Source organism: Streptomyces sp. NPDC002125 (assembly GCF_053593715.1).
The window spans coordinates 1-51,801 of record NZ_JBSFDD010000017.1 but is presented as its reverse complement, the minus strand read 5'-3'; the positions used below and the strand labels follow the sequence as shown (position 1 = coordinate 51,801).

The 51,801-nt window shown below is 70.3% G+C and carries 64 protein-coding genes and 1 pseudogene; 43 read left to right on the top strand and 22 right to left on the bottom strand.

What is annotated here, in order from left to right:
• The 5 genes and pseudogenes from ACWCQM_RS26195 to ACWCQM_RS26175 form a co-directional block, all read left to right on the top strand.
• Nucleotides 1–455, top strand: a pseudogene (locus tag ACWCQM_RS26195) (hypothetical protein); the annotation flags it as partial.
• The gene (locus ACWCQM_RS26190) at nucleotides 452–643 is read left to right on the top strand and encodes a hypothetical protein (protein WP_319713834.1); all 192 of its coding nucleotides are present in this window, start codon (nucleotides 452–454) and stop codon (nucleotides 641–643) included. The pseudogene ACWCQM_RS26195 and the gene ACWCQM_RS26190, both read left to right, overlap by 4 nt.
• Nucleotides 644–729: 86 nt before the next feature.
• Complete coding sequence (locus ACWCQM_RS26185) at nucleotides 730–942, top strand: hypothetical protein (RefSeq protein ID WP_450917570.1); 213 nt, start codon at nucleotides 730–732, stop codon at nucleotides 940–942.
• A 263-nt stretch (nucleotides 943–1,205) separates the two neighbouring features.
• Nucleotides 1,206–1,601 carry a plasmid mobilization protein gene (locus tag ACWCQM_RS26180; protein WP_450917569.1) on the top strand — a complete coding sequence of 132 codons (396 nt, stop codon included), beginning with the start codon at nucleotides 1,206–1,208 and terminating at the stop codon, nucleotides 1,599–1,601.
• Entirely contained in the window at nucleotides 1,598–3,334 is a 1,737-nt protein-coding gene (locus ACWCQM_RS26175; protein ID WP_450917568.1) for a relaxase/mobilization nuclease domain-containing protein, read from the top strand. Before ACWCQM_RS26180 ends, ACWCQM_RS26175 begins: the two co-directional genes overlap by 4 nt.
• Before the next feature lie 26 nt (nucleotides 3,335–3,360).
• Here ACWCQM_RS26175 and ACWCQM_RS26170 read toward each other — a convergent pair whose 3' ends face one another.
• Nucleotides 3,361–4,176: an SDR family oxidoreductase gene (locus tag ACWCQM_RS26170; protein WP_450917567.1), complete on the bottom strand. Its 816-nt coding sequence runs from the start codon at nucleotides 4,174–4,176 to the stop codon at nucleotides 3,361–3,363.
• Nucleotides 4,177–4,362: 186 nt separating this feature from the next.
• Between ACWCQM_RS26170 and ACWCQM_RS26165 the strand changes: the two genes are divergently transcribed.
• Nucleotides 4,363–4,806 carry a hypothetical protein gene (locus tag ACWCQM_RS26165; RefSeq protein ID WP_450917566.1) on the top strand — a complete coding sequence of 148 codons (444 nt, stop codon included), beginning with the start codon at nucleotides 4,363–4,365 and terminating at the stop codon, nucleotides 4,804–4,806.
• A gap of 79 nt (nucleotides 4,807–4,885) precedes the next feature.
• Nucleotides 4,886–5,581 (top strand): hypothetical protein, encoded by a 696-nt coding sequence (locus ACWCQM_RS26160; protein WP_450917565.1) that lies wholly within the window; start codon nucleotides 4,886–4,888, stop codon nucleotides 5,579–5,581.
• A 588-nt stretch (nucleotides 5,582–6,169) separates the two neighbouring features.
• Here the strand turns inward: ACWCQM_RS26160 and ACWCQM_RS26155 are convergent.
• From ACWCQM_RS26155 to ACWCQM_RS26145, 3 genes are all read right to left on the bottom strand, one after another.
• Complete coding sequence (locus tag ACWCQM_RS26155) at nucleotides 6,170–6,976, bottom strand: DUF317 domain-containing protein (RefSeq protein ID WP_450917660.1); 807 nt, start codon at nucleotides 6,974–6,976, stop codon at nucleotides 6,170–6,172.
• 26 nt (nucleotides 6,977–7,002) lie between these two features.
• Nucleotides 7,003–7,293, bottom strand: coding sequence for a hypothetical protein (locus ACWCQM_RS26150; RefSeq protein WP_450917564.1), 291 nt, complete (start codon nucleotides 7,291–7,293; stop codon nucleotides 7,003–7,005).
• 82 nt (nucleotides 7,294–7,375) lie between these two features.
• A complete protein-coding gene (locus ACWCQM_RS26145; protein WP_450917563.1) occupies nucleotides 7,376–7,750 on the bottom strand; it encodes a DUF317 domain-containing protein in 375 nt (124 codons plus the stop codon).
• Nucleotides 7,751–7,974: 224 nt separating this feature from the next.
• On the opposite strand from ACWCQM_RS26145, the gene ACWCQM_RS26140 reads away from it, so the two are divergent.
• Both ACWCQM_RS26140 and ACWCQM_RS26135 read left to right on the top strand, forming a co-directional pair.
• Nucleotides 7,975–9,288 (top strand): hypothetical protein, encoded by a 1,314-nt coding sequence (locus tag ACWCQM_RS26140; RefSeq protein ID WP_450917562.1) that lies wholly within the window; start codon nucleotides 7,975–7,977, stop codon nucleotides 9,286–9,288.
• Nucleotides 9,200–9,577, top strand: a complete 378-nt coding sequence (locus ACWCQM_RS26135) for a DUF6233 domain-containing protein (RefSeq protein ID WP_450917659.1) — start codon at nucleotides 9,200–9,202, stop codon at nucleotides 9,575–9,577. The genes ACWCQM_RS26140 and ACWCQM_RS26135 overlap by 89 nt, the downstream gene beginning before the upstream one ends.
• A 535-nt stretch (nucleotides 9,578–10,112) precedes the next feature.
• Here the strand turns inward: ACWCQM_RS26135 and ACWCQM_RS26130 are convergent.
• The 17 genes from ACWCQM_RS26130 to ACWCQM_RS26050 all read right to left on the bottom strand — a co-directional run bounded on the left by ACWCQM_RS26130 (nucleotide 10,113) and on the right by ACWCQM_RS26050 (nucleotide 22,269).
• Complete coding sequence (locus ACWCQM_RS26130) at nucleotides 10,113–11,135, bottom strand: SpaA isopeptide-forming pilin-related protein (protein ID WP_450917561.1); 1,023 nt, start codon at nucleotides 11,133–11,135, stop codon at nucleotides 10,113–10,115.
• A gap of 34 nt (nucleotides 11,136–11,169) precedes the next feature.
• A complete protein-coding gene (locus ACWCQM_RS26125) occupies nucleotides 11,170–11,658 on the bottom strand; it encodes a hypothetical protein (protein ID WP_450917560.1) in 489 nt (162 codons plus the stop codon).
• Between the two features lie 33 nt (nucleotides 11,659–11,691).
• On the bottom strand, nucleotides 11,692–12,564 hold the full coding sequence (locus ACWCQM_RS26120; RefSeq protein ID WP_450917658.1) for a DUF317 domain-containing protein: 873 nt from the start codon (nucleotides 12,562–12,564) through the stop codon (nucleotides 11,692–11,694).
• A complete protein-coding gene (locus ACWCQM_RS26115; RefSeq protein WP_450917559.1) occupies nucleotides 12,561–13,790 on the bottom strand; it encodes an ATP-grasp domain-containing protein in 1,230 nt (409 codons plus the stop codon). The genes ACWCQM_RS26120 and ACWCQM_RS26115 overlap by 4 nt, the downstream gene beginning before the upstream one ends.
• Before the next feature lie 50 nt (nucleotides 13,791–13,840).
• A complete protein-coding gene (locus ACWCQM_RS26110) occupies nucleotides 13,841–14,143 on the bottom strand; it encodes a hypothetical protein (RefSeq protein WP_450917558.1) in 303 nt (100 codons plus the stop codon).
• Nucleotides 14,144–14,174: 31 nt separating this feature from the next.
• Nucleotides 14,175–15,362: an MFS transporter gene (locus ACWCQM_RS26105; protein ID WP_450917557.1), complete on the bottom strand. Its 1,188-nt coding sequence runs from the start codon at nucleotides 15,360–15,362 to the stop codon at nucleotides 14,175–14,177.
• 44 nt (nucleotides 15,363–15,406) lie between these two features.
• Nucleotides 15,407–15,925, bottom strand: a complete 519-nt coding sequence (locus tag ACWCQM_RS26100; RefSeq protein ID WP_450917556.1) for a regulator — start codon at nucleotides 15,923–15,925, stop codon at nucleotides 15,407–15,409.
• Nucleotides 15,922–16,764, bottom strand: a complete 843-nt coding sequence (locus ACWCQM_RS26095; RefSeq protein WP_450917555.1) for a winged helix-turn-helix transcriptional regulator — start codon at nucleotides 16,762–16,764, stop codon at nucleotides 15,922–15,924. Before ACWCQM_RS26095 ends, ACWCQM_RS26100 begins: the two co-directional genes overlap by 4 nt.
• Before the next feature lie 37 nt (nucleotides 16,765–16,801).
• Nucleotides 16,802–17,230: a hypothetical protein gene (locus tag ACWCQM_RS26090; RefSeq protein WP_406330006.1), complete on the bottom strand. Its 429-nt coding sequence runs from the start codon at nucleotides 17,228–17,230 to the stop codon at nucleotides 16,802–16,804.
• 10 nt (nucleotides 17,231–17,240) lie between these two features.
• Nucleotides 17,241–17,684 (bottom strand): hypothetical protein, encoded by a 444-nt coding sequence (locus tag ACWCQM_RS26085; protein ID WP_450917554.1) that lies wholly within the window; start codon nucleotides 17,682–17,684, stop codon nucleotides 17,241–17,243.
• A complete protein-coding gene (locus ACWCQM_RS26080) occupies nucleotides 17,681–18,163 on the bottom strand; it encodes a hypothetical protein (protein ID WP_450917553.1) in 483 nt (160 codons plus the stop codon). The genes ACWCQM_RS26085 and ACWCQM_RS26080 overlap by 4 nt, the downstream gene beginning before the upstream one ends.
• 100 nt (nucleotides 18,164–18,263) lie before the next feature.
• On the bottom strand, nucleotides 18,264–18,611 hold the full coding sequence (locus ACWCQM_RS26075; protein WP_450917552.1) for an SH3 domain-containing protein: 348 nt from the start codon (nucleotides 18,609–18,611) through the stop codon (nucleotides 18,264–18,266).
• Nucleotides 18,612–18,760: 149 nt separating this feature from the next.
• Nucleotides 18,761–19,504, bottom strand: coding sequence for a hypothetical protein (locus ACWCQM_RS26070; protein WP_450917657.1), 744 nt, complete (start codon nucleotides 19,502–19,504; stop codon nucleotides 18,761–18,763).
• A 17-nt stretch (nucleotides 19,505–19,521) separates the two neighbouring features.
• Complete coding sequence (locus ACWCQM_RS26065) at nucleotides 19,522–20,220, bottom strand: hypothetical protein (protein ID WP_450917551.1); 699 nt, start codon at nucleotides 20,218–20,220, stop codon at nucleotides 19,522–19,524.
• Nucleotides 20,221–20,238: 18 nt separating this feature from the next.
• The gene (locus ACWCQM_RS26060; protein WP_450917550.1) at nucleotides 20,239–20,724 is read right to left on the bottom strand and encodes a hypothetical protein; all 486 of its coding nucleotides are present in this window, start codon (nucleotides 20,722–20,724) and stop codon (nucleotides 20,239–20,241) included.
• A complete protein-coding gene (locus ACWCQM_RS26055; protein ID WP_356118244.1) occupies nucleotides 20,721–21,272 on the bottom strand; it encodes a DUF4913 domain-containing protein in 552 nt (183 codons plus the stop codon). The genes ACWCQM_RS26060 and ACWCQM_RS26055 overlap by 4 nt, the downstream gene beginning before the upstream one ends.
• Nucleotides 21,273–21,513: 241 nt before the next feature.
• The gene (locus ACWCQM_RS26050) at nucleotides 21,514–22,269 is read right to left on the bottom strand and encodes a DNA-methyltransferase (protein WP_450917549.1); all 756 of its coding nucleotides are present in this window, start codon (nucleotides 22,267–22,269) and stop codon (nucleotides 21,514–21,516) included.
• Nucleotides 22,270–22,723: 454 nt separating this feature from the next.
• Here ACWCQM_RS26050 and ACWCQM_RS26045 point away from each other — a divergent pair, with 454 nt between their 5' ends.
• From ACWCQM_RS26045 to ACWCQM_RS25885, 33 genes are all read left to right on the top strand, one after another.
• Nucleotides 22,724–23,842: a C40 family peptidase gene (locus ACWCQM_RS26045; RefSeq protein ID WP_450917548.1), complete on the top strand. Its 1,119-nt coding sequence runs from the start codon at nucleotides 22,724–22,726 to the stop codon at nucleotides 23,840–23,842.
• A 133-nt stretch (nucleotides 23,843–23,975) separates the two neighbouring features.
• Nucleotides 23,976–24,290, top strand: a complete 315-nt coding sequence (locus ACWCQM_RS26040; RefSeq protein WP_104784105.1) for a DUF6112 family protein — start codon at nucleotides 23,976–23,978, stop codon at nucleotides 24,288–24,290.
• Complete coding sequence (locus ACWCQM_RS26035; protein ID WP_450917547.1) at nucleotides 24,290–24,982, top strand: hypothetical protein; 693 nt, start codon at nucleotides 24,290–24,292, stop codon at nucleotides 24,980–24,982. The genes ACWCQM_RS26040 and ACWCQM_RS26035 overlap by 1 nt, the downstream gene beginning before the upstream one ends.
• A 35-nt stretch (nucleotides 24,983–25,017) precedes the next feature.
• Nucleotides 25,018–26,391, top strand: coding sequence for an SCO6881 family protein (locus ACWCQM_RS26030; RefSeq protein WP_450917546.1), 1,374 nt, complete (start codon nucleotides 25,018–25,020; stop codon nucleotides 26,389–26,391).
• Between the two features lie 75 nt (nucleotides 26,392–26,466).
• Nucleotides 26,467–27,939, top strand: a complete 1,473-nt coding sequence (locus ACWCQM_RS26025; protein ID WP_450917545.1) for an SCO6880 family protein — start codon at nucleotides 26,467–26,469, stop codon at nucleotides 27,937–27,939.
• 14 nt (nucleotides 27,940–27,953) lie between these two features.
• The gene (locus tag ACWCQM_RS26020; RefSeq protein ID WP_382982530.1) at nucleotides 27,954–28,106 is read left to right on the top strand and encodes a DUF4259 domain-containing protein; all 153 of its coding nucleotides are present in this window, start codon (nucleotides 27,954–27,956) and stop codon (nucleotides 28,104–28,106) included.
• Nucleotides 28,107–28,131: 25 nt separating this feature from the next.
• The gene (locus ACWCQM_RS26015; RefSeq protein ID WP_382982532.1) at nucleotides 28,132–28,569 is read left to right on the top strand and encodes a DUF6238 family protein; all 438 of its coding nucleotides are present in this window, start codon (nucleotides 28,132–28,134) and stop codon (nucleotides 28,567–28,569) included.
• 28 nt (nucleotides 28,570–28,597) lie between these two features.
• Nucleotides 28,598–30,112: a VirB4 family type IV secretion system protein gene (locus ACWCQM_RS26010; RefSeq protein WP_450917544.1), complete on the top strand. Its 1,515-nt coding sequence runs from the start codon at nucleotides 28,598–28,600 to the stop codon at nucleotides 30,110–30,112.
• 14 nt (nucleotides 30,113–30,126) lie between these two features.
• Nucleotides 30,127–30,699 (top strand): hypothetical protein, encoded by a 573-nt coding sequence (locus ACWCQM_RS26005; protein ID WP_450917543.1) that lies wholly within the window; start codon nucleotides 30,127–30,129, stop codon nucleotides 30,697–30,699.
• Between the two features lie 123 nt (nucleotides 30,700–30,822).
• Nucleotides 30,823–30,993, top strand: a complete 171-nt coding sequence (locus ACWCQM_RS26000; RefSeq protein ID WP_450917542.1) for a hypothetical protein — start codon at nucleotides 30,823–30,825, stop codon at nucleotides 30,991–30,993.
• Nucleotides 30,983–31,909 carry a hypothetical protein gene (locus tag ACWCQM_RS25995; RefSeq protein ID WP_450917541.1) on the top strand — a complete coding sequence of 309 codons (927 nt, stop codon included), beginning with the start codon at nucleotides 30,983–30,985 and terminating at the stop codon, nucleotides 31,907–31,909. Before ACWCQM_RS26000 ends, ACWCQM_RS25995 begins: the two co-directional genes overlap by 11 nt.
• A 60-nt stretch (nucleotides 31,910–31,969) precedes the next feature.
• Entirely contained in the window at nucleotides 31,970–32,989 is a 1,020-nt protein-coding gene (locus ACWCQM_RS25990) for a hypothetical protein (protein WP_450917540.1), read from the top strand.
• Between the two features lie 8 nt (nucleotides 32,990–32,997).
• Nucleotides 32,998–33,540: a hypothetical protein gene (locus ACWCQM_RS25985; RefSeq protein ID WP_450917539.1), complete on the top strand. Its 543-nt coding sequence runs from the start codon at nucleotides 32,998–33,000 to the stop codon at nucleotides 33,538–33,540.
• A 335-nt stretch (nucleotides 33,541–33,875) separates the two neighbouring features.
• On the top strand, nucleotides 33,876–34,202 hold the full coding sequence (locus ACWCQM_RS25980; RefSeq protein WP_450917538.1) for a hypothetical protein: 327 nt from the start codon (nucleotides 33,876–33,878) through the stop codon (nucleotides 34,200–34,202).
• A gap of 40 nt (nucleotides 34,203–34,242) precedes the next feature.
• On the top strand, nucleotides 34,243–34,701 hold the full coding sequence (locus ACWCQM_RS25975) for a hypothetical protein (protein ID WP_450917537.1): 459 nt from the start codon (nucleotides 34,243–34,245) through the stop codon (nucleotides 34,699–34,701).
• Nucleotides 34,698–35,882: a hypothetical protein gene (locus ACWCQM_RS25970; protein ID WP_450917536.1), complete on the top strand. Its 1,185-nt coding sequence runs from the start codon at nucleotides 34,698–34,700 to the stop codon at nucleotides 35,880–35,882. The genes ACWCQM_RS25975 and ACWCQM_RS25970 overlap by 4 nt, the downstream gene beginning before the upstream one ends.
• Before the next feature lie 54 nt (nucleotides 35,883–35,936).
• Nucleotides 35,937–36,959 carry a hypothetical protein gene (locus ACWCQM_RS25965; RefSeq protein WP_450917535.1) on the top strand — a complete coding sequence of 341 codons (1,023 nt, stop codon included), beginning with the start codon at nucleotides 35,937–35,939 and terminating at the stop codon, nucleotides 36,957–36,959.
• Nucleotides 36,960–36,996: 37 nt separating this feature from the next.
• Entirely contained in the window at nucleotides 36,997–37,218 is a 222-nt protein-coding gene (locus tag ACWCQM_RS25960; protein WP_450917656.1) for a hypothetical protein, read from the top strand.
• 131 nt (nucleotides 37,219–37,349) lie between these two features.
• Entirely contained in the window at nucleotides 37,350–38,555 is a 1,206-nt protein-coding gene (locus tag ACWCQM_RS25955; RefSeq protein WP_450917534.1) for an AAA family ATPase, read from the top strand.
• The gene (locus ACWCQM_RS25950; RefSeq protein ID WP_450917533.1) at nucleotides 38,552–40,351 is read left to right on the top strand and encodes a hypothetical protein; all 1,800 of its coding nucleotides are present in this window, start codon (nucleotides 38,552–38,554) and stop codon (nucleotides 40,349–40,351) included. Before ACWCQM_RS25955 ends, ACWCQM_RS25950 begins: the two co-directional genes overlap by 4 nt.
• A gap of 146 nt (nucleotides 40,352–40,497) precedes the next feature.
• Entirely contained in the window at nucleotides 40,498–40,947 is a 450-nt protein-coding gene (locus ACWCQM_RS25945; RefSeq protein WP_366533104.1) for a hypothetical protein, read from the top strand.
• Between the two features lie 99 nt (nucleotides 40,948–41,046).
• The gene (locus ACWCQM_RS25940) at nucleotides 41,047–41,472 is read left to right on the top strand and encodes a hypothetical protein (RefSeq protein WP_403787538.1); all 426 of its coding nucleotides are present in this window, start codon (nucleotides 41,047–41,049) and stop codon (nucleotides 41,470–41,472) included.
• Entirely contained in the window at nucleotides 41,469–42,311 is an 843-nt protein-coding gene (locus tag ACWCQM_RS25935) for a relaxase/mobilization nuclease (RefSeq protein ID WP_450917532.1), read from the top strand. The genes ACWCQM_RS25940 and ACWCQM_RS25935 overlap by 4 nt, the downstream gene beginning before the upstream one ends.
• Before the next feature lie 371 nt (nucleotides 42,312–42,682).
• Nucleotides 42,683–43,432 (top strand): hypothetical protein, encoded by a 750-nt coding sequence (locus ACWCQM_RS25930; RefSeq protein ID WP_450917531.1) that lies wholly within the window; start codon nucleotides 42,683–42,685, stop codon nucleotides 43,430–43,432.
• Nucleotides 43,433–43,817: 385 nt separating this feature from the next.
• Nucleotides 43,818–44,201, top strand: coding sequence for a hypothetical protein (locus ACWCQM_RS25925; protein WP_450917530.1), 384 nt, complete (start codon nucleotides 43,818–43,820; stop codon nucleotides 44,199–44,201).
• Nucleotides 44,198–45,004, top strand: coding sequence for a DUF317 domain-containing protein (locus ACWCQM_RS25920; protein ID WP_450917529.1), 807 nt, complete (start codon nucleotides 44,198–44,200; stop codon nucleotides 45,002–45,004). The genes ACWCQM_RS25925 and ACWCQM_RS25920 overlap by 4 nt, the downstream gene beginning before the upstream one ends.
• Before the next feature lie 26 nt (nucleotides 45,005–45,030).
• Nucleotides 45,031–45,384 carry a hypothetical protein gene (locus ACWCQM_RS25915; protein ID WP_450917528.1) on the top strand — a complete coding sequence of 118 codons (354 nt, stop codon included), beginning with the start codon at nucleotides 45,031–45,033 and terminating at the stop codon, nucleotides 45,382–45,384.
• Nucleotides 45,375–46,202, top strand: coding sequence for a DUF317 domain-containing protein (locus tag ACWCQM_RS25910; RefSeq protein ID WP_450917527.1), 828 nt, complete (start codon nucleotides 45,375–45,377; stop codon nucleotides 46,200–46,202). Before ACWCQM_RS25915 ends, ACWCQM_RS25910 begins: the two co-directional genes overlap by 10 nt.
• Complete coding sequence (locus ACWCQM_RS25905; RefSeq protein WP_450917526.1) at nucleotides 46,174–46,794, top strand: hypothetical protein; 621 nt, start codon at nucleotides 46,174–46,176, stop codon at nucleotides 46,792–46,794. Before ACWCQM_RS25910 ends, ACWCQM_RS25905 begins: the two co-directional genes overlap by 29 nt.
• Before the next feature lie 2 nt (nucleotides 46,795–46,796).
• On the top strand, nucleotides 46,797–47,576 hold the full coding sequence (locus tag ACWCQM_RS25900) for a DUF317 domain-containing protein (RefSeq protein ID WP_450917525.1): 780 nt from the start codon (nucleotides 46,797–46,799) through the stop codon (nucleotides 47,574–47,576).
• A gap of 31 nt (nucleotides 47,577–47,607) precedes the next feature.
• Nucleotides 47,608–49,398: a type IV secretory system conjugative DNA transfer family protein gene (locus ACWCQM_RS25895; RefSeq protein ID WP_450917524.1), complete on the top strand. Its 1,791-nt coding sequence runs from the start codon at nucleotides 47,608–47,610 to the stop codon at nucleotides 49,396–49,398.
• Nucleotides 49,399–49,642: 244 nt separating this feature from the next.
• A complete protein-coding gene (locus tag ACWCQM_RS25890) occupies nucleotides 49,643–50,098 on the top strand; it encodes a hypothetical protein (protein ID WP_450917523.1) in 456 nt (151 codons plus the stop codon).
• On the top strand, nucleotides 50,095–50,856 hold the full coding sequence (locus ACWCQM_RS25885) for a hypothetical protein (RefSeq protein ID WP_450917522.1): 762 nt from the start codon (nucleotides 50,095–50,097) through the stop codon (nucleotides 50,854–50,856). Before ACWCQM_RS25890 ends, ACWCQM_RS25885 begins: the two co-directional genes overlap by 4 nt.
• 47 nt (nucleotides 50,857–50,903) lie before the next feature.
• Here ACWCQM_RS25885 and ACWCQM_RS25880 read toward each other — a convergent pair whose 3' ends face one another.
• Nucleotides 50,904–51,074 carry a hypothetical protein gene (locus ACWCQM_RS25880; protein ID WP_450917521.1) on the bottom strand — a complete coding sequence of 57 codons (171 nt, stop codon included), beginning with the start codon at nucleotides 51,072–51,074 and terminating at the stop codon, nucleotides 50,904–50,906.
• Nucleotides 51,075–51,080: 6 nt separating this feature from the next.
• Here ACWCQM_RS25880 and ACWCQM_RS25875 point away from each other — a divergent pair, with 6 nt between their 5' ends.
• Nucleotides 51,081–51,752 (top strand): hypothetical protein, encoded by a 672-nt coding sequence (locus ACWCQM_RS25875; RefSeq protein ID WP_450917520.1) that lies wholly within the window; start codon nucleotides 51,081–51,083, stop codon nucleotides 51,750–51,752.
• Nucleotides 51,753–51,801 lie beyond the last annotated feature (49 nt).

Sequence of the window (51,801 nt, the reverse complement as noted above, 5' to 3'; positions counted from 1 at the left end):
GGGGACCGACCACCACCGACACGGGGACCGAACCCACCGGGGACCGGGGACCGACCACCACCGACACGGGGACCGAACCCACCGGGGACCGGGGACCGACCACCACCGACACGGGGACCGAACCCACCGGGGACCGGGGACAGACGGTCCCTCTCCGCCGGAAGCCGATCACTAAGTCTCGGACGAAGAACAAGGGGAAACGCGGCCGGTCCCGCACCCCGCAGAGCCAGCGCCCGCCACGAGAGCTGGAGCCGCCGGAGCACCAGCTCGTTCGGGACGTCCGTCCCCACGTGCCCGGCCTGCTCGCACGGGACGGCAACGGAGCGATCACTCGGGTTCAGTTGCGGGAAATCATCCGCCGCGAGGGCCTGACGGGCTGCCGGAACGACCGAATCACCCTCGTCCTCCAGGAACTGCGGAGCGAGGACGCCACGACGACAAGGGGCACCACATGAAGACCTGCCACCGGTTCAACACCGTCCGCGGGGAGTATGAGCGGGAGATCGGCTACATGCTCGCTCACTCCCAGCGATACGAGGGCAGGCCGGCGGCGAAGTCCAGTGCGAAGCAGGCGGCCTCGGCGAAACAGCGGATGGCCCGGGCGCTCAGCAGCCACGTCGGGCGCTGCCCCGAGTGCGGCTGAACTGGCAGAAGACCAGCTCATCGCCCCTATCAGTATCGGTGGCCCGGCTCCGTGCCGGGCCACCTCCCCGCTCTGGAAGACACGCCGTGATCCCTCGTTCGTCCAAGCCCACCGCCGCCGAGGCCAGCGCCTTGGCGGATGTCCTGGTCCACCGACGGCTCCTGCAGGCCGCAAGCCAGCGGCTCGTCCAGGACCGGTCCGAGGGGCCCGTCCGCGTCCTCTCGGGGCCGGCCGACGTCGTCGCGCAGGCCGCGACCATCCAGCATCGCAACCGCTCCACGAGGTCCGAATCCCGATGACGAACACGCCCCAGAACGGCACCACCCCGCAACCCGCTCCCGACTCCAACTCGGTCCCGGGGCGAGCAAGTTATCGCAAGAGCATTGCTCCCGTCGGGAGCAATGCTCTTGCGTCCCCCGCCCCTGGAGCGGCGGGAGCGGAACGGCACCGGGGGGCGCCGATCCGTGAGGATGCGACCGGGGGCGGTTCGCATCCTGGGAAGCAGGACCAACACAGCTGCCACAGGGCGCAGTGCACGCACACCGCCCCTTCGAAGCCGCATGTGCAGCAGCGTGAACGCCTGCGCGACGAGAACAAACGCATACGCCAGCCCAGCTGCCGTATGAACGAAGACGAGTACCAACTCCTCACCCGTGCAGCCGCCGTGTGCAACATGAGCGTCGCCAGTTTCCTCGCCCACGCCGCTCTCAAAGCCGCCGGTGACCTCGACCGTACGGCGGCGGAAATCGCCGCCCAACGAGAAGTCCACAACGAGCTTTTCGCTTTGCGCCGGCACCTCGGCCGCATCGGCAACAACGTCAACCAGGTGGCCAAGGCGACCAACTCTGGTGCCGACGTCCCGTACGCCGAGGCCGTACTCGGCGCCGTCCAGCGCGCTACCCAGCGCGTGGACGCCTTCATCCAGCACTACCTCGACACCGAAACCCGATCCGGATGATCCCGCGCGTCCACAAGCGAGGCTCGAACACGTTCGGCCTGCTCAGCTACCTCTACGGCAAAGGGACCCATGAGGAGCATGTCGACCCGCATCTCGTCGCGGCCTGGGACAGTTTCGCTCCCGATCCCGGTCGCGATCCGCAGGCCACGAAGCGGCATCTGCAGCAGCTCCTGGATCAGCCCGTCCAGGCGCTCGCGGAGTCGCGCCGCCCGGTGAAGCACGTCTGGCACCTTTCGGTGCGGGCCGCACCGGATGACCCGGTTCTCTCCGACGAGCGATGGGGCGAGATCGCGCGACGCATGGTCGCCGCGACCGGCATCGCTCCGGCCGTCGATGAGGCGGGATGCCGATGGGCGGCCGTGCGCCACGCCGACGACCACATCCACATCATCGCCACGCTCGTCCGCGAGGACGGCCGGCGCCCGCGCCTCAACAACGACGCCAAGCGGTCGCAGGCCGAAGCCCGCCTGGTCGAAGCCGAGTACGGGCTCAAGCAGCTCAGCACCGGGGATGGGACCGCAGCGCAGCGCCCGACCAGCGCCGAGCGCCACAAGGCCCAGCGACAGGGCCGCGAGCGCACCGCGCGCGAAGACCTGCGCGAGAGCGTACGTCGAGCAGTGACCGGCGCCCGAAGCGAAGAGGAGTTCTTCGACCGCCTCGCCGCAGCCGGCCTGCTGATCCGCAAGCGCGAGGCCCCGTCCGGCGACCTGCTCGGCTACAAGGTCGCCCTGCTCGACGACCTGAACAAGGACGGCGAGCCGGTGTTCTACCCCGGTGCGCGCCTGGCTCCCGACCTGTCCTTGCCTCGCATCCGCGAGCGGTGGTCCGGTGATGCGCAGGATGTCCCTGCGGCCCTGCGGGGGGAAGCGATTCGTACGGAGCCGGGCAGTCCGGCCTCCGCGCGCCGCGGAACGGCATCGGCCGTGTGGCAGGCAGTGCTCATCGTCGAACACGGCGAGGACGGGGTCGCCGCCGCCCACATCGCCGCGGTCGGCGAGGTCCTGGATGCCCTCGCCAAGACGTCTGCCGTTCACACCCGCCGCGAACTGCGCGAGGCAGCAACGGCTTTCGAGCGGGCCTCGCGCTCTCACGTTCGCGCTGTACGCGGGCACGATCGAGCCCTGCGGCAGGCTGCCCGCGACCTCGTCCAAGGCGGTCCGGCCCTCGGCCGGGGCGAGGACGGCGCCACCACGGCGATGGTGATCGACATGTTGTTCTTCCTCGTCACGGCCGCCGCCCACTGGCATGCGAGGAAGGGCCATGCCCAGCAAGCCGAAGCCGCTAGCCGGGCCGCCGAGCACCTGCGCAACGCCTACCGGCCTGCCGCCGCTCAGCCCCTCGGCGTGCTCTACCAGCGCGGCCGACGCCTGAGCCAGCCGGTACTCCAACGACAGACGGCGCTTCTGCGCGAAACGCTGCCGAGCCTGGCCGAGCAGATCCTCGCCGAGCCCGGTTGGTACGCCCTGGCCGCGACCATCGCGGAAGCCGACGCCGCCGGCCACGACCCAGCAGCGCTCCTGTCCGACGCCGTGGAGAGCCGAGAACTCGGCACTGCGGACTCGATCAGTGACGTCCTGGTGTGGCGACTGCGGCTCCGGGCAGATCTGCCGGTCGACGCTACCGCAATACCGAACCGCACGGCACACAATCCGGCGACCGTGCGCCCGCCGACGCCCCGAACGACCAGCTCTGGCCGCCGTTTCGGCGACGAGGCACCCGGCAACACACGATGAGCCCCCGCCACCGATGCGAGTGCGCCTCAGAGGAACTCGTGGACGCCGCGCACTCTCGTACGCAGCTTCGCCTGGGTGGCCCGGCTGTCGAGGCGGACGTCGAGCGCGCCGGAAAGCGAGGTGCCGGCGCGGAGCCCCTGCGGCAACCGGGAAGCATCGAGCCCGTCCCGCTGAGCGATCAGCACACCCAGGCCGTGACGACTCACGGCATCCTCACCCGCCAGGTGGTGTATGCCGCACGCGTCGGTGAAGGCCAGCTCCAGCAGGGCAGCGGCGAGGTCCCCGACATGCACAGGACAGCGGACGTCGTCGGTGAACAGGACACCGGTTCGGCAGCCGGTCGCGAGGTCGTGCACGAGGCGGACATGCTCGGACTGGATGCCGCCGATGATCAGAGAGGTACGGGCGATGACGGCATCCGGAGTCAGAAGCCGGATGCCAGTCTCCGCCGCGGCCTTCGCTGCCCCGTACGGGGTGACGGGATCGGGGAGACAGGACTCGTCGTAGTGGACTCGGGTGCCGGAGAACACGGCGTCGCTGCTCACGTGCACGAGGCGGCAGTCGTACTTCGCCGCCGTCATCGCGAGGCGGACGGAGCCTTCGGCCGTGACGGCCCAGTTGGCGCTGCCGCTGCTCGCGTTGATGACCACGCAGGGGGCGAGCGAGGCAACGACCTCTTCGACACGGCCGCCGTCCCTCAGATCCACTTCATGCCACGTCGCCTCCGGACCATCGCACGGCCTGGTCGCGAAGGTCGCGGCAACGCGATGGCCAGCGGCAGACGCCTGGAGGACCAACTCGGCACCCAGGAGCCCACTGCCTCCGACAATGAGGACCGTCATGGCATGCCACGGTAGACGACCTCCAGCTCGCTCGGAGTGCCTCGCCCACAGCGGCCCTGACCCAAGGATGCGAGGAAGCGCCATATGGCCTGCCGAAAGGCACTGTGAACTTTGTGAATTGAAACCGCCAGGGGCGTGAGGCACGATCATGAAGCGAGTTGGAAGAGGCAAGGGGAGGACGCCAGGGTGTTTCATCGAATACGCCGCAGGGCCAAGGGGCCGAGCGAGGAGCAGCGCCACTTCGCCGAGGTGTTTGCGCGGATGCAGAACCAGGTCCCGCCGGGCCTCGGGGCGCCACGCGCTACACCGGAGCCCACCGAGCCGGTCGCCGTCGTCGACGACTTCCTCCCGCCGGAGCTGCGCGTACCGAGCCACGACCAGGTCGGCGGCAAGATGATGCCGTGGAAGCAGCCTCTCGTCCTCGACGGTGAGATGGTGGCCTGCGCCGAGTGCGGGGCATACCGGGACTGGCTCATCCTCTCCACCCGCGGCCAGATCTGGCTGCGCTGCCGGGCAGGACACCAGCAGCAGGAGACCCGCCTCGACACCGCGTGGTACAACCGGCACTCTGGACCGGCGGACGCGACGCACGCCACGTTCGAGGACTGCCTGCGCCACCTCGGGCACTGACCACCACTCCTACGACCCCACCGGGCCTCCGGGCCCGCACTGACCACCCGTCGCCTAGCACCAAGGGGTCAGTTCCGTCATGCGCGTTCGCGTCGCCACCACCATCCTCGGCATCACCGCCGTCCTCCTCGCCGTACCGGCCTGCTCCACCGACACCGTCGGCACCACGTCCGACTCCGCGCCGTCCGCCCGTACCGGGGCGCAGGCCGACGCCGCCCAGCAGGCTGCCCTGCTGTCGTCAGCCGCGCTGGAGACGCGCCTGCTCAACGAGAGCGACCTGGGCAGGGGCTACCTGCGCAAGCCTGAACGCCCCTCCCAGCACGACGACGTCGCCGTCATCGGCTGCCCGGCCCTGAGCGAGCTGGGCGGCGACGCCGCGACCGGCGGCACCCTCAGCTTCCCGCGCAAGGCGAAGGCGGACTTCACCTACGGCGGCAGCTCCTCAGAGGTCTCCGAGGATCTGTACAGCGACAGCGCGGCCAAGCTGTCCAACGGCATCGGCCGGATCTTCGACGCCATGACCAGCTGCCCGACCTATCAGGTCCTCGCCGGCGGCACTCCCATCGACATGGCCTCGCAGGAGCTGCCCGCGCCCCGCGGGCTGGGCGACGAGCAGTGGAGCCAGCTGCTGACGTTCTCCACCGGAGACCGCAGCACCGTGGTCAAGCAGACCGCGATCCGCGTCGGCAGCCTGCTGCTGATCGTCTCCGGCTCCCCGGCCCTCGTCGACCGCCACCTCGGCAAGGCCCTCACCAAGGCCACAGCAGCCAGCTGACCGGCCCTGGCACGCACTGCTGCCCCCGAACCGGATTGCGCCGGCGGGGGCAGCCGTGCGTGTAGCGGATGCCCTGGGGCCGTCCGGCACGTTTCTAATGGGCCGCAACCCATGCTGCGAGTTGGGACGTGAACGACGCTGCGATTCCGTTCCCCGCCGTCGCGACGAAGGCCACGGCGATGGCCACCACCGCCCAGGGCGAGATGCGTTGAACGATGACGTGCACTCCGCCGCATCGGAGTTCGAGGGCAGGCCGTGGCTTCTCTTCGGTTCGAGGCATGTAGCTATTCAGCAGCACGGGAACGTGGCACCGCTACGCCATACCTTCGCCACTTCGCCCCACTTCAACGTCGCTCCGATTAACACAAGTTGGGCTGGATTGCTACGCCATAACGTGGCCACCTTGCCGTATTCAAGGCGCTGGTATTACCACGCCAGCGATCCACACCGCTACGCCGGGCAGACCCCACTTCACCCCACTTCCCCGGCCCAGGGCCCGCCATAGACCCGGATGGAACGCCAGAAGCCCGGCCCTCTCTCTGGGGAGGACCGGGCTTCTCACGTCGGGCTGCAGGGTGCCGTCGAACGCTAGGCCGGCGCGCGCAGCAGTCGCTCCCTGGTGGCCTCGGGCAGCACGCGCCGCAGGACCGGTGCGGTCGAGCTGAGGGAGGCGGCGAACACGGCGACGAGGTCGTGCGGGACGCTGGCGGAGAAGGAGGCCGCCCACAGGCAGGGAACACCGAGCGCGGGCTCGGCCCACGCCTGCCATCCGGCCGGTCCCACCTCGTCGGCCTCGGCGGTCAGGACGCGCGGATCGGCGTCCTGGATGAGGGGCGGCACCTCGCCGAGGCTGATATGCGAGGTGAACGTCGGGTCCGTCGCTCTTGCATGCAACTGATCGACATCGCGAAGCCAGCCGTGTGCCGCGACGGCGTCGAGGACCATCTCCGGCCCGGTGTACGGCACGGCGGGCTGATCGCAGGCGTCGAGGGCGACGAGGTAGTCGGCCACCGCCTCGCCGGGGACGTCGGTGGTGAAATAGGACGACCACGCCGCGAGCGGGCTGCTGGTGTCCGTGCGGGCGGAGATCTGCCAGGCGATCGGCAGGCCCCCCAGGTGGAACGGCTCGTCCGCCAGGCTCCACTGCGCCCAGCGCAGGGTGTCGGGGCTGATGTGCAGGACGGTGCTGCGTAGGACCTGGCGGTCCTCCGGTTCCTCGTCCAGTTCGTGGCGTCCGCGGACGATCGTCAGGCTCGTCCAGCCCAGGCCGGCGAGCGTGTCGGCAACACGGTCGTAGAGACGCCCGTCGTCACCGGCAAGATGCCGGGGACCGACCCAGAACGCGGGCTGACCGCCACGCGAGGTGGGCGAGTCGAGGGGGAAGTCGGGGTACAGGGCGCCTCCAAGGGCTCGGTGCGGGTCTAGTTGCCGCCGGCGCGGCGGCGAGGGCGGCGAGGGGGTGCCTGAACGGCGCCCTGCCACGTCAGTGCAACGGCGACTTCGGGCGGCAGATGGCCCAGCTGCGCCTGCGTGTCACTTCCCTCAGCGAGGTAGACAACGGTCCGGCCGGTCTCGTCCACCGACTGCACGACCTGGGCCAAGCGGTGGGCCATCGGAAAGAACGGGTTCATGGCCTGGCGGACCGGAGCATGCCGGTCGCAGCCGGACAGCAGGTCGATGAGATCAGCAACGGTCATCTCCGAGGACGTCACGGACAGCCTCCTGTGGGTGGGGGAGCGTTGAACGATGAAAGAGGGCGGGCGTTCGGCAGACGGCAGCCCGCCACGCGAGGGGTTACGTGTGTGCGTCTGACTGCCGTATGCGACGGGATGTCTCCAGCACGCGTGCCACGGCAGCGGCGACAATGTCGGCCGGCGTCTCGGTGTCGAACGACAGGCGGTAGCCGCGTACCTTGGCCGTGCCGGTGACGGCGATTGTCCATCCCTCGCCATCGGTACCGGGGCGACCGAGCGGGAACCAGCCGAGGTAGAACCGACCGTCCTTCGAGCTGACATGCACGTCCGCGCGATCATCGACGATCAGGTGGAAATCCTCTGCGGAGAACTGGTCCATGACCAGCGTGGGCTGTCCGGGACCGAGTTGCCATTCCTGCAGCCGCAGGGCTTCGACAGTCGTTGAAAAACCAGGGCTCACGGGAGCCACGGTCATGGGCATCACCTCTCTGACCTGGGGTTTCCTGCAAGGTCGTTTACCTTGACATGCCTTCGCCCATGTTGGCCAGTCTTTCCGAGGTCTTTCCTGTCTGCCCCCGGCGAACTGCTGCTGCGAAGCCATCTCGCATCGAACTCACGAAGCCATCCGAAGGGAATCGATTGGCCAGCCGGGGCCCTCTGGGTGCATGCTGGTCCGTTTCCCATCGTGAGGAGAAGTGCATGGAAATCCGGCCGCTTGAGGACTTGCGCACCGCGGACAATTTGTCGCTGGCGTTCAACCCCTATGGGCTCGGCGGCCGAATGAAACCGGAGGACGCTGCCGAGTTCCAGCAGCGTCAGATCGCCGACTGCGACCTGGCGGCGGGTGTGGCGACTGGAACACGCGACTCCTTCGAGCGGCTGCGTACCGTCTTCGCCTATGGCGTGCTGTGCCACGACATCTACACCATGGTCGGGGACCAGGCACTTCTCATCTACGAGCAGGCGTTGCGCGACCGCTTCATGGAATGGTGCGCCGGCACCATCACCTTCCGCGTCCCTCATGCCCTGGACGTCTCCCACACCGTCACGTCGTTCGAGGACGTCGAGAAGCGCGCCAAGGCGATGAAGCGCCGAGGAGCGAAGCTGGTCGTCGCCACCCACGCCATCGAGTTCAACGGAATGCTGTACGGGCTTCGCCTTTGGGCGCGTGCGGCGGGGTTGCTCCGCGGGCGGCGCAGCCGCGCAGTCGAGGACGCGCTGGCCAAACTGCGCAACTATGTTGCCCACCCTTCCGGCCACCACGTCGACACCCCCGTCGAGGCGGCTGGAACGGTGCGGGATCTGGCGGAGCTGATCAACCAGCTGTGGGGGCAGGCCACTCCCGGCGGACGTCTGTACCCGGCACCCCTGCGCCGGGAGATCGCCGTGCTGAGCTGGAACGGTTCTGGGCGGGCACGGATGGAGCCCGCCGACGCGCTCACCGCCACCGATCACGTAGACGAACACGAGGACGACGAGTACCAACACGTCGTAGTGCGAGCCGTCCCTTTCGTACCGGGCAGTCGCTGGGATGACGCTCACTGGGCGGAGTTCGACACCCTTTACGAGACCACGCGGTTCCCGACGGATTACCTGTGGGGGCCGGGCACCCGGGAGCAGGCTCGGACGTGGCTGGAGGAGGAGCGCCCCGAGGGGGACAGCGTCGACTTCATCGACCGAGTGTTCCTCGTCCAGGACCACGAACGCCTGCTCCCACCGATGCGGCCGGCTGTAGCGGCCGGACTGCCCGACAACGAACGCGCCGGGGCCTGGCATGCCGTGCGGGCCGACTTTCCCGACGACGCCTTCGCGCACGTCCGAGGCTCCGGAGATCGCAGCACCGGCCACACCCGCCGCCCGGGTGACTGTGCTGCCTGTTCTGCTGAAGTCCTTGGCTGCGGCTCCTACGACGAAGCCCTTCGCGCTGCGGCAGCCGCTCTCGGACCGATTCACGCGGTACGGCCGCCCTCCGTTCGGCTACCAGTGTCGGTCTTCTGGCCCGACCGGCCGTGAGCAGTGCAACGCGCGGAGGTGGGCGGTCCGCCCAACGTGGCGGGCCCGGCGCCTACCCGGGCCGCCACCCCAGCCGGCCCCCGGCTGGGTAGTCCGCCCCGAGCCCGGCCGCAGGGACAGGACAGTCGTTCATGACGCCCCGTGCCGCCACAACTGCGGGAGCGGAACAGAGCTGGGCGCCCAGGAAGCAGTGGACGCCCTGACGCGACAGGGCGCTCGAGCCTGCGCCGAATGTGACGCGGCGGCTGTACTGGTCTCGGCGCTCGAACTCGGCCAGGGACACGGATAGCAGAGCGACTACCGCTACCCTCTGCCTGCTATGGAGATCCCGGAGCCCAACGGGCAGCCGTACCTACATCCGGACCGAGGGGACCCGGAGCGGCCGGTCTGCGGAATCTGCCCGGCCACTCGATACCCGCGAGATCAGTTCGTCATCTACAACAGGCCGTCATGGGAGTGCCCCTTCAACCCGGCAAGCGGGAACCGCTACACCCACGACGAAGTTCCGGCCTGCGTGCACCCGGACAAGATCGGCCTGGAGCCCGACAGGATCGCCCCGCCCCCGAAGGCGCTGCCGGACGAAGTGGGGGTGCCGGTCCACCTCCTGATTTCGCGGGGTTCCTGGGTTGCTCGCCTCACACGGTGGCAACGCCGGTCATGATGCGTCGGCCCACGTAGTGCGCAGAGGGGGCACCGGGTGGCAGGGAAGGCTCGATCCCTGCCACAGCCTGACGAGGCATCTGCGAGTGTGCGGACGAGAGAGCCCCCGGCTTCCACAGTGTGGAAGCCGGGGGCTCTGTCGCGAAGGCATCGAGGGTGAGGAGTCAGCTCTCGTTGGAGTCGTCAGGGGACTCGTCCGCGCGACGGCGGCGGACCATGAAGAGGACGCCTCCGCCGAGGATGATCAGCGCCCCCGCGCCGCCGATCAGCCACGGCGTGGCATCAGCGCCGGTATGAGCGAGGGAGCCCGCTGGTGCCTTCGACGTGGAGTTGCCGACCGGGGTCGCGGTGGCAGGGGTGGAGGAGTCGGGATCCGGTGCGTCGGTGGCCGGCGCTGAGGGCGTGGTCTCGCCGGAACCGCTGCTCGGCGTACCCGGTGTGGACGGGTGCTGGGTGGGCTTGTGGGTCGGCTTGTCCGAGGGATCGGGCTTCGGGTCGGTCGCGGTCTTGGCGTTGGTGACGGTCACGGTGACCGGGGCGCCGGGGCCCGCGGTGAACGTCTTGGTCGGCTTGTAGAGGCCGTAGCCGGTGGGGGCTTTGATCTCCTTGACCCAGAACTGCGTCTTCCGGCTTGTTACCGGCAGGTCTCCGGAGGCCGTGCCCTTGGCTCCCGTGGTCAGGGTGAGCAGTGTCGAGTCGCCAGTGCCGATGTTCACGGTCGCTCCCGGCAGGAGTTTCCCGCTCTTGTCATCCTTTGCCTGCAGGAGAACCTTGGCCGCCTTGAAGGGGCCGGTGATCATCAGCCGGGTGGTCGCGCCCGGTGTGACGATGACGTCCTGGTCGGCAACGATCTCGTGGAGCGGACTGCCGGAAGCAGTCTCCTTCAACCGGTAGACACCCGGCGCGAGGTCGGTGAAGATCAGCTTCCCCTGCGCGTCGCTCTTCCCGCGTCCGGCTTCCTGACCGGCGGCGTCGAGCAGCAGAAACACAGCGCCCGGCAGCGCGTCCCCGGCTGCGTCCTTGGTGGTGATCTCGATGCTGCCCGCGTCCGGGGCCGGCGTCTCGGCGGGGGCGGCGGAGGCCATGGGGGTCGGTTCGGAGGGTTGGGCGCTCGCGGCGGGAGCCCAGGTGAGGGTGCCGGTCATCGCCACGGCGACGGCAGCGGTTCGGACAAAAGGTGCGTGCACGGGGGAAGAGGACTCCTTGAACATGGAGGGAAGGTCAGCGGATGTGGGCACCGTTGCGGGTGGGTGGCGGGGCAGCGGCCTTGAGCGTGGTACGCCCCGTCGTGCGTCTGGGTGCGGACGCGGTCCAGGCGCCTGGGAACCAAACGGCGGTGTATTTCTCGATGGCGTCACGCAGCCCGCTCGTGACCGCGCCGTCCCACGGCGGGCGGCCGGGGCGGTTGTAGGTGTCGAAAGTTCCGTATTGCTTGGTGTTCGGACGGGTGTTGGTGGCTTCGTCGCGGCGGTGGAACGTGCCGTGGTCCAGGAAGCTGAGCGTCACCGCGTCGATTTCGCCGCGGTCCGGGTGGACGACCGCCAAGCGCAGCCCGCCGTAGGTTTCCGCGTGGATGGTGCGGCTGAAGTCGATCCGCAGCCGCATCGGTGTGCCCGGGATGGGGACGGCGAAGTAGGTGTTGCCCACGACGGTGTGATCGTGAAAGGGAAGGCACAGCTCGGCGAAGAACTCGGGAGCCTGCAAGGACAAAGGGGGTTCTCCAGGTGGAGTGTTGGGCTGCCGTCAGCGACGGGGGCCGGGCAGGGCCGGTCGGCTGCTGGTGCTCCAGCGTGGGACGCTGGTCGCGGGGAGCGCGGCCGGGCGTCGGGATGAGACAGCCCGCTGCACGTCGAGCGGCGTGGGAGCCGGCGGGCCGGGCGGCAGGACCGGGGTGAGCTGCGCCATGCCCTCGACGTAGCTGCGGGTGTCCTGACGCCAGCGCAGCAGCGGAGCTGGATCGGCGATGCACTGAGTGACGGCGGAGAGCAGTGCGACGGGGGTGTCGGTGCTTGCTGTGGCGTACCAGGCGGGCCGGTCGATGGACGTGCCCGCCCACAGCTGCCAGCGGGCGTCGCGCGTGGTCAGTTCGGCTGCCGGGTCGAGGTGGCCGGTGGTGACCTCCATGCCAGCGTGTCCGTCCGGGGCTTGGACATCGAATACGCCCCGTTGTGGGCGGTCGATCTCCCAGCCCTGTTTCAGGAATGGGACGACGGCGAGGAAGGGATCGTGCTCGTCGTGGTCGGAGATCGGCCGGGCGAGGTAGGCGTCCGGTCCCTGCTCGTAAGCCGTGGCGAGGACGGTGGTGAATGCCCTGACGAACTCGGTGGGGGTGCTGTCGTTGAAGCAAACGCCCCAGGTCGGCGCCCCGAACGGGTCCTGGTAGGCGTTGATGCGCCAGAGGCCGTCGTCGTCGCCCTCGGGAATGTAGCCGAGGCGGATCTTGCGGTCGGGGGAGTTCAGGTAAGCGTTGCCGAGGTCGTCGTGATGCCGTTCCCAGCCGAGGTCGAGGAGTGGAGCGAGGGCTGGGTCGCCGAAGCCGGTGGTGCCGGCGAGGTAGCGCGGGGAGACGTAGACGTCTCCGTCGATGTCGTAGCGCGGATCGGGCTGGTGGCTCAGCGGTCCGCCCTCGTGGTGATGGTGATCTCGTCGGCGGTGGTGTCGAGGCGGTCGGTGACCTCGCCGGTGTTGCGGCCGGTGACGATGTAGAACCCGGCCCTCGCGGTGAAGAGGTCCCCGTCGGGCGGCAGGAGGAGCTGCTCGCCGATCTCGCGGATCCACTGCACCTGGTGCAGCCACGGGGTGTGGGCGGCGAACGGGGTGTTGATGTGCCGTGCGGCGAGGGTGCCGGAGGCGTCCGGGTAGAGCATGCGGATGCCTGCTGCCCCGCGTCGGGTCGGGGTGAGGTCCGGTGCCCGGCCGCAGGCGAGGTCGGCGGCGGCCCTGGGCAGATCGATGCCGGTGGCGAGGCGGACGAGGTGTCCGATCATGTCGCCGCCGATCCTCGCGTTGACCTCAATCAGCCGGGGCTGCCCGTCCACGAGGCGCAGCTCGACGTGCTGCACGCCGTCGGTGATTCCCAGGGCCCTGACTGCGGCAGCGGCGGCTGGGGCAACCTGGGTGAGGAGCGGGTCGGTGGCATCGACGGTGTGCCCGGTTTCGTCGAAGTACGGTGCTGGGCCGAGGTGTTTGCGGGTCACGGCGACTGCGGTGGTCTCGCCGCGGTGGGTGACGCACTCGACGGAGAACTCCGGTCCGTCGAGGTACTCCTCGACCAGGACGCCGGTGTCCTCGCGGCTGCGGCTCGCGCCCTCGGAGGCGAAGGCGAACGCGGCGGGGAGTTCTTCGGGGCGGTCGACGCGGATCACGCCGATGCTGCCGGCGAAGGCGGCGGGCTTGATGACGGCGGGGAACCCCAGCGTCATCGTCGCAAGGCCGGCCTCCAGCAGAGTTCGTGCCTTCATCGCGGCAGCCGACGGCACCCCGTGCTGGGCGAACAGGGAGCGGGCGGTTGCCTTGTTGCGGCAGGCCCGCATCACCTCGACGGAGTTCGAGGGCAGACCGAGCGCTCGGGCGATGCGGGCGGTGGGTACGAGGTTCCATTCATCCCAGGTGACCACGCCGGCGAGGTCGTGGCGAGCAGCCAGGGCCCGGCCGCCGGCGAGCAAGGCGGTGGGGTCGGTCAGGTCGACGACGGCGTGGTCGACGATGAACGGTGTCTCCCACGTCGGCTCGGTGCCGGTGAGCAGGACGACGTCGTACGCGGCGGCCACCTGCTCAAGGCAGTAGCCGCGATAGGTCTCATCACCCGGGGAAACCAGAAGTACGAGAGGGCGAGCGGACAAGGGTTCTCCGTATCGGTGGACGACAGGACGAGATGGGAAAGAGTTGTCTCTCAAGCGGCACGGCGTCGGCGCAGCTCGAACGCACTGGTCCAGTGCGGGTGTTCGTCGATCAGGCGGCGGGCGTAGAGGGCTGTGTAGCTGTTGTTCAGCCCAACGACGCCGTACGGAAGCTGACGGCGCAGGTCCTCGAAGAGGTCCTTCAAGCTGACGCGGGTGGCGCCTGCGGCCAGGCGGCGGGCGGCCAGGCGTTCCAGCGCGCGGTAGACGTGTGGGTTGGCCGCGTCGAAGGCGCGGAACTGCTCGGTGATGCTGCGACCGCTCGCGCGGTGTGATCCGAGGATGGGGGTGGTCATGAGGTTCTCCACAGGCTCGGGGCGTGGCGGATCAGGTGCGCAGGGTGGGGTCGGTGCGCAGCCGGGCGAAGGCGCAGAACAGGCCGAGGGCCTGCAGTGCGGCGCAGGCGGTGATGACGTGACCCAGTGCGTCCGGCGGGGTGAGCGCGGTGAGCACGCCGGCGAGGGGGAAGGGCAGCAGGAGGATGAGGATGGTCACCGAGAGAGTGCTGCCGAACTTCTCCGGAGGGATCAGGCGGGAGCGAAGGGTCCGCAGGACGACTGTCATGCCGCCTTCGGCCGCCATGAGGACCGCGATCAGGATCAGGTAGGACAGGTAGCCGGGGGCCTGGGCAGCAGCAAGACAGGCGAGCGAGGCGAGGGCGGCGCAGGTGGCGCCGACCGGCCACAGTCCCAGGCGGTCGAGGGCGAACCGGCAGAGGGTGACGCTGAGGAGGGTTGCTCCAGCGGCTGCGGACCAGACCAAACCGACGGCCGTGGTGGACTGCCCGAAGTGCTTGACGACGATCACCGGGCCGGCCGCCTGGAGGAGCCCGGTGGCCAGGTTGGACAGGGTCAGTCCGGTCACGAGCCAGCCGAGAGCGGGAAGGGAACGGATGGTGCGCCACCCGGTAAGCAGTCCGGCGCCCGGCTGCCCCTTCGGTGCGCGGGCGGGGACGACGGGCGAGGGGGGTGTGCGCAGGGCGAGCAGCGCGGCGAGAAACGAGAACGTGGTGATCACGGCAAGCATGGGCGGTGGCCCGGCGAGCAGGAGCAGTCCGGCGAGCGCCGGGCCGGCCAGGGTCGCCGTCTGGTCGATGCCGAGCAGGACGGCCTGGACGCGGTGGGCCCGCGCCTCCGCTCGGCGACCGGCGGCTGCGCCTGCGGTCTCGGCCGCGATGTAACTGAACTCGGTGAGCATGCCGGTGGTCGCCGCGAGCCCCATCACGGTCACGCTCGCGACGAGGCCGGAGGGGTGGAGGTGCAGCAGGACCGCCCCGGCGGCGAGGACCAGCGTGCGTCCCAGAGAGGCGAGGTGGAAGACGACCGCCGCCCCGCGCCTGTCGACGATCGATCCGGCCCATCCGAACGCCATCAGCCGCGGGATCCACTCCAGAGCGAAAGCGGTACCGGTCAGTGCGGCGGAGTTCGTAGTGGCCAGGACCAGCAGTGGGATGCCGTACGTGGACATCGCGGACGCCAACGCGTCCGCTGTGCGCGGCAGGTAGATGCCATGCATCAGCCCGGCGGTGTGGCGTGTGGGCTGGGGTGCAATCGCTGCGCTCACGCGACCGGCTCGGGCTCGGGTACCCGGGTGGTCTGGGGGTTGGCGGCCAGCCACTGGATCAGCAGAGCGCGGACACGGCCGAGGTCTGCCACAGCCGCGGCGCTCGACAGGCGCGCGCCCCACGGCCACGAACTGCCGTCGGCGTCCTGGGCCACGAGTGACGGGACTAGCAGGTCGAGGACGTGTCGGATGCGGCTGCTGAACTCGCAGACCAGTGTCGGGTAGTCGTGGCGGCGGGCCCAGCGAGCTGCCGCGTCGTACAGATCCGCCAATTCCGACCCGGGCTCGGTGAGTTCCAGTCCAGTACCGGGTGTGGTCCGGACGAGACCGTGGGCGCGTGCGGCTTCGGTGGCGCTGCGCTGTTGGTGCCTGGGGAGGTCGGGGAGGGTGTTGGCCAGTCGTCGCGGCGGTATCGCACCGTTGTCGTCGATCTCGGTGACCAGGCGGATCAAGGGGCGTGAGGCCAGCAGCTCGACGGCGGTGTGTACTTCGGCGGGAGTGAAGAAGATGGTCATCGGCGCGGGCCTCCCGCCGGGATAGCCGCTTTCGGGCGAGCGGGCGTGGCATGGGAGAAGAGATCGCCGTTGTGCCAGGCCGGAGAGGTATCGAGCGCGCGGGTCTGCGGGAGGGCTACTTGGGCAGGCCGTGGCTGGCTGCTGAGCCACGGCCTCGGTGCGGGTTGCGTCTGGGTGTGCCCCCAGACCGGGTGCTGGGCTGCCTGGCTGAGGGGTTGCCCGGCCGACCACGCGGACAGGGCACCGAGAACGGGTCCGAGGCCGTCGCCCGCGGCGGACAGCCGGTAGGGCCGGCCGTTGCCCTCGGTGTCGACCAAGCCGTCGGCGACGAGCTGCCGCAGCGGCGGGTACACGTTGGTCCAGTCACTGCTGGGCATCACGATTCGGGCCAGAGCCATCGCGCCGACGTCCTGGCGGGTCTTGAGCACCCACAGGATGGAGGCGGCGTGCCGCCGGGTGAGCAGGGTGAGACTGTCCTCGATCTGCTCGATCGCGGGCACCGGGCGGTCCGCCGTCTCCAGGTGCTTCTCGGCCCAGGTGACGATCACCGGCAGGACCGGCAGAAGGGCCTCGCCACGCTCGGTGCGACCGTAGGTGACATGCCGTGCGGTGTGTTCGGCGCGCTCGACGAGACCGGCGTGGCACAGCGAGGTGAGCTTGGGGTGGAGCTGGCCGCTCTGCAGCCAGGACACCTTGGCCGCCAACTCGCTGTACCGCTGCGGCGGCCCGGAGAGCGCCAACAGGATCCTCACGTTCCAACGTGGGGTGATCATGGCGAGGGCCTCGGTGACCCGGGCGATGTCGGCGTCGGTGTCGGGAGGCAGAGCAGTGATGGCCACGGGAAGAACTCCTGGTGAGTAAGGGGGAATCGTCGGATCAGCGGCTGTGTGCCGTGCTCTGGCACGGAAGGGCCGGAGCCGGAAGGGGCGAAGCCGGGACGGGTGGCGAGGGAGTCACCGGGGACGGCTCCGGGGCCGGGACGCGGGCGAGGCTCTGCAGAACGGCGTCGAGCGACTTGGCCTGGACGTCGCGGACCGCGACGGCCTCGGCGAGCCGGCGTACACCGTCAAGGAGATGGGAGACCTCGTGCCGGCCGACCTGGCGCTCGGGGTGGATGAGCCGGGCGAGGTGGTCGCGGTGGAAGTCGATGCTGCGCTCGGCGAGGGCAAGGGTTGCGTGCATGCCGAGCAGAGCGGAGAGCATGCCGGGCGCCTGGCCACAGGCGTGGGCTTCAAGGTCGGCGAGCGGCGCGCCGTACAGGTCCTCGATCCGTCCGGCTACCCCAGCGGACGTGAGGTGGGACAAGCTGCGGCTTTCACGGTCGGTGGGCCCGGGCCGCCCCGGCACGCTGGGGTGCCGGGGGGGCGGACGGGGGCAGGGTCACGGTGGTCCTGAGTTGTGCCATGCGGACGGGCCGGGGCAACCGGCGAGGAGGAGGCATGGTGCGCAGCAGCGCTCCGAGGGCTACGCGATAGCTGTCGCGTGCGTCCAGGGCAGCCTCCAGCCACTGCGCATCGGCGCGGAGTTTGTCCGCCGACAGGTCACCCATATCGCGGTCCGGATCCATGTCCGTGTGCACGCGGTCGCGGACACGGGCGACCTGCTCCTCGGTGAGCGCGAGGAAGGAGCGAAGTTCCAGGGCGCGGGTGAGGGCAGGAGAGGCATCCGGCCCGGCCGCCGCCTCGTACAGCTCGGGTACCGGGGGCCCGAAGACCTTCTGCAGCTCGGCGTCCATGGTGCTGGCCTTGTCCCGGCTCATCGGACGGCCCCACCCGCCCGCGATGCCGACGCCGGCGCCGGTGTCCCTGGCGGGCGTTGGGGAGCACTGGTCTGCACAGCCGGCCCGGTTCGCGGGCGCAGGCGGGCAAGGCGTTCGGCGGCGAGGTCCTTCTTACCCAGAGCGTCCGGGTCCAGGAGCCATCGCACGACGATGGCCCGGCCGTCGCGTGTGGCAACGGCCGCGTTTACACGGTGGGCGAGGCCCATGGTCGGGTCGTCGACCTCGCTGGGCTGTGTTTCCAGCGCGGTCAGAAGGTCGTCCTCCGCGCGGTTGAGCGCAGCCTGGGCCGCGACCAGATGGCCGTGCCACTTGACGATGCCGGTGGCGTCAGGATTGGCGGTCGGCGCGGCGGCGACTGCTGCCTGCAGATGCTCCATGTCCATGTCGAAGCGCGCTTCGATCCGTTCGGTGAGCACGCCCACGACATCCTCGATGTCAACGGAAATACCGTCGGACAAGAGAAAAGCTCCGTTCTGGAAAGGCCAGTGCCTGGCAGAAATATGAGGGGCACCTGTCCCCCCGGTGGCTCGGCCAGAGCAGGCGCAAGCCCATGGCCTGTCAGTCCAGGCACATGCGGACGTCGCGGTAGACGTACGTGCCGGACACCCAGCCCTTGACGCCGGTGGTCCTGTCCGTGATGTAGAGCCAAATGCCGCTCTTCTTGTGCACGGTGAACTTGTGGCTGCGGTAGAGCACGCCCAGCGCGGTGGACTTCGTGGTGGCCTTGGACCGGATGGTCACGGCAGCCGTGTGGACCTCGTAGGGCAGCGGCGGCAGGGAGGAGCAGCTGCTCGCGGGGGCGGCGGCCACGGCGGCGGGTGCCGCGCTGGCGGTCGTGGCGGACAGCATTGGCACAGCGAGCGCGCCGAGCATCGCTGCGGATATGGCAATTCGGGTGGAGCGCATGCGGAAGAAACCTCCGTGAAGGCAGGGGGATTGGCTTGGAAGGGCACCGCGGTTGGTGTCGCGGCGGCTGTATAAGAGTCCGGAGAATCGCCGGTTTGGCTAACCGGCGATCGTCGGTTATGTTGCGCAGCTCGCGTCGGGCGTGGCGCTTAGCGGGAGCGGCCGGCCGGGCGCGGGGCAAGGGGTTTTGCCACCCCTGCCGGAGGGATGGCTGCGGCTGATGGGCGGACCGGTGGGAGAGGGCTGGCCTCGCCGGTGAGACGGTCCTCGCACCACTGCAGGGCGGTCTCCTTCGTGTCGAAACCGCCCTCGCGCAGGGTGTGGGTCCACGCGTCGGTGTCGACCTCCTCGACCACGACGCGGTACGGGCTAGGGGCTCGCTCGTCCAGGGCGCGCAGTGCCACGACGGTGACCATGTCGTCCGGGTCGTCGCAGGTGTAGGAGTAGCCCATGGCGTAGCGGTCGCCGTAGTCCGCGAGACGCTTCTCCAGCGCACGAGTCGCTTCGTCCGCCGGCGGAGGGCCCAGCTCGGGGTCGAGGCCGATGGCTTCGTGCGGGCAGCCACGTTGGATGAGCCACGACTGGGCCATGGCCGGCAGCGGCAGGGCAGCCCGCTCGAAGGCGAACGTCTTCTTCTCGAAGTCCCGTTGAAGGCGCACGGCAAGCAGCTGCGGCTTGCCGGGGTGCCCCCATGTGGCGGTGCGGTCGAAGAGAACGTAGAAGCTGTGGGGGCCGCTGTGGTGTTCGGCGAGGGGGACGAGCATGTCCTCGTGGACGGCGACCTGACAGTAGAAGTCGAAAGATCTCTCTTCATCAGCGTCGAAGTCGTCGAGCTCGAAGTTGACTTGGGGTATGGGGTTCCGAGCCGGTGCCGGTTCGGTGGGAGACAACAGGGGCCTTTCGGTGGGATTCAGCGCCGCTGCGTTGGGGTGGACGACGGTGTGCCGGGCCGGGCGGGGAGCTTGGGCGTCTGGGTTGTGGGGGTGCGGCGGGCGGCGAACAGCGTGGCGCGTCCGGTGTCGGTGAGGGCGACCGGTTGGCCTGCGTGCAGGGGGTGGCTGGTATCCCGGATGACTAGGCCGGCGTCCTCCAGTTGCTGCAGCCTGGCGTGAGGGATGCGGGTGCCGGAGGCGGCGGTCGCGGATATCCGGCCGGTCAGCAGGTGTTCGTAGAGCTTGGCGCCGCCGGCGATGGCGAGGAGAGCCGCATGGTCGTCCGTCGAGAGCGGACTTGGGCCTTGCGCCGAGGCCGTCGCGGCGGCCTCGATGGGCTCCAGGGCGGCCCTCACCGTCCGGGCGGCGGCATCGCGGGTATCGGTGGCCTCCTCCAGGTGGTCCACGGTGCGGTCAATACGCGTCAACAGGGCGCCGTCCACGTCGAACTCGCCGCTGGAAAGGCGGTTGAGGAGCTTGAGGTAGAACACGACGCCGGTCTGGGCCTTGGCCAGCTCACGGTGTCGGTCGACCAGATGGGCATGAGGCTCGTCCAGGACACCGCGGTCGCGGTAGGCCCACAGGGTGTCGATGTCGTGGCCGGTGGCGGCTTCGACGCGGTGGTCGAGCGGGGAGACCGCACGCCGCACTGGTGTCGGCGCGGGGTCAGGAGGCATAGGCGGGGCTCCAAGCGGTCAGCGGGCGTGATAGTGCGTGGGATTGGGTGCGGGACGGGGCAGGCCCGGCAGCGCGGTGGACGGCGGACCGGGCCGGGGCACGGGGCCGCGGGTCGTCAGCTGCGGCGGGCGGGAGCGTGCCGCGTGAGTGCGGGCGCTCAGCGGCCGACGGGCCATCCCCAGGCGGCGGCCGACTTCGTCGTAGACGTCGTTGCCCGCACGCGGTCGGACCGCGACGACGTGCACTTCCTTCGGGTGTGCGGACTCCGCGGGTGCCGGGCGGATGCCGTAGACGATGCGCCATTCCTTACGTGCGTCCACGAACAGCTTCCGGAATCCCTCCAGGTCACCGTCGAGGCGCAGTCCGAAGCGCTGGGCGTTCACGACTTCCTGCAGGTAGGCAAGGGTGAGGTCGCGGATGTCGCTGGGGGCTTGGATAAGGTCGGTCAGGGCTCGGGGGTCGAAGCTCAGGCCGAAGGCGGGCTGCCCCTGTCCCGTGCTCATGACGTCGGCTCGTCCGGCTCGGCAGGCCCGGCGGCTTCCGCCGAGGCCGCCGTCTCCGTGCGCACGGACGGCGGCGGGCCCGGCAGGAGACGGTGTGCGGGACGGTCGGGAGAGGTCATGCACGCCGACAGCGGGCCGCCCGGGGCGCGGATCGCCGCGACAGCGTGGGTGAGGAAGTCGCGGTGCCACACGAACAGGCCGGAGAGACCGGCGTCGGGTTCCTTGTGCTGCTGGTAGGCGAGCCACAGGGCATGGAGCCAGGCCACGACATCGTCGTGTTCCTGCCACTGCAGGCACCAGGGCGCTGCGGTGGTGACCTCTGAGCCGTAGACCGGGAGGAAGAAGTCGTCGACCCAGTCCGACAGGGCGTCGAGTTCGTCTTCCCGTTCCTCACCGTCGAGTTCCAGGATCGGGCGGGGCTCGGGCGGGGCGGCGGGAGGCGGCCCGCCGAGTCCTGGCATGCCGAACGCGGCGAACGGCGATCCGCTCGGCTCCGGAGCGGACGCAAGGTGGTCGAGCTGCTGCGCCTGCTGCGCCGACTGCTCCATAAGCCGACGGACGCTCGCCTCGATTCCCTCCAGCTGCGGATCCGGAATACGAACCGGCTCCAACTCACCATCGTCAGCGGGCTTTTTGGATTCGGGCATGAAAAGTTTCGGCCTCCTACGGGACACAGAAATAGAGAAGGACGGAGCGGCGACGCACGAGCCAACCGGTGATATTCCGGCTCTGCTGTGCCAGGATTCCGCCGAGGGCTCCAGTCGCCTCGACCGGAAGCGCGGTCGCGGCTCAGGCGGTGAGAACCATGTCGTCCTGGGCGAGGGTTTCGCGGACTGTCTCGGTGAGCCGGTCGGCCGCGATCGACGCGTAGTGCTCGGTCTTCTCCACACCGATGAAGTCCCGGCCTTCCAGCAGGGCGGCGACGCCCGTGGAGCCGGAGCCGGCACAGAAGTCGAGGACCGTGCCGCCCTCAGGGCTGATCTTGACCAGCTCGCGCATCACCTCGACCGGCTTCTGCGTGATGTGCTGGCGCTTGGACCCCGAGGGCTGTGACGCCGAGTACATACCCGGCAGGTAGACCGGGTTACGGGAGCCGTCGATCGGCCCCTTGGACGCCCAGATGATGAACTCGCAGTTCTGGGTGAACCGGCCCTTCTGCGGCCTGGCCTGCGGCTTGTGCCAGGCCAGCACGCCCCGCCACAGCCATCCGGCCGCCTGGATCGCATCCGTTGTCGTGGGGAGTTGGCGCCAGTCGGTGAACAGCAGCGCGGTCCCGCCGGTCTTCGTCAGACGGTGCGCTTCGGTCATGATCTGCGTCAGCCAGAACCCATAGCTGCGCTGGTCCATGTTCTCGCCGGTGAAGTCGGCGAGGTCGTTCTTGGAATCGGCTGAGGTGTACTTCTGCTTGGCGGAGCGGGTGGTGCGCTCCTTCGCGGTCCGGCCCCCGCTGTTGTACGGCGGATCGGTGATGACGGAGTCGACGCAGCCGTCCGGAAGGCCGGTGAGGACGCTGAGGGCGTCGCCCTGGTGCAGGGAAAAAGGCAAAGAGGAACCCCTATTCGGGTATGGGAACGCGGAGCGAAATGGGACTCACCGCCTCACGCAGTAGTCCTCGCGGGCTGGATCGGGCATGCAGAAGCCCGGAGCCACAGACCGAGGAAGGTGAGGGGGAGTCCAAAAACTGTAGAGGCGAATCCGCCGACGACCAAGAAGTCCTCCGTGAGGTACCGGATTCCGATACCTCACGCCGATTTTTTGGTCAACGGCCGATCCGCGCCTACTGTTTTTGAACCGCCCGGCGCACACCGCCGCGGCCACGCGTGGTGAGCGGCAACTCGCCCGTGCCAGCCCGTTCCTATCGCCCACCCCGGCCGCCGCGCCCTTCCATGACGCCTCGCGCACGCGGCACGCCGGTCACCGCACCCCTCAAGGACACGTTCATGACGTCTCGCTACCCGCCCATGCCCGAAAACGCTGACCGGCGAGCGACCGGCTCCGGTTGAAAGCGCTCGCCGCCGGCATCGGCGTCGTCTTCCTCTCCCCCATCCTGATCGCCGGCACCGGCATGGTGCTGGCAACCTCCGCCGACGCCGTGCAGAGCAGCGGCTCCCTCAGCAACTGCCTGACCGACATCGACACCGACAAGGTCGCCGAGCAGGTCGGCAAGATCCTCGACGGCGCATCCGGCGAGAACGTCGACATCGAGGGCCTGGACCTGCCTTCCGAACAGGTCCCCCACGCGCAGACGATCGTGGCCGCCGGCCTCTCGCTCGACGTCCCCACGAAGGGCCAGATCATCGCGCTCGCCACGGCGATGCAGGAGAGCCGGCTGCGCAACCTGGGCTACGGCGACCGCGACTCCCTCGGCCTGTTCCAGCAGCGCCCCTCCCAGGGCTGGGGCAGCGCCCAGCAGATCCGCGATCCGGTTTACGCCTCCGAGCAGTTCTACAAGCACTTGCTCAAGGTGAACGGCTGGCAGCAGATGACCGTCACCCAGGCCGCCCAAGCCGTGCAGAAGTCTGGCCTGCCGGACGCGTACGCGCAGTGGGAGAACCTGGCCACTGCATTGCAGGCTGCCATCGCCAAGACCTTCCCCGGCGGTGCCAACGACACGGACCAGGCCACGCAGCCGCCGACCCTTTCCACCGGCTGCGCGCCGGGCCAGGACGGTTCCGGCTTCGGTCCCATCCCCGAGGGGAAGGTCCCGAAGGGCTACACGATCCCCAAGGACGCCGACCCGAAGGCGCGCAAGGCCATCGAGTGGGCGATGCACCAGCTCGGCACGCTCTACCAGTGGGGCGGGTCCTGCACCAACGCACACGGCCCCGACCCGATGGGCCGCTGCGACTGCTCCAGCCTGATGCAGCAGGCGTACGCCCACGTCGGCATCACGCTTACCCGCACCACGTATACGCAGGTCAACGAGGGCAAGGCAGTATCTCCGGCCCAGCTCAAGCCCGGTGACCTGATCTTCAGCCGCGGTAGCGCCGCACGGCCAGAACACGTCGGCATGTACATGGGCGAGGGCCTCGTCATCGAGGCGCCGCGCACCACCAAGCCGGTCCGGATCACGCCGATCAAGGACTGGACGATTCTCGCCGCCCGCCGCGTCCTCTGACGCTCGCCCGGCACCGCGCCGGGCGCGCCGCCGCCGCGGCCACTTTCCGCACCCCGAGCGCACTTCCCCTTCCGCTTCCCCTTTTCCTCTGGCCCTCGCCTGGGCCGCGTATGCAAGGAGCCCTGCCACACCTATGTCCGTCCCTCTCGCAGACCGCGTCATCCATCTCGCCTACGACCCAGGAATCTCGCCCCAGGGCGGCGGGCTGCCCGGCCTCGCCGTGCTGAAGAACGTCGTCAACTCGATCAACATGTTCGGCATCATCGCCGTGGTCGGCGCTCTCGCCGTCTCGCTCGGTGTATGGGCCTGGGGCCACCACACCGGTGGCCATCAGGCCGAGGCAAACGGCAAGAAGGGCGCCCTCGTGGCAGCCGGCGCCGCGCTCGGCCTCGGTGCCGCGAACGGGATCGTCGCGTTCTTCTCCAGTCTGGGGTCGCAGGTTCACTGATGCGGACACGATTCCCTTCCCTCTCGGCGCTCTCGTACGGCGCGCACTGGCCAACCGGCAAGCGCATCGCGATCGTCGCCTCCGCCGTCGCCGTCCTTCTCGCCATCGCCGCGGTCGTGGCCCTGCTGACCGGCGGTGGAAACGGGCACCAAGCTCCTGGGGCCGCCGCGCCCACCCCGACGGGCAGCCCGTCCTCCACCGAGGCCGCCCCGAAGCCTTCCTCCGGAACGGGGTCGGTGCCCAAGCCTCCCCAGATCGCCGAGCCGGTCGCCTATGCCAAGGCGGCGGCCCAGATGCTGTGGTCCTACGACACCCGCACCACCAGCCGCGACCAGCAGCTGGCCGGTATGCACGCCTGGATGACCGACGAGAGCGCGTACGCCGACTGGGCCTCGGTCTCCGGCCAGGTGCCCGATCCGGTGCTGTGGTCGCGGATGGCCGACCAGGAGCAGCACTCCACCGCCGGCGTCACCGAGGGCCACTTCCCCTCGGCGTTCAAGCAGGCGCTGGCCGATGACCCGTCCGCGATCACGAAGGCGTACATCTACGTCGTCACCGTCAACGGCAAGCAACAGATCGCCTGGAAGAAAGGCGGCGGCGGAGCCGAGGAGCGGGCTGTGACCCTTGCCGTCCAGTGCCGCCCGAACCACGACTGCACCCTGGCCGCCATCGCCCCGAGCGTCACGCAGTGACCCGCGCCTGCAACAAGAACGGAGGGTAGCTCCTCGTGGGCTTCTGTGATCTCCCCCTGGCAGACAAGATGTGCGCCGTCGGCGACGCGATGGACTTCGCTTCGAACCCCGGCAAAGCCATCGGTGACTGGATGGCGAAGTCCGCCGGCGAACTCGCCGCCGCGGCGGCCGACCTGGCCGCCGAGGCAGTCGACACCACCACGAAGGTGGACCTGAACGCCGGCTGGTTCCGCGACAACTACGAGATGCTGCTGCCGCTGGGCCTGGTCCTGCTGGTCGCCACGTTCTGCGCGCAGCTGGTCCGTGCAGCCATCCGGCGTGACGGGCAGGCCCTGACACAAGCGTTCACCGGCACCATGAGCGGCGTCCTGTTCGCCTTCTGCGCCATCGCGTTCACGACAGTCGCGGTCGAAGTGGTCGACACGATATCCGACGGCCTGTTCAAGGCCGCGAACCTGAACATCGAGACAGCCGTGCGCCGGATCGTGAAGGTCAACCAGCTCGCAGCCTTGACCGGACTGGGCTGGCTCGTCCCGGTCGTCGCCGGTCTCGGCGCCGCCATCGGAGCGTTCCTCTACTGGTGCGTGATGATGGTCCGCAAGGTCGGCATCCTCGTCATGGTCACCTTGGCGATCTTCGCGTCCGCCGGTGGCGGCTGGGAGGTCGCCCGGCGCTGGCGCAAGGGCTGGATCGAAGCCACCGCCACCCTCGTGGTCTCCAAGCTCCTGATGACCGTGATCTTCGTCCTCGGCATCGCCGCCATGGGCAAGACCGAGGCTAAGGGCGGCATCGCCGCTCTGGCCGACGTCATGGCTGGCATCGTCATCATGGTTCTCGTGCTGCTGTGCCCGTACGCGGTCTTCAAGTTCGTGCACTGGGCAGCCGACGGCACCGACGGCGAGTCCATCCACCGTGCCGGCGGCGCGGGAGCCCAGATAGCCAAGGCACATGCCGAGAAGGCCGCCCGCAAGGCCGCCTCGGCAGCGGCAACCGCCGGGACCGGCGGTGCGGCAGCGGGAGCGGGTGCCACCCCGCAGGGCCCCGACGCTGGCGGTGGAGGGGGATTCCCCGGCGATGTCGCCGCCAACCCGACCGGCGGAGGCACACAGGGCAAGGAAGGATCACCATCCGGCGGCTCGGGTGTCTCGCCCGGTGGCGATGCCGTCAAGTCCGGTCTGGAGAAAGCCGTCCAGCCCGCACCGACCAGCGTGTCCGACGACACCAGCGGCCAGGTGGGCGGGAGCCAAGGGCCCGGCGGATCGGGGGCGAGCGCCACGTCCGGCCAGGGCGACGGTTGGCAGTCCACCCCGCCGACCACGACCCCGCCGCCCCAGGGCGCACCGCCGTCCTCCGGCTCCCAGAGCGCTACGTCCAGCGGGTCGGCCACACCGCCGGCGGCCGGTCTCTGATCCTCTGCCCGACTCCCGGGGGCGGAGCCACGCGCCCCGTCCCCGGGTTCCACCCGCGCCTCCAGGAACCGCCCCTTGACTGATCTCTCCGCCGCCCCGATCACGGTGAAATTCCCGCACCGGAGCCGCCGCGGCATCCTCCTCGGCCTTTCACTCCCCCAGCTCTCCTTGGCCTCGTGCACGCTGGCGCTCCTGCTGATGACGGTGATCTCCACGGGCCTGCTGGGCGCCGTCGCCCTGGCCCCGCTGTGGGCCGCCTCCGGTGCCCTCATCGCCATCCGCCGGCACGGCCGCTCCCTCATCGACTGGGCGCCGATCGTCACCCGCTACGCACACCGCCGCCGGACCGGCCAGACGCTCTGGCTCGCCCGGCCCGTTACCCGCCCGCGGCAGGACGGCGTCCTTCACCTGCCCGGTGCCGCAGCCTCCCTCAAGGTGGTCACCCCCGGTGACTCCGCCAATGGCGCTGCGGCCGTGCACGACCCGCACCGGCAGACCCTGACCGCCATCGCACGCGTCACCTCCCGCGCCTTCGCTCTCCTCGACCCGGCCACCCAGAACCACAACGTCAACAGCTGGGGACGAGCGCTGGCAGGCATCGCCCGCACCGGCCACATCGCCACCGTGCAAGTGCTGGAGCGCACCGTCCCCGACAGCGGTGACACCCTGACCCGGCATTGGACCCAGAACGGGCGTCCCGAGACTCCGGTCGCCGGACAGATCTACTCCGAACTCGTCTCGTCAGCCGGCCCCGCCGCCGCTCCGCACGAGACCTACCTCGCCATATCCCTTGACCTGAAGGCCGCCAAGCGGCTGATCACGCAGGCCGGCGGCGGTTTGCCAGGCGCGTTCACCGTCATGGAGCAGACGACCGCGTCCCTCGCCCAGGCCGCCCGGAACGCCGGTCTCATGGTGACCGGATGGCTGAGCGCCCGGGAGATCGCCGCGGTCATCCGCACCGCCTACGACCCCAAGGCCCTCGCAGCCCTCCAGCAGTGGTCCGAGACCGGCCGCGCCGAAGCGGAACCCGCCGCCGCGGGACCTGTCGTCCAGTTCGAGGAGTACGACCGCCTCGCCACCGACAGCGCCCGGCACGCGACGTACTGGGTGGAGAACTGGCCGCGCACCGAGATGGGAGCGGGCTTCCTGCACGGGATCATGTTCACCGCCGGAGTGCGGCGCAGCCTGTCCCTCATCTACGCACCCCAGGGGCTCGAGTCCGCGCTGCGGGATGTCCAGCGAAGGAAGGCCGCGATCATCGCCGACGCGAACGAGCGCGCCCGCCGCGGCCAAGTCGATTCCGAAGAGGATTCCGTCGAGTACGCCGACGTCAAGACGCGAGAGCGCCAACTCATCGCCGGGCACGCGGACGTGGCCCTGACCGGGCTGGTCACCGTCACGGCCGAGACCGATGCTCTCCTCGACGCCGCCTGCGCACAGATCGAGACCGCCGCCGTCACCGCCGGCGTCGACTTGCGCCGCCTCAACTACCAGCAGCCCGACGCCTTCACCGTCGCCGCCCTCCCCCTCGCCCGCACCACCTTGTAACGGAGGAGTCCTCCATGGGCACATGGGCCGCTGGCCCCTTCGACAACGACCTGGCAGCCGACTACGCCTTGCTGCTCGACCGGTCAGGCGTGCCCGAGGTTCTCCTCCGCCACGCCCTCTCCGAGCCGGGCAGCACCAGGTCCGACTCGGGCCCCCGTCGCCGCTGACCTCACCGACCCAGCAAGGACCTTCTTGAACACCAGTCCCGCGCACGAAGCGCAGCCCTATCTGCGTGCCGCCACCGCCGGCATCCGCCACCACGCCCGGAGCCTTCCCGCCCAGGACCGCCCCGCCGATCGCGTTCATCTGGACGTGCTGCACGCCCACTTGACCACGCTGCACCAGCTTCTGGACCAGCTCGCAGGCACCACCCGGCCCCAGAACCCCGCTGCCGGGCGCCACCTCGCCACCGCGCGGACCCGGCTGTGGCAGGCCGCCACCGAAATCCACGCAGCCTTCCACCGACTGCCGACCACGACTGCCAACTCCACCGAGTGCCGGCCCGAACAGCTTCCCGAAGGACCGACAGTCCTCACGATCTGCCAGCGCCACCTCGCCGCCGGGCACATCATCCGGCGCAAGACCACCCCCACCGACCTCCGCGCGCACACCACGGCATGCGTGCGATGAGCACCACCCGCAGAATCGAGCGCCCCCGATGAGCCACCGGCCCGACCGCCGCGCCCGCCGCGCCTCCGCCAGCCCTCTGTTCACCCCGCATGGGACCGACCGGGCCAGCCGCAAGGAAGCCCGTCGCCAGCTCGCCGAAGCCACCGCCAAGGCCCGTGCCGAAGCCAGCGCCCACCGGACAGGCCCTGCGCCCGCCGAGCATGAGACACCCGCTCCGCTCTACCCGTCGAGCGGACGCCCTGGGCCCGCCTCCGCCCGCCAGAACCGGCTGAAACTGCCCGCCCATCGCATGACCACTGCTGTGGCCGCCGGCGCGTACCCCTTCCTCGCCGAAGGCGGCCTCGGAGCCGAAGGCATCTACATCGGCCGCGACGTCCACGCCGAAGCCTCTTTCGTTTTCGATCCGTTCGCGCTGTACGGCAGAGTCGAGGGATTCACCAACCCCAACCTCCTGCTCGCCGGAGTGATCGGCCAGGGCAAGAGCGCCCTGGCCAAGTCCTTCGCGCTGCGGTCGGTGGCCTTCGGATACCGCGTCTACGTGCCGTGCGACCCGAAAGGCGAGTGGACGCCGGTCGCGGAAGCCCTCGGCGGCCGGTCCGTCGCCCTTGGCCCCGGGCTACCAGGACGCCTGAATCCTCTGGACGCGGCGCCACGCCCACAGGACGTCTCCGAGGCCGACTGGGTCGGTGAGATCCGCAAGCGACGCCTGCTCCTGCTCGGCTCTCTGGCCCGCACCGTTCTGGGGCGTGACCTGATGCCCATGGAGCACACCGCCCTGGACGTCGCCCTCGACGCCGTCGTCACCCGTGCCGCAGGTGCCGGCCACACTCCGCTCCTCGGCGACGTCGCCGCCACCCTCAACAACCCTGATGCCCTGGCTGAGGCCGCCGGGATGATGTCAGGACAGCTCGGTGACGCAGCCCGGGACCTGGCCCACGCGATGCGCCGTCTGGTCCACGGTGACTTGGCCGGCATGTTCGACGCGCACTCCACCGTCGCCTTCGACCCGAACGCGCCCATGCTCACCATCGACCTGTCCCGCCTTGGCGGCTCGGGCGACGACACCGCGCTTGTCCTGGCGATGACCTGCGCGAGCGCCTGGATGGAGTCCGCCCTCTCCGATCCGTCCGGCGGCCGGCGCTGGATCGTCTACGACGAGGCGTGGCGACTGATGCGGCACGTCGGTCTGCTGCAGCGGATGCAGGCCCAGTGGAAGCTGAGCCGCGGCCTCGGTATCGCCAACCTCATGGTGATCCACCGGCTGTCCGACCTACTCACCGCCGGCGACGCCGGATCGCAGGGCCGTGCGCTGGCCGAAGGGCTTCTCGCCGACTGCAGCACCCGGATCATCTACCGCCAGGAAACCGACCAACTCCACGCCGCGGCCTCCCTGCTCGGCCTCACCACTGTCGAGATGGACGCCATCGCCCACCTCAACCGAGGGCGCGGATTGTGGAAAGTCGCAGGTCGGAGCTTCATCGTGCAACACCTCCTGCACAGCCACGAACTCGCGCTCTTCGACACCGACGCCCGTATGCACTGAGGAACAAGAGGCCCGTGACACCCGACGTCCAACGCGACCTGATACCGAGCGATGACGCACTCCACCTTATCGGCACGCTCAACGCGATGAAGGACAAACTGCTCAACGCCGCCGAGCAGTGGCAGCTGCTGGACGAGAACGGAGACGTTCCGGCCACACCCTCCTACCCCGTACTGCTCCAGCACGCCGCCGACGCACAGACCCTCTCCCACGACGTCCTCCGGCTGACCGCCGACTTCGCCCGGAGCCCTCACCCCACCACCCGTGCCGGCAGCACCGTCCTGAGACATCTCGCCACGGCGGCGACTATATCGAGCCACGCAGCCCCGCACTTCACCGAAACTGCGCAGTGTGCCCTGGCACTGCCCCGGTCTGCCAACCCGACCGACCGGCACTACCTCAAGAACCGCATGGTCATCGACCATGCCTCAGCCCGCGCCTTCCTGCGGCGCTCCTCGGAATCCCTGCGGGACGCGGCCAAGGAACTCGACGACCACCTCGCCTTCCAGCGCTTCCTCGCGCCGCTCACCCGTCAGGAAGGCCCGCCGCTGCCTCTACCCCCCACGCCGGACGGTCGCCGCCGCTGACCGCACCGAACCCGAAGCCCAACGCACCCACGTCCCCCAAGGAATGCCCTGAACCGCCCCGCTCATTTCAGCGACGCCGACTGGGCCGAGTTCCAGCAGTGCCGGGCCGAGCACGACGACCTCATGGCGCAGGTCGCTGACCGCGAAGCCCATCTGGAACACCACCTGATCGCCACCTACGACGCCTACGAACTCGACTTCACCGCGCTTCCGGAGCTGGAAGCCGGCCCTGCCCGCAGGACACCTCCGCCGCACCGCTCACCGGCCTCCCGCAGGAGGAACCGTGGCCACTGACGAGGACAACACCCCCGACACTCGCCGCGCGACTCCCCTCGCCCCGCTTCCTGACCACCGCAACGTGAACACCCCGTGGTGGCAGGAGCTGTGGCGCCGCCACGCGCACATCACCACACCCCTACGAGAGCGCGGGCTGGAGTGTGACATCGAGTTCGGTCTCAGCGCCTACATCGTGCGCGTGTCGCTCCCCGACGACAGCTACCTGATCATCGGCCCGCCGCAAGAGCCGCCGTCCGAGCGCCCGCCCGGAGACCCGGAGGGCTGGATCGTGACCCGTGAACGCAACAGCGACCGGTCAAGTTATTTCGAGCGCATCTACGACTCGACTCCCCCCGCCTACCCCGATCGCCCCGAACAACCAGAGGCCCGCCACGGTGGCAGCGTCCAGCCCTTGATCGCAGCCCTCGACCATCACCTCGCGCAGCTCGGGCTGCTGCCCCACGCCGTCGCGCCCAACGAAAACCCACCCGTGCGCGCAGCCCATCCGCCCCACTCGTCCAAGGATCGGGACGTCGCCGAGAGAGCAGACCGAACCACCTACGCCTACGGCGACGTGCTCCTCGCTCTCACCGACCAGCTCAACGGGACAAACTCGCACGCGGACGCCGCCGCTCTGCTCCACCAGATCCTGGAGCCGACCCACGGCCTGCTGGAGCGGCTCGGCGAATTCTTCGAGGCAGCCGCGGAGAAGGCGAAGGAAGCGGAACAGGACGACGGCTTCGATCTGTCGTACGACCTCGCCGACGCCGCAGCCGAGATCCGAAACGTCGGAGAAACCCTGCACGTCGCCGAGAACCGGATGCGGGCACTGGATCCGCAACCGCCGGCACCCCGGCCACCAACGGCCCCGCCCCGAACTGCGCCCTTCCCTCCGCCTGTCCTCCCCCCGGCACAGCAGCGGCACGCTCGCTGACCTCCCCGCTCGAAGACCACTGGAGCCCACATCCACATCATCCGTCGCCCCCTGCCGCTGATGGTCGGCGTGGCCTGCCTCGCCCTGGCCGTGACCGGCTGCACCGACAACCCTCGCGCCGCCGAGGCCGGGCACGCACCCCGGGCCAGCACTGCGCCGAAGCCGACATCGACCCCCGCGCCCACCCCCGCGCAGGCACGCGAGGCCCTCGCCCGCTACTCAAAGACCAACAACCTCGCTCGCCTCAGCCAGGATCGCGCCCTTCTCGACAGCGTCGAGGGCGGACCCCGGTACGCGATGTCGCTGGCTGACATCAAGGAAGACGAGGCCCTGCCCGAGGCCGACCGGGAGCCGTACCGACCGTGGTCGTACGACCTCTCGGCCACCGACCTGTACATCCCGCGGCTGAAGGACGGGCAGCAGCGATGGTTCGCCGCCGTCACCCGGGCCGGCAGTCTGCAGCAGTACGCCCGCGTCCTGATCATGGCGCAGAGCACCCAGTCCAAGCAGTGGGAGATGGTCGCCACCATCGACCTCGACGATCCCGAACAGCTTCCGCAGATCGCGCTCGACAAGGACGGGTACGCCACGGCGGTGGACGCCACCTCGTCATCCCTGGCCGCGCCAGTCGGCGTGCTGCGCTCCGCCGTGACCGACAACTACGCCACCGGAGGCGAGCAGACCGGGAAGAAGGTCCTCACCCCGTCGGAAGCCTCCCGACGCCAGATCAAGATGCACGACGAAACGCAGGGAAAGTTCGGCCCACGAGGCACCACCCGCTTCGCTGCCGTCGACCCGCAGTTCGCCGACGCCTACGCGCTGAAGACCACCGTGGGGGCACTCGTGGTCTTCTCCCACACCCACACCCAGCACGACGCGGTGAGCGCACCGGGCCTGGGGATCGTGCCGGAGAAGCAGGACCGGGCCTGGCTCGGCACCGCCCCCGGCCCCGCCTTCACCTACACCTTCACCTGCTCGGACATCGCCGCCGTCCCGAATGTGCCCGAGCCCTCCAGCCTGCTGGGCTACGGCTGCCGCCGCACCGACGCCAAGGCTGCCGGCCCCAGCACCTCCGTCTAGAAGGACCCATGCCCCAGGATCCCGACTTCGAGCTGTACGACAACGTCGGCCGCGACGCCGAGCAGATCGCCGCCGCCCGCTACGGCATCGCCACCCGCGGTGACCTGCTCCGGTGGGCGAGGCGGGACGCCAAGCCGTTCCTGGCCGAGCATCCCTTGCCGGACAAGCCCGTGCCGAGCCCTGACCTCGCCCCGTACCTGGCCGCACTCGCCGCAGCACAGAGCCACGCCGAGGTCAGCGCCGTCACCCAGCACCTTCTGGATGCCGCCGAGCCCGCCCTCCGGGCGGTGAGCGAGTACCTCTACGCCGCCGCCCAGTGGCGCGGTCAGCACCGCGGCGCGGCGAAGGGCTCGCCGCCCAAACTGCTGATGGAAGCAGCCAGCCGCAGCCTGTCCGTGGCTGCCATCGCGGACCAAGCCGATCTGACAACCCTGCGCGCCACCTACGATCCGGCGCCGGTGCCGCATCTGCCAGATCGAGCACCGATCGCGACCGGGCTTCCCCCGCGCCCACCGCACGCCCCGCCCGCCGGCCCCGCACCCGGCCGGTAACCGTCCACCCCCTTCGGAGGCCCTCTCTGTCGACCCGTTCCTTCATCGCCCGCCCTACCCCCACCGGCTACCAAGGGATCTACGTCCAGCACGACGGTGTCCCCAGCCACCACCTGCCTCTGCTCCTGGCCGCCTACCAGCACAGGTTCGGACGCGACCTGGAAGCCCTCTCCCGTCACCTCATCGACGACGTCGCCGTCGGCTGGCAGGAGCTGGGCACGGACCTCCTCGACGGCGCCCCGCCCTCGCTCATCACCGCGCTGATCGGCACAGAGCAGTGGCCCAGCCGCACGCTGGACCACCTGATCACTCCGGACGGCTCCCCACCGGTGCGCATGACGGTCACCGACCAGACCGCCGACGCGCAGGACATGGACTGGGGCTACGTCCTGCACCGGCAGGGCATCGAGGTGATCAGCCTGCTCCACGAGAGCATCGGCCCGGTCGTGGACTGGTCCACCCACCCACACACCCCCTTCAACGACCACCACGGAGCCTGGTCCTCCCTCGCACCCCCACCGGGCATGCAGCCCATACGCCGCACCCGGTCCCGGAGCGCTCCCGCCCCGGCCCCAGCAGATGCCAGAGCCTCACGCCCCGCCACGGCGACGGACCCCCACCCTCGTCCCCGGAGCCCTTCCTCTCCCGCTCCCCGGCGCTGACCTGCTCCACCAACGACCATGTGAGGAGAACTCCACCCTCTTGGAACCTGGCACCCACTTCGTCTTCGGTACCCGCAAGGAACACGGCTTCGTCGCCTCTTTCACCCCCTCCATCTCTCCGCACCTCGCCCACTGGTTCCTGCTCCGCGAGCAGTTCGAACCCGTACCCGACGAACCTGGGCTGTTCCGGCTCAGCGAACCCGAGCGCGAGGGCATCCGCCGCACCCGGCAGGCCGTGCACGACCTGCGCAGCCAGGGATACACCGTGCAGGCCGACATCCCTCTCGACCCCGCCGCCTCTACCGACCCACCACGGCCCGCCCCGTCGAACGGCCTTATGGAGCGCCGCAGCCGTCTTGCACAGGCCGCCGCCGGCCGGACGACGCAAAGGGGTACCGCGCCCGCCACCTCGCCACCGTCGGCCCGGCCGATTCCACCGAAGCCCTCCTACGCACCGACGGTCCACCTGACGGCTTCGGGCGGGGGGCGGTCCCGATGACATCCGTGAACGGCCCCACCCCTCGGCTCTCGGCGGCCGACCTCGCGCACCGGGCACGCGACTTCCGGCTGCGGATGTCCGTCATCGGCTGCGAGACCGAGACCGCACTCGACACCACACGCGACCGCTACGGGCGAACCGTCCACGCAGGCGCCGCCGCAGCCGCCCTGGCCCACCGTGACCAGGCGGCTGTGGAGACGTACGCCAAGCACCTGGCCCCGTACGCCGACGCGCTGCTCGGTTCCGCTCGCCGGGCGCTGGACGAACTGCCGCCCGCCCGGCACCTCACCGGATGGCGGACCGTGCTGGATGGCCTCGCCGCCTCCACTGCCGAGATCCGCCGGGCCCTCGACCAGCCCGCCACCCCCGGCTCGGCAGCCGAACGCGCGCAGCATGCCGCGTTGTGGCCCCACCTCGCGACCTGGGCAGATCACGGTTATATCGCCAGCAATCTCGCCGACCAGGACCAGCGGCCCCACCACAAGACTCCGCTGAGCAGTGAGGAACAGCACGCGTGGACCGAGCGGGCCCAGGCGGCGCAGCGGCGCGGGGAGCTGGAGCTGACCGAGTCGTGGCACGCCGCTGACGGGCAGCCGATCACCCTCGCGTACCTGGTCGAGGACGACGACTCGACGGTGGTCGCCCTGCGAGGTGACCCGGACGCACCGGGCTGGCAGGTGATCGGTCACCATGTTCACGACTGCGAGGCCGGGCAGGCGCTGCCCGCCGCGGTCCCGCCCGGTGTGCTGCGCGCGGACGTCTCCCGGTTCAACCGCCCGGCACCCGCCCCTGAGGTCTCGTTGCAGGAACTCGTCCGGGACGTCATCGAGGCCCAGAGCGCCGGGGACGCGTCCAACGCGCTACTCACCGCCACCCAGCGCGGGTACAACGCGGGCCCGATGATCCGTCTCCAGGAACTCGTGGAGACCACGAGCCAGTTCGCTTCCGCGCTGGAGACCGTGCAGGGCCGGCAGATCGCTGTCCGGCTCGCCGCGCTCGGCCGGCAGCTCGACTTCCTCACCCGTGAAGTGCACGAGGCTGCCGAGGACCTCGGCGCGACCGTGGCCGTCCTGCCGCCGCACCGCACCCCCGTGCTGCGGGTCCGCCCACGCCCCGCCCCAGGGACGACACTTCCGGCCGCGCCACCGCAGCGCACCACGCCGACCGCGCGCCGCCCGTAGCCACCCCCGCACCCACCCGGAGACACCCTGACTGCCGCCACCGCCCACATCACCTTGTACCTGAGCCGGGAGGACGGGCTCGTCGCCCTGCCCCACGGCCCCGGCGCCGACTGGGCCCGCACCGCGCTGGATTTCTCGGCCTTCGAGGAGCACCACGAGGGCATCCACGTCCTGGCGCTGAACACCCCGGCCACGGCGCAGCACTCGATCGACACCCTGTACCGCAATGCCCAGCACTTCGGGATCACCGTCGACATCACGCGCCGGCCCTTCATCGGAGACGCCGCCCGACGTATCGCCCAGGCACTCGACGGGACGTGGGAGGTGGAGATCGGCAACCTCCAGCTACCCGAGTCCGACGCACGCCAGCGCTTGCGCTGGGCATGGTCCGCACCTGACGGCTCGCTGTCCTACACCGTAGGGGCCTACGGCGCACAGATGTCGGCCGCGGCGTTCCTCGCCCATGAGGACGGGCGGGAACTGATAGTGGCCGAGCGGCCGTGGGACAAGCAGCTCCTCGTCGGCACCCTCGCTCCCCATATCGACTTCCCCTCCCTGGGCATCCAGCCGCCGGCCAGCATCGTCGCTCCCACCGAGCAGGCGGCGCTGAAGAAGATCACCCGCGAAGTACTGCCCTCCTACGATCGCGCCCTGACCGAGGCCCATCTGCTGATGCTGGCCACCACGCTGGCGCAGGCGCGCGAGGCGCGTAGCAGTGCGGAGCATGCCGACCTTATGCCTCTGGCATCCGCTCTCCGCCAGCACGCGCCGTACCTGATCCGGCACCTGCGCAGCACACTTCCCGGGTCCCTGTCCGCACAGTCGGCCGCCGTCCTCGACCATGCCGAGGAAACGTTCGCCCTCACGCCGCCCGCAGAGGACCGGGCCGCCAGTGAGCTGCTGGACCAGTGGCTGGAGCACGGCACGCGCCTGAACGAGATGACCCGTTCGCTCGATCACGGCGTCGTCGACCGGCCCTCCCCCGCACCCGCCGCCCAGCCCGGGCTGCCCCAGCCTCCGAGCGGGCCCGCCTCGCCTTCGCCCAACACCCCATCGCTTTCCCGCCACCACCGATAGGAGATCCGCCTTGCCCGATGCACCAGCAGAGCCGTTCATACCGATCCGGCACACCATCACCGGTGAGATCACCACCACCGGCTACAACGCCGCCGCCCGGCGGATCCTGCTCCAGGACGGCTTCGAAGAGACGCCAGGCTGCGCCTGCCGAGCGACGGAACCCGGTACGGAGCGGACGCACGGGCCTGCTCGGCAGCCAGCGAGCTGCTCGTGGCCGGCCATGCCGTGCACCTGGACCGAGCCCTCGGTCGGCCGGTGAGCGCCGGCGGTACGCCCCGGTTGGCCCGGTCGCCGATGTCGGCACCGTCCGTGATCCGCTCCGCGAGCGGCCAGCCTCTCCGACGCATCGCCAACCCCGCCCGCACCCACACCTGTTGAAGGGGCCTTGTTTTGACCACACCCGGAACGCCTACCAGTCCGGCGCGCACCAAGGGCGGAGAACTACGGGCGAAGGTCGCCCAGCTGCTAGTCGACCGGCCGTTGGACAGGCTCACCATCGGGGTCATGGCCAGGCAGCTGGGCCACTCCCACGGCGCCGTCCGCAACGCCGCGCTCACCCTGGTGCGACGCGGCGAGGCCGACCAATGTGGAACCGGACAACCTAAGTTTTGCAGGAACTCGAAAACCGCCGCAGCCGCGCAGACCGCTGTGATCAGCCCACCGGGCACCCACGCTCCCCGCTCGCAGGCGGCCACGGCCCGCACGACCATTACCGCAGCAGCCACGCCCCGGCAAACCGGCCCGATCCGCCGCGCCGGAGGCCAGCTCTACCACCCGAGGGAGCTGGCCGATCTGCCCGACGTCGAGGCGTTGAATCGGCTGCGCGACGCCGACGTGCCGGTGCTGCTCTACGGTCCTCCGGGCACCGGCAAGACGAGTCTGGTCGAGGCGGCGTTCCCGGACCTGCTCACCGTCGCCGGTGACGGCGACACCACGGTCGGCGACCTGATCGGCGAGTACACCCAGGCCGACAGCGGAGGCTACGTCTTCCAGTACGGTCCGCTGGTCACCGCGATGACCCAGGGCCGCGCCCTGCTGATCGACGATGCCACTCTGATCTCGCCGATGGTCCTGGCGGCGCTGTATCCCGCGATGGACGGGCGCCGGCAGATCCAGGTCAAGGCCCACAAGGGCGAGACGATCAAGGCCGAGCCGGGCTTCTACGTGGTGGCGGGCCACAATCCCGGCGTTCACGGGGCGGTGTTGACGGAGGCGCTGTCGTCCCGGTTCAGCGTGCAGATCCAGATCGGCACGGACTATGACCTCGCCCAGGCACTGAGGATCGATGCCCGCGTGGTCCGGGTCGCCCGACACCTTGCCCACCAGGTCGAGCTCGGCGAGCTGGGCTGGGCCCCCCAACTGCGAGAGCTGCTCAGCTACCAGAAGACCGAGGCCGTCCTCGGCACCAAAGCCGCGCTCGCGAACCTCGTCGGCATCGCCCCTGTGGAGGATCGCGACGCCGTCGCCGATGCCATCATCAAGACGGTCGGCGTCAAGAAGATCGCGCCCCTCACCCTCGGCAAGCAGCTCCCTGCCTCATCCGCCCGGCAGCCACCGGGCAGCACCGGCTCCGCGCACCGGGGCCGCTCGCGATGAGCGCCCACCACCACGTCCAGTCCCCCGCCACCACGCCGGACGACGACGCCGACCTCGCGCGCTGGGACGACGACGGCGCCCCGCCCGCGCAACCCCGTTCCTCCCCGGCCGCCTGGCTGCGCGTGGGAGCCGAACTCGGCGACCGCCTGATCGCCCTCTCCGGCCGCCAGGACCTCCTCGTCACCTGCCGCCCCGGCACGCGCAGCGGCGCGCCAGCCGCCTATTTCCCCACCCTGGGTGAGGTCGAGATCGATGCCCGTCTGTTCGCCCCGCTCCAGCCCTACGAGATCCATCCGCGGATCGTGGGCGACGAGGAGCGGTATCCCGCCGCCTGGGGAGTGTTCGTCCACGAGGCCGCGCACGCGGCCCACTCCGTCTGGACGCAGCCTGCCGGAGCGGACCCCCGCGTCGTGGAGGCCGCGCTGCTGCTGGAGGAGAGCCGTGTCGAAGGCGCACACCTGATCACGCGGCCCACGGACCGCACGTACCTGCGCACCAGTGCCCGAACCCTGGTCATGCCCGACATCGCCCATCCCACCCTCCAGGGCATCGAGCACGCCGCCGGCGTGGCGGCCCTGGTCCTCGGCCGCCGTGACGTCGGCATCCTGGACGCCGGCGAGACCCGGGCCGTCGCCGATCTGTGCGAGAAGGTGCTGGGCGCACCCCTGCTGGCCACCCTCACCCGCATCTGGACCTCAGCCCACCAGTGCGCCGACCACGACGCCACGACCATGCTCATGCACGGTCAAGAATGGTGCGACGCTCTGGACACTGCGGCGCCCGCCCTGCCCGTGCCGGAGAACCTCACCGACCTGCTGTCCGGCGCCGTGGCGGTCGTCATGGACAGCACGGCAGCCACCGACGCCGCCGACCTCGCGGCACAGGCCGCGGCGACCAACGCTGCGACCGCGCGCTCCAAGGCGCAGGCTCAGGACCGCGCCCAGCGGGCCGGCCAGCGACGCAAGGCCGCCGCCACCGCCAAGTCGGTCTTCAACACCCGTGGCACCACCGTCAACCCCGACGGCACACCGGCGCCCCGCAGTAGCCCGGTCACCGGCACCCGCAAGCCCACCGCCGCCGAGCAGAGCGCCGCCGCGCGCCTGAGCCGCGCCCTGCGTGCCGCCGCCTACCGCGAGCGGACCGAGGAGCGGACCACCAGCCCCACCCCGCCCGGCCGCCTCAACATGCGCGCGGCCCTCGCCCGCGACGCTCAGCGCGCGGCCGGGTCGGTCCCCACCGCGGAACCGTTCACCCACACCCGCCGCCGGAACTCCCCCGCCCCACCGCTGCGTGTGGGTATCGCCGTCGACGTGTCCGGCTCCATGCGTGCCGCCTGCGCGCCCGTCGCGGCCGCTGCCTGGATCGTGGCACGCGCAGCAGCCCTGACCGACCCCGACTCCCGTACCGCCACCATCGCCTACGACCAGCACCTGACCGCCTTGACCCGACCCACCCACCGAGCACCGGAGCGCGTGACGACGTTCGATGCCACCGGCGGCCACCACAACCTCGGCGACGCCATCGACGCACTCGACCACGGCCTCGACCTCAGCCGCCCCGGCACCGGCCGCCTCCTCGTGATCGTCACCGACGCCCGCTACAACAGCGACGAAACCGCTCACGCCGTCACCCGCGTCAAGCAGCTCACGACCGCCGGCTGCGCCGTACTCCAGCTCACCCTCACCGCGGAGTCCCAGCACCTGCCGGGGACCACATTGCTGCACCTGCCCCGGCCTTCCAGCGCTCCCGCCGCCATCGCCACGGCGGCCACAGACGCCATCCGCAGGACACGCTGAGACGACGCAGGCCACCACACCCCAACAGAGAGGCTCTCGATTTGAAGCCGCAGAACAACCGCGCGACCTCGAACACAACGCCCGTGAAACAGAATTACCCGGGAGTCCGCACGGAATGGACCGTCGAGCACCTGTGCGGTGACTCGATCGTCCATGATCTGTCCGACCGTCCCGCCGACCGCCGCGCCGGCTTCGCCCGATGGCTCGCGGGCAGGAACTGCACCGAATGCTGGAAGGCGTCGCGCGACAGCGACACCGAGTCCAAGGAGAAGTGGCTCGCCACCAAGCGCGCCGAGGAGCAGCAGGCCGCCGCCGAGTGGGCCGAGAAGTTCGACATGCCGCCCCTGGAGGGTTCGGAGCGGGCTCTGGCCTGGGGCGAGCGGTCCCGCCACCAGCTGATGACGCTCGCACACACCGTGCTGGTCGTGGAGGGGAGTTGGGACGAGGCCGATTGGGCGGAGCTGGAGGAAAAGGCCCGCTCGATCACCCGGGCCGGGTGGTGGATCGACCAGCGCGACGCCGAGGGCACCGACGTGCCCGAACTCCTCGACGCAGCTGCCGAGACGGACCGCGGGACGGAGAACCCCTTCCGCTGATCGCGGGGAACATAGCCGGGAAACGCCGGTTAGCCAAACCGGCGTTCCTCCGGACCATTGTTCCTCCCACCCCGCCACCGATTGTGTGGAAGGAACCGCATGTTCCAGCCCCCGCCCACCTCGGCCTTCGCGCCGACTCCCGACCCCCTCACCCCCGACCGAGATATCACTCATCAGCATTTCCAGGCCGGCGACACCGTCGTCGTCCTCAAAGGGGTCGCCGCCGGTGAACTGTGGGGAGATTCGATGCGCGTGGTCGCTCCGTCCTGGCATACCCCGACCGACGAGGACGGATGGCGACTGCATGATGCGACTGGCGGCGCCCAGTCCTACGTCACCGCCCACCCCCGCTATCTCGTGCACCTCTCACGCCGCTGCCCGGACTGCCTGATATACCTCCGGGCCATGGAGGACGCGCTCCTCGCACGGTTCGCCGGCCGTGACGATCTGATTGACTGCGGCTGGTACACCACCACCGCCCTCGGGCATCTCGTCCACATCGCCGACGTCCGGAGCGGCCGGTGATCCCCCGCCTGCACGGGCGCTCCCACACTCCGCACGACCCACTCGAAGAAGCGCTGGCGCGTCCCCTGTCACCGGACGAGAGTCTGCCGGAGTGCACGATCGTCGCTCGCTGGCCCGGTATGGACCGCTTCATCGCGGATGACGAGCAGAGGACCTGGACGTCGCTGCAGTGGGCCGATCACGTCGAAGAGGCCCTGTTGGAGCATCCTTTCGCCGCCAGCCCCGGTGACGACCGGGCGGCGATTCTCCATCTCGATGTCCGTCTGCACCCGGATGACCGGGACCTGACCGGGCTGGAGTGGGCCGAAGTCGCGCACCGGCTCGCGCGGACCGCCGGCATCGAGATCCCCGGCAAAGAAAGCGGCTGCGCGTGGATCGCCGTCCAGGCCCGGCCCGGGCGCCTCGACCTGATCGCCAACCTGATCCACCTCGACGGCACGTGGCACGCTCCGCCCACCGACGTCCTTCGGCGCCTCGTGGACGAAGCCCGCCGCATCGAACAGGACCTCCACCTGATCTCCCCGGTACGCACCGGGCCCACCACGCGGCCTGCCCTCCGGATGGCGCCGACGGCTTCGGCCCAGCTCGCGAGCGTCCTCACCCAGCTCGCCGACGAACAGGCCGGTCCGCTGGCCGCAGTCCGCGGACTCATCGAGCACACCGCACACCGGTTCGCCCGCCAGTCCGAAGCCGTCGACACCGCTCACCGCCTGGAGTTGCTCGCCCGCCGCCTGCTCGCCCTCCAGCAGGACCTGCACACCACGGCCGCTCAGGTGGCTCAGACCCGGATCGCCGCCGTGCCACCCTCACCCCCGCGCAGCGTCCACCGATCACCGTAGGACAAACGTCTCATTGCCCCTCGCCGAGCGCATTCGGGAGGCCACAACTACGGACGCGACAGCCGAGGCCACCGCCGACTTCCACGACGGGCTCGGCCAGGCAGCCGACCCCCACGTCGCGCAGCGGCTGCGCTACCTCGCCGACGGGCACCTGTGCGTCATCCGCACCGACCTCTTGGACACCCGCAACCCGCTCGCCGACCGGCACGAACCACACCCCGGGCCGCAACATCTGCAGCGGAGAGGTCCCCGCCACCGAAAGCGAGCGCTCCGCCGTGTGCGCCAGCCCGCCCCCGCCGCGCGCTACCTGCCCCACCGCCCCCGGTGGCCGCCGGACTGCGCCGCTGACTCCCACCTCGCCCAAGGACACCATGCACGACCACGACACCTCCGAGCGCCTCGCCTCCTACGCCGACGTCCTCGCCGGCGAACTCCCCGACACCTGGATCAGCTCCCCCGTCCCGGCCGACGCGAACAACAACCTCGCCGACCGGATCTGGGACCTGGACCTGGTCGCAGACCTTCTCGCCGAACACCCTCTCCAGCAGGCCGCCGTCCTCAGCCGCCCGGACGGCGCCCAGCTCGTCGTCCTCGACCGGCATGACGAGCGCAACGGATTCCTCATCGCCGCAGTCGCCCCCAGCGCCCTGCCCGACGAGGCGTACCGCGCCGTGCCCGAACCCAACGGCATCGCCTTGACGGACGACCCGTTCCTGAGCGCCGAGCAGGTTGCCGGCGACCTGCTCCCCCGCTACGACACCGCGCTCGCCCGGGTGCGGCACAACGCCCTGGGTGGCATCCAGCACTCCCAGGCTGACCGGGTCGTCCTGACCTGGCAGCCGGACGGAAGCGTCGCCACCGCGCCTGTGGACGGCCGTGCCGGAGCAGTCCTCACCGCCAACGGCTTCGTCCAAGACCCGCAAAGCGGCATTTATAGCCTCAACAGCGACGATACCCAGGCGCAGGCTCGTGCCCTGCGTGAGATCGGCCCGCAGCTGGAGGCGATCGGTATCGGGACCGCCCTTCAGCATCTCGCAGGCCGGGCCGCACCCACGTCCGCTCCGGCCGCCGTGCCGCCGGTGCCGGCAGGTACCCGCGTGCCGGCGGGCCGAGGGCGATGAAGCAGACGGCGGCCTCCACACCGCCGAGTCCCACCCGACCCCCAGCCTCCCGCCGCCGTTGAGCCCGGTACCAGCCAGCGCCAACTCCCCCTCGCACGGGCCCGTCGCGCACCCCGCAAAACCTGGTGGCCCCGGCGCGCTCCGGGGCCGCGTCGCCCCGCTCGATTCCCGGAGAAACCCGTAGCCCGCACGCCCCCGCCCATCAGCCACCGGCTCAAGCCCCGCCTCGCCACCGCTCTGTTCCGCCGCTACCTGCGCGCCTGCATCCTGGCCGGCTCCGACCGCGCCTCTCCCCTGGCCGGCGCTCGCCCGGAGGGCGTCCTCGCCGAGACGCAGCGCTTCGGACAGCGCCACCACCACTGACCGTCCACCGACCCGGAGGAGCATGTCCCACCCCGCCCCCTACCCGGTCGAACTGGCCGACGACATCACCCGCCGGCTCGGCCAGCTCGCCGACCACCTTTCCCAGCTTCCCCCGCCCCAGGCCGCGCAGGTCATCGCCCGCATCCTCGATCCGGATGCCGGAGTGCTCGGGGCCATCACCCACCTCGTCACCACCGGCAGTGTGTTCGCCAAGGACCAGGCCGAACGCGGTCTCCTGCCCCCGGAGGTGTGGCTCGCTCTGGGCCGCGCCTCGAACGAACTGCACGACATCACCCTCGACCTGGACGAACACCAAGCCACCTTGCGGCAGGTCGGCGCCCAGCCCTCCACTACTGCGGCAAAGCCTCCGGCCCCCGCACCGCTCGTGGTTCGGCGGCGCCGGTGAAGAAGAGGAAGCAGTGGTCCGGCTGGGGTCCGGGTGAGCAGGCCGAGCAGCATTACCTGGTCCAGCCCCGGGCCCTGGCCGGCGGCGGGGACGTCCGGCACGTCTCGGAGTTCCTGCGCGCCTCGGGGTGGCGGGACAAGTCCAAGACAGGCGGCCCTCTGCACATGGAGAGCCCGGACCGCACCCTTCGTGTCGCCTACGACCCTTACGTCCTGCCCGGGGGGTGGACCATCCACGGCAGGGCGGACGGGGCGAACGGGGAGTGGGCGGCTCACCTGGGCCGGCAGACGCCGGTGGAGATCGTCGCTGGTCTGACCGACGCGCTCACCCGTCCCCGCTCCGCGCACGCCCCCAACGTCTGGGCGCCTTTGAAGGAGCAGGAGTGGGACATGGGTTTTAAGGGCGAGCACTACATGGCCACCAGCCCTGACGGCACCGCGTGGATGCAGTACCACCACAGCCCCGACGGCTCGGCAATGTGGTGGACCGGAGCCAAGGACCAGCAGGGCAACGGCTGGACGGCCAGCTTCACGCCGAACACGCCGATGCACCTGGTGCAAGCCTTCTCGGCCGAACTCGCCGGGCCCGATCCCGTGATGCGCCCGCGCGGACGCGTCCCCATGAGCGCGCAGATCCGTACCTGGTCGGTCTCCGTCAAGCCCTCCCAGCTCAGCGCGTGGCAGCAGGCCCGCGTCACGGCTGCCCGCGCCGCCACCTGGGGCCGCAACAGCGCGCAAAGCACCCGGCCCCGGACCAACACCCGCCCGTACGCCCCGGCCGGCGGCGCCCGGATCCGCCGCTGACCCGCCTCCCCGTTCGAAGGAGCCCGATGCCCGCACCCACCCCGGACACCATCCGCACCCTGACCGAAACGCTCGCCGACCTTACCGACTACCTGCGCGATGATCCCGACCCCGAGGAAGCCCTCGCGCTCGTCGAGCCGCTTCTCGACGAGTACACCGGCCTCCCCGTCCAGCTCGCCGACGTCCTGCGCGCCCTGGCCCGCACAGTACAGAGCCACCCCGACGACTCGCGCACCGCCGAGACCGCCCTCCTCGTGGCAGAGCTGCGGACCGCCGCCTTGCAACAGTCCGACCAGCACACCCTCCACTACATCGTCGATGACCTGCGCTCCCTGAACAAGGCGTACGACAGCGAGCAGGGGTGCAGCTGGTGCCGGTGAGCGAGCGGCAGCTCGCCGCCTTCGCCCACAGGCACGCCACCCAGTTTCCGTTCGACACCAGCCCGCGTCACCTGGCCGGCCCCGGGGACGCCCGCCACGTCACCCACGGCCTCGCCGCCGCCGGATGGAACTGCACGACCGACCCGCTCAGCCCCGAGATCGTGCTGCGCAGCCCGGACCACCGCTACAGCATGCAGTTCGACCCGCAGTCCGCCACCTCCGCATGGTGGCGGTTGCAGGCCGAACCCACCCGCACCGAGCGGGGCTGGTACGCAGAGTTCGGCGAACTCGTCCCCGCCGAAATCCTGGGCCGTCTCACCGACACCCTCATCGCCCCCACACCCACCGAGCACGCCGACCCGTTCCAGGCTTTGGAGTCGGCGGGATGGGCTCTCGAATCAGAGACCACAGCCCACTCCCCCGACGGAATGTGCCACGTACACCGGCCAACGGACGAAGGCGTATGGAGGTCGTCCTGGCGCGTCGAGACCTGCCAGCCCGGGTTCAAAACGCCGATGGGGCCCCGGATCTGGCACGCCTTCGTCGACGAGTCAATGCCCGAACACCTCGTCTGCGCCTTCGCCGCCGCGCTCGCCGACCCCGCCCCGCTCCAGCGCGCCATGTACGACCGGACCGCCCACTACAGCGCCGAACAGAGCCTGAGCCGGCTCACGCCCGAGGACGTCGTGGCAGCCCACAGCACCCGGCTCGACGCCATCCGAGTACAGGCCCGCGCCGCCCGCCGCCGCCAGCAACGGGCCCAGCCCGCAGTCACTCCGGCCACGGCCCGTGCCGTTCGCCCGGCCGTTCGCCGCTGATCCCGACAGGACCCTCACCATCTCCGCCGACCACACCGCACACCGCAAGCTCCTCCGTCACCTCGACCGCTACCTGAACGACAGCAAGAAGATCCTCGACGCGTGGGACGTCTACTCCGACGAACACACCGACCTCGACGGCTGGCCCCACGACGACCACGCCTACGGCATGCGCGCCAGCCAGCGCGACGCCGACACCGCCGAAGCGTTCGAGGACCTCCGCGACGGCGCCCGCCACCTGCTGGCCACGGCCGAAGTGCAGCTCGGAAACCTCCCCACCACCGCGGTGCAAAACCGCTGGGTCTACCAACTGGGCGTCCTCCAGACCGCACTCGACCGGCTCGACGAGCTGCACGAGCAGTGGCTGGAAACCCGCGACAGCCTCCCCGCCAACGCCCAGCCCGGAACCCCGGTCTTCGATGACGCACTCGCCGAGCACCACGCCGAATCGTGGAGCTACCTCGACGACTGGGCCAATCACGGCCAGACCCTGCGCGAGATCAACTCCGCCGCCCGGCACACTTCCTCGCCCCTGGCTCCGCCTCCGACCACGGTCCCCGCACCTGGCCGGCGAACCCCGGTCCGGAGGTGAGCGTGTCCCCGAGTCCCGAGACCGTCGAGGTCGACTTCGTCACCCCGCGCCACCTCGCCGGCGGCGGCGACCCCGCCTGGATCACCGTCCCTCTCCACCGGGCCTGCGGCTGGAGCTACGGCCACGAGCCCCTGATGCCTCGCGTCCTTCTCTCCAGTCCCGACCAGAAGGTCCTCCTGCGCCTGGAGCCCGACCCTGCCGGACAGTGGTGGACCTTGAGCCACTTCGCGGAGCCGAACACGCCCGCCTGGTATGCGAGCTTCGGCGCACGCACCCCCGTCGAACTCATCTCCGCCATGACCGACGCCCTCACCAACCCTGCCCCGTCGGCGGACGCCCCCTCGGATCCCTTTGAGCCGCTTCGACGGATCGGCTGGTCGCCCTCCTCTACGGACAACGGCCTCGCATCGCCCGACGGCACCGCGTACCTCCAGCGGCTGGGCAGCGCGGAAGAACCGGGCGCCTGGTTCGTCACCGCCGCCCTCGGCCCGGACCGGCCGGTATGGCAGGCCCGCTTCGGTGAGCACACCCCTGCCCGACTGGTCACCGCGTTCACCGCTGCGCTCGCCGACCCGAAGCCCGTGCTTCGCATCGACAGCGGACGCAGTCTCCCGACCCGTAACCCGAACATCGTCACCCGCCAGACCACGGACGTACGCGCCGAACTCCTCGCCGGGGCGCTGGAAGAACGCGTCCGCTCCCTCGCCGCCCGGCAGGCCGCCCCGCCGATGAGTCCGGCCCCCTCGCGACGGTCGCCGGCCACGAAGCGCCGCAGCCGCTGAACCCCCGTCCCCGCCCGGAAGCACGTGCCCCTTGCCCCCTTCCTCCTCCAGCAGCAACACCGACGGCTACGACCTCGTCCTGCGCCTCCTGCTCGGCGTCCTCGCCATCGTCGTTCCCCTGGCCCACCTCGCCTGGCTCTGCGGCAACATCACCGCCTACCTCACCAGCACCGCCTGGGCCCCCTACCAGCCGACCGCCTCCCTGCTTCACCCCGAGCAGGTCTGGCCCCACGCGGGGGAAACGTCCCTGCTCATCGGGACCCGCATCCTCCCCGTACTCCTGTTCCTGGCCCTTGGAACGGCGGGAGGTGTCCTGTGGGTCCGGTACAAGAATCGAGGCGGCGGCCGGAAGAAGGTCACCGACATGGCCAAGGCCCGGGACATCGAGCCGCTGATGGCCAAGGCGATCACCGCCAAGGCCCGTTCCCTGCGCCCGAGCCTGAAGGACGCCAAGCACATCGCCGCCAAGGACACCGGCATCCTCCTCGGCAACCTCCAAGGCAGCCGCCACGAGGTACGGATGGGCTTCGAGGACGTCGCCGTCGCGATCATGGCCCCCCGGTCAGGCAAGACCACCTCGCTCGCCATCCCCTCCATGCTCAGCGCCCCCGGCCCGGTACTCCTCACCTCGAACAAGGCCGCCGGAGACGCCTTCACCACCGCTTACGAGGCCCGGGCGGCGGCCGGGACGGTGTGGACCATGGACCCGCAGCAGATCGCTCACGCCCCCCGCGTGATGTGGTGGAACCCCCTCGCCAGCGCCACCACCCTGGACGGTGCGAACCGGCTCGCCGGACACTTCCTCGCAGCCTCGGTGGACGCCTCCCAACAGGGCGACTTCTGGTCCAAGGCTGGCAGCAACATCCTGTCCCAGCTGCTCCTGGCCGCGGCCCTCGACGAGCGGCCGATCACCGACATCATGCAGTGGCTCGCCTTCCCCGCCGACCGCACCCCGCTCGACATCCTCCGCGACCACGACTTCGCCGCCGTCGCCGCCCAGCTCAAGGGCACTGTCGAAGGGCCGCCGGAAACGCGCGACGGCATCTACGAGACCGCTCGCCAGTACGCCGCCGCCCTGCTCAACTCCGAGATCGCCGCGTGGGTGACACCGCAGAAGGACGTCGCCGAGTTCCGGCCCGCCGACTTCGTCACCTCCACCGACACGCTGTTCCTGCTGAGCAAGGACGGCGGCGGCGGGGCCTCGGCACTGATCGCGGCATGTGCGGACTCTGTGATGCGCGCCGCCACCGCCCAGGCCGAACGCGCCGGCGGACGCCTCGACCCGCCGATGCTCGCGATCCTCGACGAGGCAGCCAACGTCTGCAAAATCTCGGACCTTCCGGACCTGTACTCCCACCTCGGCAGCCGCGGCATCATCCCCATCACCATCCTCCAGAGCTACCGCCAGGGCCAGAAGGTCTGGGGTGACGCCGGCATGGACGCCATGTGGAGCGCCTCGACGGTCAAGGTCATCGGTTCGGGTATCGATGACCCCGACTTCGCCGACAAACTCAGCCGTCTGATCGGCGACCACGACGTCGAGACCACCTCGACCTCGCACTCCGAGTCCGGCAAGTCGACCTCGGTGTCGATGCGGCAGGAGCGGATCCTGCCCGCCGACGCGATCCGCGCCCTGCCCAAGGGCACCGCGCTCTGCTTCGCCACCGGCATGCGCGCCGCCATGCTCGACCTGCGCCCCTGGTACCGGGAGCCCGGTGCGGAAGAACTGTCCGCAGCGTCCGCCCGCGCGTCGAAGGCGATCACCGACCGCGCCGTCGCGAAACACGCGCCGACACAGTCCGGCTTCGGGCAAGCCGCCTGAGCCGTATCCGCTTGGCTCGGCGCCGGTCCGCTCCCGTGAGGTGGAGGACTGCGCGCGCCTGGTAACTAAACGCCGGTCGCCTGCCTCGGGCCAGATGGCACCCCCTCCCGGGCACGTCGCCCGCTTCCTGTAAAGCCCCTGAGCAAACGTCTCGCCCTAACCGTCTGCGGGACGGGCTGGACGAGCGCGGATTCACACTCCTGGAGACGACCTGCACATTTACGAACCCACCGACCTCGATGACATGTCCCCGCGCCACGCAGTGGATGCCGTAGCTGCGGACATACGCGACCACCACATCACCGTGGACGGCACCGGCCTGTTCAACGCCACGCGGCACATTGGCCTGCTGTGCCACCTCACCTCGCGCATGACCGCCGACGCCGAGTACCAGCTCGCCCCGAACATCGCCGGCCTCCCGCCCGCCGAGATCCTCGGTACGACCGCCGGCCACCTCGGACGGGCCATCGCCCACTACACGCAGGCCCTCACCCCACTCATCGCCCTCACCACCACGGTGCAGCACAAGCTCGACTCGCTCGACCACCACAGCCGCCTGCTGGCCCACCTCGACGACGCCGGGCGGGCCCTGACCGCAGCCCGCACCGCGCTGGAGGCACCGCGGCCTCCCGCTGCTCCCAGCGCACCCGCTCCGGCACCCTCCGCACCGCCCGCACCCGCTGCCCGGCGCCGCACATGACGACACCGCCCGTCGAGGGCCTTCTGTTCGAGGTCCCCGCTCCGCCGACGTCGGTCGAACGGTTGCTGCTGCTCGCGGACCAGTACACCCGCCACAACGACATGCTCGACCTTCATCTCCATACCAGCACGTATTACGAGCCCGACGCCCACATCGCCTCGGCACGGCGACTCGCATCAGCAACCCGCACCGCCCTTCAGGCGCTCACCAACGAGCGGCTCTATGAGAGTCCCGAGGTGGCCGACGCGACGGTCCGCCTCCAGCAGCTCGCCTTCCTGAGCACCGCCTGCACAGAGCAACGTCTGCCGATGGCCCGGGCGTTGACCGCACTGGCCCCAGAGGCTGCCGTGGAAAGCGCCGTGCGCGTAGCCGGAGAGATCCGGCGCCGACGCGGGAGCGCCACCGACGTTCCAGACCTGCACCTGACCGCCACACAGGACCTCGCCCTGCAGGAGATCGCACGCGGACACGTCGTGGCCACCACATCCCAGGGCCGGCACTACGTCCATTTCCGGGACGCCCGCGTGCTGATCGGCACGCTGCGGTCGCTGGAGGCCAACGACCTCGTCGAACGCGCCCCGCAGTCCGCACCCCCCGCCTTTGTCGGAGGGCCGCTACAAGACCGAGTCCGTCTCACCTCGGCTGGAACCGCCGCCCTGGCCTCCACCATCGGCCTGCCTCCAGCCGCCGGGAGCCCGCAGACAACGGTTTTGCCGCCCGCCCCTGCCAGCGCGCGGACGGCGGCCCGAAGCCGCTGACCGATCCTCCAGCGCCGCCCCTTTTCAAGGTCGCGCGGATCCGCTACTCACCGGAGCCCATCATCTCCCTGCGCCACATCGACCTGCCGCTCCAGATCGACCTTCTCCGCGAGCTCGGAGCCGACTTCACCGCCCTGCACACCAAGGTCACCGAGCTCGCCCCCGAGCCGGGCAGTGACCTGCTGCGGCAGGTCGGCCCGCAGATCCTCGCCATCCACGACCTCGTGAGCCGGTCCCTGGTCCGGCTGTCCGTCCTGGACGGCAGTCAGTACACCGCCGTGCCCGGCAGCCGGGTCTCATTGGAGACGCTCAGCGGCGTCACCGCGTCCGCTTCGATCGCCGCCTCTCAGCTGGCACGAGCCGTGGGCGACAACCCGCTCGACGGCGCGGACTTCGCCGGCGGCCCGCCTGCCGACGAGGAGTTCGTGCGCCAAGCGAGGCACACCGAGGCCGCACCGGTCCTGGCGAAAAGCCTGGCCACCGCTGCCCAGCACCTCGAACTGAGTGCGACCTGCTGCCAGTACACGGCATCCGCCATCATCCGTGACCTGACAGAGCACCCCGAACACCGGCCCGACCTGCCGGAGCTGTCGCCCGCCCAGTACTCCGTGCTCGAACGAATCGCCCGAGGCGGCACCCGGCGATACGCACCGCTCAAGAGTCCCGTCCGCATCACCGACAGCGACGGCCGGCCCATCCACCCCAAGCCCTTCGGCATGCTGGAGAAGGAGCGCCTGATCCGTGTAGCGCGGACTTCCAGGTACGTGAGTCAGGACGTCGTGGTCACGGCCGCCGGGCAGCTCGCGCTGGACTTCCAGAAGCCGCACCGCTCCCAGGCACCGTCACCGGCCAAACCGCCGCCGGCACCCCGCAACACGGGCGGCAGGAAGCCGTGAACACGTTCGCCCCGAACGATCTGGTCCTCGTCTCGCCGCGGTACCTGGC

Excerpts from the sequence above, each read along its gene's own strand:
- ACWCQM_RS25990 (WP_450917540.1), top strand. The coding sequence starts at position 31,970 with ATGGTCGGCGTGGCCTGCCTCGCCCTGGCCGTGACCGGCTGCACCGAC.
- ACWCQM_RS26040 (WP_104784105.1), top strand. The coding sequence starts at position 23,976 with ATGTCCGTCCCTCTCGCAGACCGCGTCATCCATCTCGCCTACGACCCA.
- ACWCQM_RS26145 (WP_450917563.1), bottom strand. The coding sequence starts at position 7,750 with ATGACCGTGGCTCCCGTGAGCCCTGGTTTTTCAACGACTGTCGAAGCC.
- ACWCQM_RS26000 (WP_450917542.1), top strand. The coding sequence starts at position 30,823 with ATGGCGCAGGTCGCTGACCGCGAAGCCCATCTGGAACACCACCTGATC.
- ACWCQM_RS26020 (WP_382982530.1), top strand. The coding sequence starts at position 27,954 with ATGGGCACATGGGCCGCTGGCCCCTTCGACAACGACCTGGCAGCCGAC.
- ACWCQM_RS26100 (WP_450917556.1), bottom strand. The coding sequence starts at position 15,925 with ATGACCATCTTCTTCACTCCCGCCGAAGTACACACCGCCGTCGAGCTG.
- ACWCQM_RS26175 (WP_450917568.1), top strand. The coding sequence starts at position 1,598 with ATGATCCCGCGCGTCCACAAGCGAGGCTCGAACACGTTCGGCCTGCTC.
- ACWCQM_RS26190 (WP_319713834.1), top strand. The coding sequence starts at position 452 with ATGAAGACCTGCCACCGGTTCAACACCGTCCGCGGGGAGTATGAGCGG.
- ACWCQM_RS26085 (WP_450917554.1), bottom strand. The coding sequence starts at position 17,684 with ATGAGCCGGGACAAGGCCAGCACCATGGACGCCGAGCTGCAGAAGGTC.
- ACWCQM_RS25980 (WP_450917538.1), top strand. The coding sequence starts at position 33,876 with ATGACGGTCACCGACCAGACCGCCGACGCGCAGGACATGGACTGGGGC.
- ACWCQM_RS26060 (WP_450917550.1), bottom strand. The coding sequence starts at position 20,724 with ATGAGCACGGGACAGGGGCAGCCCGCCTTCGGCCTGAGCTTCGACCCC.
- ACWCQM_RS26055 (WP_356118244.1), bottom strand. The coding sequence starts at position 21,272 with ATGGAGCAGTCGGCGCAGCAGGCGCAGCAGCTCGACCACCTTGCGTCC.
- ACWCQM_RS25970 (WP_450917536.1), top strand. The coding sequence starts at position 34,698 with ATGACATCCGTGAACGGCCCCACCCCTCGGCTCTCGGCGGCCGACCTC.
- ACWCQM_RS26110 (WP_450917558.1), bottom strand. The coding sequence starts at position 14,143 with ATGACCACCCCCATCCTCGGATCACACCGCGCGAGCGGTCGCAGCATC.
- ACWCQM_RS25930 (WP_450917531.1), top strand. The coding sequence starts at position 42,683 with ATGCACGACCACGACACCTCCGAGCGCCTCGCCTCCTACGCCGACGTC.
- ACWCQM_RS25925 (WP_450917530.1), top strand. The coding sequence starts at position 43,818 with ATGTCCCACCCCGCCCCCTACCCGGTCGAACTGGCCGACGACATCACC.
- ACWCQM_RS25890 (WP_450917523.1), top strand. The coding sequence starts at position 49,643 with ATGTCCCCGCGCCACGCAGTGGATGCCGTAGCTGCGGACATACGCGAC.
- ACWCQM_RS26170 (WP_450917567.1), bottom strand. The coding sequence starts at position 4,176 with ATGACGGTCCTCATTGTCGGAGGCAGTGGGCTCCTGGGTGCCGAGTTG.
- ACWCQM_RS25915 (WP_450917528.1), top strand. The coding sequence starts at position 45,031 with ATGCCCGCACCCACCCCGGACACCATCCGCACCCTGACCGAAACGCTC.
- ACWCQM_RS26065 (WP_450917551.1), bottom strand. The coding sequence starts at position 20,220 with ATGCCTCCTGACCCCGCGCCGACACCAGTGCGGCGTGCGGTCTCCCCG.
- ACWCQM_RS26105 (WP_450917557.1), bottom strand. The coding sequence starts at position 15,362 with ATGCATGGCATCTACCTGCCGCGCACAGCGGACGCGTTGGCGTCCGCG.
- ACWCQM_RS25950 (WP_450917533.1), top strand. The coding sequence starts at position 38,552 with ATGAGCGCCCACCACCACGTCCAGTCCCCCGCCACCACGCCGGACGAC.
- ACWCQM_RS25885 (WP_450917522.1), top strand. The coding sequence starts at position 50,095 with ATGACGACACCGCCCGTCGAGGGCCTTCTGTTCGAGGTCCCCGCTCCG.
- ACWCQM_RS26010 (WP_450917544.1), top strand. The coding sequence starts at position 28,598 with ATGAGCCACCGGCCCGACCGCCGCGCCCGCCGCGCCTCCGCCAGCCCT.
- ACWCQM_RS25985 (WP_450917539.1), top strand. The coding sequence starts at position 32,998 with ATGCCCCAGGATCCCGACTTCGAGCTGTACGACAACGTCGGCCGCGAC.
- ACWCQM_RS25940 (WP_403787538.1), top strand. The coding sequence starts at position 41,047 with ATGTTCCAGCCCCCGCCCACCTCGGCCTTCGCGCCGACTCCCGACCCC.
- ACWCQM_RS26075 (WP_450917552.1), bottom strand. The coding sequence starts at position 18,611 with ATGCGCTCCACCCGAATTGCCATATCCGCAGCGATGCTCGGCGCGCTC.
- ACWCQM_RS26140 (WP_450917562.1), top strand. The coding sequence starts at position 7,975 with ATGGAAATCCGGCCGCTTGAGGACTTGCGCACCGCGGACAATTTGTCG.
- ACWCQM_RS26160 (WP_450917565.1), top strand. The coding sequence starts at position 4,886 with ATGCGCGTTCGCGTCGCCACCACCATCCTCGGCATCACCGCCGTCCTC.
- ACWCQM_RS26035 (WP_450917547.1), top strand. The coding sequence starts at position 24,290 with ATGCGGACACGATTCCCTTCCCTCTCGGCGCTCTCGTACGGCGCGCAC.